Source organism: Paenibacillus elgii NBRC 100335, from assembly GCF_004000865.1.
Taxonomy (GTDB): domain Bacteria; phylum Bacillota; class Bacilli; order Paenibacillales; family NBRC-103111; genus Paenibacillus_G; species Paenibacillus_G elgii.
The window spans coordinates 1-57,671 of record NZ_BIMB01000012.1; the positions used below are offsets into that span (position 1 = coordinate 1).

Consider the following 57,671-nt stretch of genomic DNA (forward strand, 5'->3'; position numbering starts at 1 on the left):
GTCTCGACCGACGTGCTGACCGAAGAGTTCGGCCGCATGTACAACGGGGAAAGCTTGGCGCCGCTGCGCATCCAGTACAAGGACTATGCGGCATGGCAGCAGTCCGAAGCGCAGCAGGAGCAGATGAAACGGCAGGAGGCCTACTGGCTGGACGTATTCCGTGGCGAGCTGCCTGTACTTGAACTGCCGACAGATTATCCACGCCCGGCGGTGCGGAAGTTCGAAGGAAGCCTGCTACAGCGCCAGTTGGAGCCGAAGCTCGGCGATGGCCTGCAGCGGATCGCGGCGGAAAGCGGCGCAACGCTGTATATGGTGCTCCTGGCCGCCTACAAGGTGCTGCTGCAAAAATATACGGGTCAGGAAGACATCGTCGTCGGCACGCCGATCGCGGGAAGAACGCATGGCGATTTGCAGCCGATCATCGGGATGTTTGTTAACACGCTGGCGATCCGCAGCTACCCGGACGATAAGAAGACGTTCCGTTCGTTCCTGGACGAAGTGAAGGAAACGATGCTGGGAGCCTACGAGCATCAGAGCTATCCGTTCGAAGAGCTGGTGGAGAAAGCGCAGCCTGCCCGCGACTTAAGCCGCAACCCGCTGTTTGATACGCTGTTTGCGCTGCAAAACAAAGAAACCGGAGAGCTTCAGCTCGATGGACTGCGGTTAACTCCGTATCCGGCCGAGCATACCGTAGCGAAATTCGACCTGAGCGTGGATGTCACGGAAGGCAGCGAAGGCTTGGAGCTGAGCATGGAATATTCGACGGCCTTGTACACAAGGGAAACGATCGAACGGATGGCGAAGCATTTCGAGCAATTGCTTGCCGCCATTGTGCAGGCTCCAGAAGCGCCGCTTGCCTTGCTGGAGATGATCACGGCGGAGGAGAAGGAGCACATTCAACGCGTGTTCAATGCTACGGCGGCCGAGTATCCTTCGGACAAAACGATTCATCAATTGTTCGAGGAACAGGCGGAGCGAATCCCGAATCACCTTGCTATTACATTCGAGGGCAAGCAATTGACGTACGGCGAACTGAACGAGCGGGCGAACCGGTTGGCAAGAACGCTGCGGAATGCAGGTGTGCAGCCGGATCAATTGGTAGGCTTGATGGTGGAGCGTTCGCTGGAAATGGTTGTCGGGATGATTGCGATCCTGAAAGCGGGAGGCGCATATGTGCCGATCGATCCGGATTATCCGGAGGACCGCATCCGGTATATGCTGGAGGACTCGGGTGCGAAGCTGCTGCTCGTTCAGGGACATCTACTGGACCGCGCGTCGTTTGCGGACAAGCTCGTGAATTTGAACGACGATGGGGCTTATCACGAGGACGGCTCCAATCTGGAGCTTGTGAACGGTCCGGAACATTTGACCTACGTGATCTACACGTCGGGAACGACGGGCAGGCCGAAAGGCGTTATGGTCGAGCACCGGAACGTCGTGCGGCTGGTGAAAAATACCAATTATGTCGAGCTGAATGAACAGACGCATATTTTGCAAACGGGCGCGGTTGTGTTCGACGCTTCGACCTTCGAAATCTGGGGCGCGCTGCTGAACGGCGGAAGACTGTATGTGGTGCGCAACGAAACGATTCTGGATGCTGTGAGCTTGAAAAACGCGATTCAGCAGTACGGCATCAACACGATGTGGCTGACGGCGCCGCTGTATAACCAGCTTTCGCAGCAGGACAGCGGAATGTTCGCGGGACTGAAAACCTTGATCGTCGGTGGCGACGTGCTCTCCGTACCGCATATCAACCGGGTGCTGCGCGAGCATGCGGGACTAAGCATCGTCAACGGATACGGCCCGACGGAAAATACGACGTTCTCCACGACGCATACGATTGTCGGCGAGCAGAAGGAAGCAGTGCCGATCGGCAAGCCGATCAACAACTCTACGGCGTACATCGTCGACAGCAAGCTGAGCCTGCTGCCTGTTGGAGTATGGGGCGAGCTGATCGTCGGTGGCGACGGCGTCGCGCGCGGCTATTTGAACCGGCCGGAGCTGACGGTGGAAAAATTTGTGGAAAGCTCCTTCCTCCCAGGCGAGCGGTGCTACCGGACGGGAGACCTGGCAAGATGGCTGCCGGACGGAACGCTGGAATACAAAGGCCGGATCGACGAGCAGGTGAAAATCCGGGGCTACCGGATCGAACTTGGCGAGATCGAAGAGCAGCTGTTGAAAGTCGCGAGCGTGAAAGAAGCGACGGTCATCGCGCGCGAAGACGAAAGCGGACAAAAGCAGCTGTGCGCCTACTTCGTAGCGGAGCGGGAGTTGACGGTCGGCGAGCTGAGAGCGGCGTTATCGCAGGAGCTGCCGAACTATATGATCCCGTCGCACTTCGTGCCGCTGGAGCGGATGCCGCTGACGCCGAACGGGAAGATCGACCGCAGAGCGCTGCCTGCCCCACAAGGAAACGCGCCAGTGGGAGCGGAGTATGTCGCGCCGCGGACTGAGCAAGAGAAGGCTCTGGCTGCCGTATGGCAGGCGGTGCTGGGGGCCGAGCGCGTCGGGGTGACGGATCACTTCTTCGAGCTGGGCGGAGACTCGATCAAATCGATTCAGGTATCGTCCCGTCTGCACCAAGCCGGGTACAAGCTGGAAATCCGCGACTTGTTCAAATATCCGACTCTGGCGCAGCTCAGTCAGCATATTCAGCCGGTGGCCCGAATGATCGATCAGGGTGAAGTGACCGGTGAGATCGGGCTGACGCCGATACAACGCTGGTTCTTCGAGCAGTCGTTGGCGGATTTGCATCACTTCAACCAAGCCTTCATGCTGCATCGGAAGGATCGCTTCGATGAGGCGGCGCTTCGCCAAGTGCTGCAGAAGCTTGCAGAGCATCACGATGCGCTGCGTACCGTATTCCGTAAGTCGGAGAGCGGCTATGCCGCATGGAACCGGGCCATCGGGGAAGGCGAACTGTACAGCCTGGAAGTGGCCGATTTCAGAGACGTCAAGTCTGTCGAGCAAGCGGTCGAAGCCAAAGCAAACGAGATCCAGAGCAGCATCAATCTCGAAGCGGGACCGCTGTTTAAAGCGGGGCTGTTCCAATGCGCGGACGGCGATCATCTGCTTCTCGTCATTCACCATGGCGTCGTCGACGGCGTATCCTGGCGGATCCTGCTGGAGGATGTCGCCCTTGGCTACGAGCAGGCCGCGAAGGGAGAAGAGGTTCGTCTTCCGGCGAAAACCGATTCGTTCCGTACGTGGTCCGGGCAGCTTGCAGCGTATGCGCAAAGTCCGGCGATGGAGAACGAGCGGGCATACTGGGAGCAAATTGCCCAAACCGCCGTGGCGCCGTTGCCTAAGGATAAGCAATCCGATCGTTCCTTGCAGCAGGACAGCGAATCCATCACGATTCAATGGAGCCGCAAGGAGACGGAGCAGCTGTTGAAGAAAGTCCACCGCGCGTACAACACCGAAATGAACGACATTCTGTTGACAGCGCTGGGCATGGCGGTTCAAAAATGGAGCGGTCTCGACCGTCTGCTGGTAAACCTGGAAGGACACGGACGGGAATCCATCATGACGGACATCGATATTACGCGCACCGTGGGCTGGTTTACAAGCAAGTATCCGGTGCTGCTCCAGATGGAGCCGGGCAGGAGCTTGTCCACCCGAATCAAAAAAGTGAAAGAGGATCTGCGCCGAATTCCAAACAAGGGAATCGGGTACGGCCTCTGCCGCTACTTGTTCGCACAGCCGGACGGTACCGTATGGGGAGCGGAGCCGGAGATCAGCTTTAACTATCTGGGACAATTCGATCAGGATCTGTCCAATAACGATATCGGATTATCGCCGTACTCCAGCGGTTCGGAAATGAGCGATCGGCAAGCCCGCAGCTTCATACTGGACATCAACGGCATGATCACGGACGGTTCGCTGGCGCTTGAGCTGAGCTACAGCCGGAAGGAATACCATCGCGAGACGGTGGAGGAACTGGCCGGTATGCTGCAGGAAAGCCTCCAGGAAATCATCGCGCATTGCGCGGCGAAAGAATGGACGGAGCTGACGCCGAGCGATGTCCAGCTCAAAGGACTCACCGTCGAGGAACTGGAGCAGATTTCCGCACAAACGCGCAATGTCGGGGAAATCGAGAACATCTATACCCTTACGCCGATGCAAAAGGGTATGTGGTTCCACACGACCTTGGACAAGGAAGCGGGAGCGTATTTCGAGCAAATGCGGTTTACCGTGCAAGGAAGCCTGGATGCGGAGCAGTTCGCCAGAAGCTGGAACGATCTGGTCGCCCGTCACGCGATCCTGCGCACGAACTTCTTCAGCGGGCCGCGAGGAGAGCCTCTGCAAATCGTCTACCGCGACAAACGGATCGGATTCGTCTATGAAGATCTGAGCCATTTGCCGGCGGACGAGCGGCAGGCATCCGTCGAAAGGCTGGAGCAAGAAGACATCGCCCGCGGGTTTGATCTGGAGCAGGATGCGCTGGTGCGCGTTGTGGTCATCCGTACGCAGGAAACAAGCTACCGGGTACTTTGGAGCTTCCACCACATCCTGATGGACGGCTGGTGCTTGCCTCTGGTCGTCAAGGAACTGTTTGAAACGTACGAGGCTTACGTTCAAGGCGATCGTCCTGAGCAAAAGGCTGCACCGGCGTACAGCCAGTATATCGAATGGCTGGAAAATCAGGACAGCGCAGCGGCATCCGCCTACTGGTCGAACTACTTGGCGGGCTACGAAGGTCAAACGGCGCTGCCTCAGGAGAAGGCGCAAAAACGAAGCGAAGGCTATGCGGCCGAGCATGTCCTTTGCGAGCTGAACAAAGAGTTAAGCGACCGGATGAACCGGGCCGCGAAGCAGTGCGGAGTGACGGTGAATACGCTGATGCAAGCGGCGTGGGGCGTCATTCTGCAGAAGTATAACGCAACCGACGATGTGGTGTACGGCAGCGTCGTTTCGGGCCGACCGGCGGAAATTCCGGGCATCGAAGAAATGATCGGACTCTTTATCAACACGATCCCGGTTCGCGTTGCCTGCCAGCCGCAGGAAAGCTTTGCCGACGTCATGGGAAGGATGCAGGAAGCGGCGCTGGAATCCGGACGTTACGACTTCTATCCGCTGTACGAAATTCAGGCTCAGAGCGCTCAAAAGCAAGAACTGATCAACCATCTGCTGGTATTCGAAAACTACCCGATGGATGAACAGGTGGAGCAGGCCGGCGGCGATGATAGCGGTACGCTCTCGATTACGGACGTTGATGTAGCGGAGCATACGAACTATAACTTCACCGTGACGGTCTTCCCGGGAGACGAAATTATCGTCCGCTTCGATTACAACGGTATTGTCTTCGAACGGGCCGATATGGAGCGCTTGAAAGGGCACCTGCTGCATGTGCTTGAGCAAATCGTGGCCGACCCGCACGCTTCCGTAGGCGACTTGGAGCTGGCTACCGCAGCGGAGAAGGCGGAAATTATCCGCGTGTTCAACAACACCGCGGCAGAGTATGCGCGCGAGCAGACGATTCACGGGCTGTTCGAGGAGCAGGCGGTACGGGTGCCGGATAAAGCGGCGGTCGTCTTTGAAAATACGCAGCTGACCTACCGGGAGCTGAACGAGCGGGCCAACCGGCTGGCGCGGACGCTGAGAGCGGAGGGTGTGCAGGCGGACCAGCCGGTCGGATTGATGATCGAGCGGTCGCTGGAGATGATCGTTGGCGCGTTTGCGATCATGAAAGCCGGAGGCGCCTACGTGCCGATTGATCCGGAATATCCGGAGGACCGTATCCGGTACATGCTGGAGGACTCGGGAGCGCAAGTGCTGTTGACGCAGCGTCATTTGCGGGAGCGCGTATCGTTTGACGGGAAAGCGATCGCAGCGGATGACGAGCAGGCCTACGGCGAAGACGGCTCGAACCTGGGGCCGGTCGTCGGGCCGAATCATCTGGCGTACGTGATCTATACGTCGGGTACGACGGGCAAGCCGAAAGGGGTCATGGTCGAGCATCACGGGCTGTGCAGCTTGAAGCTGATGTTTGCGGAAACGCTGCGGATCACAGAGGAGGACCGGGTCGTCCAATTTGCAAGCTTGTCGTTCGATGCTTCGTGCTGGGAAATTTTCAAAGCGTTGTTCTTTGGCGCAACCTTGTATATCCCGGCCAAGGATACAATTCTGGACTATCCGCTATTCGAAAGCTACATGAACGAGAACGGCATTACGGCAGCGATCCTGCCGCCGACCTATGCGATCTACTTGAGCCCGGACCGCTTGCCGAGCTTGAAAAAGCTCATTACGGGAGGCTCCGCCGCTTCGGTCGAATTCGTTCAGCAGTGGAAAGACAAGGTCCGCTATTTCAACGCCTATGGGCCGACGGAAGCTTCGATTGTGACGTCTGTATGGGCGGCTTCCCCGGACGGTTTCGATCTGAGATCGGTTCCGATCGGCCGTCCGATTGCGAATCATCAAATCTTTATTGTGGATTCGCAAAATCACATGCTGCCGGTCGGTGTGGCCGGAGAGCTGTGCATCTCGGGCGCAGGACTGGCGCGGGGGTATTTGAACCGTCCTGAGCTGACGGCGGAGAAATTTGTGGACAACCCGTTCCTGGCGGGCGAGCGGATGTACCGGACGGGCGATTTGGCCCGCTGGCTGCCGGACGGCAACATCGAGTATTTGGGCCGGATCGACCATCAGGTGAAGATCCGCGGCTACCGGATCGAATTAGGCGAGATCGAGGAGCAGCTTTTGAAAATCGCTTCCGTCCAAGAAACGATTGTCATTGCCCGCGGCGACGCAAATGGGCAGCAGCAGCTTTGCGCCTACTTCGTGGCTGACCGGGAGCTGACAGTGAGCGAGCTGAGAGGCGCGTTATCACAAGAGCTGCCAGGCTATATGATTCCGTCGTTCTTCGTGCAGCTGGAGCAAATGCCACTGACGCCGAACGGGAAGATCGACCGCAACGCGCTGCCTGCCCCGGAAGGAAGCATGCAGACGGGCGCCGACTTCGTCGAGCCGCGTACTCCGGTGGAAGCCGAGCTGGCGCGCATCTGGCAGGAAGTGCTCGGAATCGGGCCGATTAGCGTGAAGGACAACTTCTTCGAGCTTGGAGGCCACTCCTTGCGGGCGACGGTGCTGTCAAGCAAGGTGAACAAGGAGCTGAATGTCAATCTGCCGCTGCGAGATATTTTCCGGTTCCCGACGGTTGAAGCGCTGGCCCAGGTTATCGACGGGCTGGAGCAGCAGGAGCACAGCGCCATTCCGGTGATCGGAGAGCGGGAGTACTACCCGGTTTCCTCCGCACAGAAGCGGCTCTTCATTCTGCATCAGCTGGAAGGAGCGCAGCAAAGCTACAACATTCCGGGCTTTGCTACGATCGAAGGGCCGCTGGACCGCGACCGCTTCGAAGCGGTCTTCCGCCAACTGATCGAGCGTCATGAGACGCTGCGTACAGGTTTTGAGATGGCGAACGGCGAACCTGTTCAACGCGTATACAGCGAGGTCGAGTTTACCGTGGAATACAGCAAAGCTGACCGGGAAGAAGCGGTGGAAATTGCACAGCGTTTTGTCCGCCCGTTTGATTTGAGAAAGCCGCCTTTGCTTCGCGTAGGGTTGATCGAAGTGGAACCGGAACGCCATATTTTGATGCTCGATATGCATCACATCGTTTCGGACGGCGCTTCTGTGGGAATTTTGCAGGAAGAATTCTCCAGGCTGTATGCGGGCGAGGAACTGCCGCCTCTGCGGATTCAATACAAGGATTACGCGGCATGGCAGCGGTCCGAAACCTATGCCAAGCGGGTGAAGCAGCAGGAAGGCTACTGGCTGCAAACGCTGGCGGGCGAACTGCCGGTCATCGAGCTGCCGACCGACTATGAAAGAACTTCCACCCGAAGCTTCGAAGGGGCGGAGCTTGAGTTTGAAGCGGACGAAGCTCTTACGCAGCGGCTGAACGAACTGGCGGGCCGACACGAAAGCACGCTGTATATGGTTCTGCTGTCCGCATACACGGTACTGCTGTCCAAGTACAGCGGGCAGGAAGACATTATCGTCGGAACGCCGGTTGCCGGAAGAACGCACGCGGATGTCGAGCCGGTCATCGGGATGTTTGTCAACACGCTGGCAATCCGCAATTATCCGGCGGGCGACAAAACGTTCCTCTCCTATCTGGAAGAGGTCAAAGAGACGACGCTGGGAGCCTTCGAGCATCAGGATTATCCATTCGAAGAGCTTGTCGAACGATTGAATGTGAAGCGGGATGCGAGCCGCAATCCGGTGTTCGATACGATGTTCGTCTTGCAAAATACCGAGGATCGCGGAATTGAAGCGGATGCGTTCAGCCTGACTCCGTTTGTCTTCGATCAGACGGTTGCCGTGCAGTTCGACCTGACTCTGTCGGTGGCCGAAGACGACGGCGCAATCCGCGGAAGCTTCCAGTATGCCGCCAAATTGTTCAAAGCAACCATGATTCGCAAAATGTCGAAGGATTTGCTGGCTGTGCTGGAACAAATCTGCGGAAACCCTGATATCCGGTTAAGCCAGATCCAATTGAACGAGCCTGAAAACGACAGCAACGATTCGTTAAGCAGCATTGAGTTCGCATTCTAGCGGTTGGCCAAACCATAATTCGTTAGCACCTGACAGAGTGTGTGTCTGCGTTTTTGGACACACACTCCGGGTGTTTTGTTACATCATTTTAGGGGAGGTCTACGAATGAAATCGGTATTTGAGAAGGAAGAGGCTTATTGGACCGAGAAATTTGATGCCGAAGACAGCCTATGCTGCCTGCCCTTTAGCATTTCCGCCAATAAAGTTGTTCGATCGGATCTTGCAGCCAAGCTGAGTGTCATCGAACGGCCGCTGCCGCCGGAGCTTTCGGCAAGAATTCTGGCCCTTGGCAACGGGTCGGACATGGCTGTGTATATGATTTTGCTGGCCGTGGTCAAAGGCATTCTGCAACTTTACGTGAACCGGGAAAATATTTTGGTCGGCATGCCCGCCATTGCATCGCTTGATAAGGACAATCCGCCTGTCCATGAAGTGCTGATTCTTAAAAATAGCGTGAGCGCCGGCAGTACATTGAAATCGCTGCTGGGCCAGATCAAAACGTCGATCAGCGAAGCCGTCGCGCACCAGAATCTTCCGTTTAGAAAAATGGTCGGCCAATTGAATCTGCAATATACTGCTCATGGCGTTCCCGTGATCAATACGGTCGTTTCGTTGAGTAACATTCATACCGCGGCTTACGAGCAAAGCGTATCGGCTGATACCGTGTTCCGGTTTCATGTCGAAAACGGCGTGATCACGTTAAGCCTAGGCTACGACTCACACCGCTACGATCCAGCCTTGATGGACCGAATGATCGGCCATCTCTTTCGTTTGTCTTCGGTTATTTTGTTTCAACCGGAGCTTGAGCTTGGCAAGGTGGAGCTTTTGTCCGACTCCGAGAAACAGCAGCTTCTCCATGAATTCAACGATACGGCGGCGGATTATCCCCGGGAGAAGACGCTTTACGGACTGCTCGAGGAGCAGGTGGAGCGGGACCCGGAAGCCGTGGCGGTTCTTTTTGAAAATGAGCGGCTGACGTACGGGGAATTAAACGAACGGGCGAACCGCTTGGCGCGAACGCTGCGGGCGAAAGGGGTTCAAGCGGATCGGCTGGTGGGGATTATGGCCGAGCGTTCGCTTGAAATGGTCGTCGGCATTATGGCGATTTTGAAGGCTGGAGGAGCCTATGTGCCGATTGACCCGGAATACCCCGAGGAGCGGATTCGTTACATGCTGGAGGATTCGGGAGCGCAGGTCCTGCTGCTTCAGCGTCATTTGCGGGAAAAAGCGGCCTTTGACGGAGACATTTTGGAGCTGGAGGACGCTGCGGCTTACCACCCGGACGGCTCGAATCCGGAGCCGGTTTCCGGCCCGCGCCATATGGCGTATGTGATCTACACGTCGGGTTCGACGGGCAAGCCGAAAGGGGTTATGGTCGAGCATCATTCCGTCGTTAACCGGATTCTGTGGATGCATAAGCGATATCCGATCGGTCCGGCGGATACGATCCTGCAAAAAACCGCCTTCACCTTTGACGTCTCGGTGTGGGAGCTGTTCTGGTGGTCCATGGTCGGCTCGAAGGTGTGCATGCTGTCGGTAGGCGGAGAAAAAAATCCAGAGCGCATCGTAGAGACGATCGCGCGCTATGGCATCACCACCATGCATTTCGTGCCGGCGATGCTTCACGTTTTCCTGGAATACGTCGAGTCGCTGCCGGCCGCAGCGGTCCTGGACAAGCTGAGGTCGCTGCGCCAGGTGTTTGCGAGCGGCGAAGCGCTGCCTCCGCAGCATGTCGCCCGGTTCCAGAAGGCGATTTCGGCCGTAAACGGGGCGAAGCTGATCAACCTATACGGGCCGACGGAGGCGACGGTAGACGTGTCGTATTTCGATTGCGAGCCGGACGGGGAATATCCGATCATTCCAATCGGCAAACCGATTGACAATACACAGCTGTACATCATTAAGGAAGGAACGGGTCAATTGCAGCCGATCGGCGTGGCCGGAGAGCTGTGCATCGCGGGCGTTGGCGTCGCCCGAGGCTACTTGAACCGTCCGGAACTGACGGCGGAGAAGTTTGTAAAGAATCCGTTCGGGGCATCGGCAGAGGAGCGGATGTACCGTACGGGCGACTTGGCCCGCTGGCTGCCGGACGGCAATATCGAATACCTGGGCCGCATGGATCACCAGGTGAAAATCCGCGGCTACCGTATTGAGCTTGGCGAAGTGGAAGCACGGCTGCTGAAAGTAGAGGGGATCCAGGAGGCTATCGTCATCGCGCGGGACAGCGAAAGCGGCGGCAAGCAATTGTATGCCTACTTCGTGGCGAACCGGCCGTTAACGGTCAGCGAGCTGCGGGGAACGCTGGCGCAAGGCATGCCGGCCTATATGATTCCGTCGTACTTTGCGCAGGTTGAGCGGATGCCGCTAACCCCCAACGGCAAGATCGACCGCAAGGCGCTGATTGCCATGGAAGGAAAGCTGCAGACCGGATTGGAATATGTGGCGCCGCGGACGGAGCAGGAGGCGCAGCTCGCTCAAATTTGGCAAGAGGTGCTCGGGCTGGAGAAGGTTGGCGTGAAGGATAATTTCTTTGCCCTCGGCGGACATTCCTTGAACCTGATGCAGCTCGTTCAGCGCGTATATGCCGAAACGGGGACCGAGCTTCCCATTCACAAAGTGTTTCAAAACCCTTCCGTGGAATCGATGGCGTACGAGATCTGGGAATCCGGGTCCGACGGAGACAGCTGCCATTTCGTGAAGCTAAATAGCGACGGACCGGTGAACGTATTCTGCTTCCCGCCGGGAAGCGGCTACGGCTTCAGCTATCTGGAATTGGCGAAGGCGCTGGAAGGCTACTGCGCATTGTACGCCATAGACTTCATCGACGAAATTGAAGATTACGGCGATATGGTGGAGCGGTATGCTGACGAGGCGATTCGCGTTCAGGGTCAGTCGCCTTACGTATTGCTCGGCTATTCCGTAGGCGGCAACCTGATGTTTGAAGTAGCCAAAGCTCTGGAAAAAAGAGGCTGCCGTGTCTCGGATATGATCATGGTCGATTCCTTGATCAGACAGCTCGTCACCGACGCCATGCCGGACGAAGAATTGGAAGACGATATTGTTGAAATTCTCGATCTGGTCGAAGGCATGAAAGAAGGGGCGACGAGAAACCCGCTTATCCGCGACCGGGTTCAACAAAAAGTGAGAGCCTATTTGACTTATGGCGATCAGTTGGTTAATACGGGCATGGTGGAAGCGAACATTCACGGGCTGTATACGGAAGAAACCGAAGCCCTTATCCGGGACCACCATGTGCCGACATGGAACACCGCTACCCGCCAAAGCTATTCAGAGTACCGGCTTGCCGGGGTTCATGCCAAAGTGCTTCATCCCGAGTCCATTGCCGTGAACGCACAAACAATTCAACAGATCGTCCGCCAAATTGCCGGACCGACGGGCGAAGTCCAAAAGGTGTTGCTCTAAAACGGAGCAGCCTTTTGGCCAGCCTTGAAAGGGGACAAGTGGGTGGCACAAGAACGTAAATCCAGGTTGACCTTATGGAAGGCCGTCTCCTGGATGTGGAAATTCACGAAGCCTTACAGAGGATGGGTGCTCGTCGGCATCATCGCGGCCATGGCGGCGGCCATCATCGAGGTGTGGACGGGCAGTTTGACCCAGCAGCTGACGACCAGTGCGGAGAAAGGGGCGGCGCAATCGGTAATCCAAATCGTTTATGCGGTGTTTACGATTATCCTGATCGGTGTCCCTGCTAAATATTTTATGGTCTACGGCGTGGAAAAAAGCAGCGCCCTGATCGTGAGAGATATCCGCAACCATCTGATGAACCATATAGGAAAATTACCTGTTCACTATCTGGAAAAACTGCACTCCGGCGATGTTCTTTCGAGGCTTAGCAGCGATTTGCGGCTAATCCAGCAATTTTTGACCCGGGACTTGGCCCAATGGTTTTATCACCCGCTGCTGTTCATCGGCTGCTTTGTCTGCCTGATCTGGATTCAATGGCAGCTCGTGGTGTTCAGCTTGCTGCTGCTTCCCTTTTCCTTGCTGGCTTCCCAGTGGATAGGAAACCAATTGCGCCAGCTCACGGAAGAAGCCCAGGAAAATATGGGGCGGATGAACTCCAATCTGCAGGATACGCTGGGCGGCATGCCGATCGTTAAAAGCTATTTGCTATCCGGAATTATGTTCCGTTCATATCAATCTCTGCTTCAGCTGACGCTGCAAAAAAAATTAGCCCTGAAAAAAAGGGAGGCTTGGATTACCCCCGTTCTGTTTACGCTGATGATCAGTCCGATCGTCTTCTCGGTGGTCTACGGAAGCTATTTAATTTCCAAAGGCTTGTTCAGCACGGGAGAGCTGGTTGCTTTTCTATACCTGCTGAATTTGTGTCTGGACCCGCTTGACCACATCCCGGCGCTCATTACGAATACATTTGAAATGAGCGGAGCGTTAAAAAGAGTGGTGGACATCGGGAATCAGCCCGTCGAAAACCAGGAGGGGCATGCCATTGAAAGAACGGAACTTCCGCCGATCGAGTTCGATAACGTCAGCTTCGCTTACGAGCCGGCTTCCCCAATCCTTCAGAAGCTGAGCTTCACGGTGCCGAAAGGGAAGACGATCGCTTTGGTGGGGGCGAGCGGCGGGGGGAAAAGCACCGTATTTAAGCTCTTGTGCGGCTTTTACGCCTTGCAGGAGGGCCAAGGGACGATTAAAGTATTCGGTCAGCCGATCATGAACAGCAATTTAAACGATCTGCGCTCCCATTTTTCGGTGATGACGCAGGATTCGTATTTGTTCGGCGGCACCGTCGCCGAGAATATCGCCTACGGCCGGGCGAACGCTTCGATGGATGAGGTGATCGAAGCGGCCAAGCTGGCGAACGCACACTCTTTTATTATGGAGCTTCCGGAAGGCTACCAAACCGAGGTGGGCGAGCGAGGCGGATTTCTGTCCGGCGGCCAGCGCCAGCGTATTGCCATTGCTCGCGCCTTTCTGAAGGATGCGCCCATCCTGCTGCTGGACGAGCCGACCTCTGCTTTGGACACGGAGTCGGAAATGTTCGTCCAGGAAGCGCTGAGCGTTTTGATGAAAGAAAGGACGACCATCGTGATTGCCCATCGGCTGACGACTATTGAGAATGCGGACGAAATCTGGGTCATGGACCGCGGGACGATTGCCGAAGCGGGGAGTCATGCTCAGCTGCTGGCCAAGAAAGGGCTGTACGCCCAATCGTACCATCAGGAGTTTACAACAGATACCGGCAAGAGCAAGGAGGTGGCTTATACGTGAATGGCGGCGTCATGCTCACTTATATGAAAGAGCTCGGCTACATGATGAGCTTTATGAATCCGCGGCGCAGGGTCCAATATTTCGTGGGGCTCACCGTCAGCACGATCGTTCACACCTTGTTCTTCGTCGCGTTCAGCCTGGTGATCCAGCGTTTGGTCAATTTTGCCCAGACCCAGGATTCCTCTCTGATGTATCAAGCCTTTTACATCTTGGGAGGCTCGCTGCTGATCGTCAACCTGATCGCTCCCGGGTTCACCTATATGTATCAGCGCAGCGTGGAGTATACGATGGTTGATATCCGGGAGCGTATATACCGCAAGCTGTGCCGGCTGCGTGTCGGATATCTGGAGCAGACCCATAACGGGGATCTGGTTTCGAGAATGACTAACGATGTGTCGACCCTGGAAATGACGTACACGAGCGTGTTTTTCGCGATTCTGCTGCAGCTCACGCTCAGTATAGGAGCCGTATTGACGATGTTCGTCATGCATTGGCAATTGGCGAGCGCTTCGTTCGTGGTGCTGCTCATTTCCTTTGCAATCAGCATCCGGTTCGTCCGGCAAATCCGAACGCTGTACGAGCAGTCGCTTACCCTGCTGGGCAAGATGACGGAGAAGTTTTCCGATTTTATCGGGGGGATTCAGCTTGTTAAATTGTTCCATATTCGTCCGATTTTTGCCCAGTACCGCGACCTGAACGAGCAGGCAACAAGGGTAGCCGAGCAAACCGCCACTAAAAACGGGATGCTGGCTGCGGTCAATCATTTTGTCAGCTACGTTACGTTCTGCGGAATGATTGTCGTAGGCGGATTGCTGTATGCCCATGGCCTTATCGCCATGGGGACAGTGGTGGCGTTGGCGGTTCTTCAGATCAGTTTGACGCACGCGATTTTGAATTTCGGCACCTTTTTGTCACAGGCGCAAAATTCGCTCGCCGGCGCTCTTCGCATTAAAGAGGTTCTGGAGGAGCAGGAAGAGCCCGAGCGAATCGGCCTCAGCGGGAAGGACGCCGTATCGCCCGCTATGGTGGAATTCTGCGACGTCGAATTTTCCTATCAAGCGGATAAAAAGGTGCTGCGCGAAATGTCCATGCAGGTGTATCCGGGCCAAGTCGCGGCAATCGTCGGGGCAAGCGGCAGCGGCAAGAGCACGCTGATCAAATTGCTGCTGGGCTTTTATCCGGTCGAACGCGGAGAAATTATGCTGCAGGGCAAGCCGTTCGGTCACTACACCTTGGAGGAGATTCGCGGGCAAATCGCCTACGTGCCACAGGACGCCTTTTTATTTAGCGGGACGATCGAGGACAATATTCGTTACGGGAATCCGCAGGCGACGGCAGAAGAGGTGATTGAAGCCGCCAAGGCCGCCTATGCCCACCATTTTATTCAGGAACTGCCCGAGCAGTACCAGACGCAAGTAGGGGAGCGGGGGGCGTCGCTATCGGGCGGGCAAAGACAGCGCATTGCGATTGCGAGAGCCATCCTGAAAAATGCGCCGATCCTGCTGCTGGATGAGGCTACCTCCGCGCTCGATACCGAATCGGAATATTGGGTGCAGGAGGCGCTGAACCGCTTGATGAAAGGGCGCACAACGATTATGATCGCCCATCGTTTAAGCACGGTGGAGAAGGCCGATTTCATTGTGGTGATGAACCAGGGCAGCGTGGTAGAGCAGGGCGCCCATCAACAATTGCTTGACCGCGGCGGCTATTACGCGAAGCTGTACGGATAGCGGTAAGGTATCCCTTCCCTTGGACGGAACTAATTCATGCAGTCGAATGCAAAACAGGCAGAGGCCGATAACGGCTCCTGCCTGTTTTTTTATACGATGCGTTCTACTTGCCCTGCTTCACTTCGTTCAAGAGCGAGAGGTCGAGGAATTTGCTCAGGTCCAGCTCCTCTTTCTTCACGTCCTTGATGTAGCCGGCCTCGATGGAGACGCGGGCCATTTCTTCGATCGCTTCCTTGCTGACGTCCGTCGTCAGATTCAAGTGGGAGATCGCCGCTTTAATCAAAGCGACATCCATTCCTTTTCCGCTGAGCGCCTTTAATTGGTTGTTGATCAGTTCATACGCTTTGTCCGGATTTTTCTTGATAAAATCAATCGCGTCCGCATTGGCTTGAATGGCTCCCTTCGCCAGCTCGCGGTTATCTTTCAGGAACTTGTCGCTGGCAACGAGAATCGTGAGAGGATAGTTCCCGTTGTTCGGCGGAATTTGATCCCATGGCACGATCACTTTGCCGATGCCTTCCTGTTCCATCTGCGTGGCCCACGGCTCGGGAATGAGCGTCGCGTCGATTTCTTTCTGGCGCATCGCCACGAGCGTATCCGCCGGAGCCCGAGCAATCAGCTGTACACCGCTCTTGTCGGTCGTCACGTTCAGATTGTTCTGCTTCAGCAGCAGGCGGAGCGAAATTTCGTTCGTGCTGCCTTTCGTCGGGATGGCGACGGTTTTGCCGACCAAATCCTTGACGCTGTTGATGCCGGAATCTTTGCCGGCTACAAGTACTGCGCCTCCATTATTCGAACCGGAAATGACACGGAAGTTTTTGCTTTTCAGGAACTGGTTCGTCGAAGGTCCGGGACCGACGAAGCCGAGGTCGATCTGATCCGTAGCCAGCGCGGTGGAGAAGTCGGACCCGTTGTCGAACGGCGTCACCTCGATCTTGACGTTCTCGCCCCAATATTTCTTGAACAAGCCCTGCTCCAGGGCGACATAGCCTGGCGCATGGGTAACGTTCTTGAAGATGCCGAGCCGTACCGTTTTCGCCGCGGCCGGTTTGTTCGCTCCGGCGGCTCCGTCTTTCGGTGCTTCCGATTTGCTTCCGCAGGCGGAAAGTGCAAGCGATGCGGTCAGAACGACCGCCAATAGTGCAGACCACTTTTTCATAGTTCCGTTTCTCTCCTTTGTTTAGCACAAGCCTTTCGACCGTGCTGCCCCCGATTGGTTATTTTTTGCCGCTGATTAGACCGTAGCGAAGTAACAGTTTATCCTCAAGCCGCTTGAAGCAAAAATGGTCGGACACCGTGCCGAGCACGGCGATGATGATCACGATGCAGAGCATGAGCGCCGTATCCGCCAGATTGCGGCCGTCCTGCAGCAGCTGTCCGAGGCCGACGCCTTTGGCGATCAGCTCGCCCGCGACAAGCGCCCGCCAGGCAAAAGCCCAGGCGACGCGAACGCCGGTAATCATGTGAGGGAACGCGGCGGGGACCATGATTTGGTAAAACATGCGCATGCCGTCGCCGGTTCCCATCGTTTGCGCCGCTTTGATATAAATGGAAGGGATGTTTTTGATCCCCGTCCGGCTGGCCATCGCCATCGTCCATGTGGCGCCCAGCGTGGTGATGAAGATGACCGAGAAATCGTTCATACCGAACCAGATGATGGCAAAAGGCAGCCAAGCGATACTCGGAATCGTCTGCAGCGCGACAACCAGAAAGCCGATCGTGTCGTCGATTAAGCGGTACCGGGCGAACAGGAAGCCGAGCACCGTGCCGACCAGGATCGAGATGGCAAAAGCGAGCAGAAGCCGCGTCAGGCTTTGAAACGTCGCTTCAAGCAGCTGTCCGTGGACGAATCCGTCGTAGAACGCTTGAAACGTCTGGGTGACGGAAGGGAACTTCCAGCCCCAGTCGAATATTCTAAATCCCGCTTCCCACGCTATCAAGAGCAGAACCAGGAAGAGGCCCCTTCTTAATGCTGTACTCATCGCCCATCTCCTCCTTTACCACTTTTTCCAGCTCGTCGGCCAGCGCATCCATAATGCTGGCTTCCACGTGATGCAGGACGGAGTCGGCGTAATCGCGCGGACGCGCCGCCTGAACGGCGAATTCCTTCTTGATCTTCCCGGGCCGGGTCGACATGACCAGCACGCGGTCCGACAAGATGACGGCTTCACGGATGTTATGCGTAATGAACAGGATCGTTTTGCGCGTCCGCATCCAAATTTCTTCAAGCTCCTTGTGCAAAATGAGCCGGGTCTGTTCGTCCAGTGCCGCAAAAGGCTCATCCATCAGCAAAATTTCCGGGTCCATCGCCAGCGCCCGGGCAATGGCTGCACGCTGTTTCATCCCGCCCGACAGCTCGTGCGGGTAACGGTCCGCGAATTTGCTCAAATGCACCGCTTTGATCTGCTCCATCGCCATGGCTTCGCGTTCCTTCTTGCCGATGCCTTTTTGCTTCAGGCCGAACGCAACGTTATCCAGCACCGTCAGCCAAGGAAACAAGGCATGCTCCTGAAAGACGACGACGCGGTCGGGTCCGGGCGCGCTGCATGGCTTGCCGTTCACCGTAATGGTTCCTTGCTCGGCTTGCTCCAGACCGGCGACCAGATTGAGCAGCGTGGATTTGCCGCATCCCGACGGGCCGAGCAGCGAGACGAATTCGCCCTTGCGGATCGTGAGGGAAACGTTATCAATGGCGGTAAAGCTGCCGCCGGTACGCTGATGGAATGTCTTGCTGACGTCTTGGATTTCAATCAATGATTTCACTCTCCTCGAAGAGACATGAGAAAATGCATAATCAACTATACCAACTTATTTTATAGGAATTAGGTGTATTGTCAACTACAAATTTTGCAGGATTTCGCGGTCTTTTGTCGAATGGTAGAGGAAGACCACATTTTTCCTATTTAATAGAAAGGTATGGGTGTGAATGAAGCGAATGAAGCGAGTCGCGGTTCTTGCCGCGATCATTAGCGGAGCGTTCGCCGCCGGCGTTTACGCCGAGGACGTTTTGCAGCGGGTCGACGCCTACTTGCGTCCCGATTTCAACCTCGTGCTGGACGGGGAGTCCGTCAAGCTGTCGGAAGCGCCGCTGGTTTACAAGGACAAGAGCTACCTGCCGCTGGCCGATCTGACCCGGCTGCTTGGCGCCAACCTGCTCTGGAGAGAAGATACGAAGACGATCTACATCAACAGCCGGATCAATCCCGAGCAGAAGACGGAGGATTCGAACCAGGAATACGAATCGATCGAGCTGTCCGACCCGTACTCGATTACGCTCAAATACCTTGGGGCCGAGTATCCGATGCTTCTGACGTACAACAAGAAGAACATGTCCGCCTACGTCCCGTATTACCGGGAAACCGACGTCAAACGGATGGGCATCGATACGAGCGGCTTGAAGAAAGCACGAGAGCGCCTGACCGGCGTGGTGTATGTCAACGAGCAGGAGCTGAAGAAGCGCTGGCGGCAGAACCCGGAGCAGGTGTATTCCACCAATGGCGACAATTACATCATCAACGGGGAAGTCAGCCCGAAAAAGATCGATGCGCTGCGGACGTACATCAAAAATTCGCAGATGCTCAAGTATGGGGAAATGGTGTTTTACCAAAAAGCGGTCATTATCGACAAGCGCGAGGAAGAGGATGAGTACGATTACTTGTTCCACGAAACCGTGCAACTGCCTGTTGCTCCGAACAGCCCTCCACCGCCGAACGGAGGCGTGGTCAAACGTTTTATGCTGGGGCGTGTGAAGCTGACTAAAAACAACGCTTCCTCCGAGCTCAGCTACATCGTCAACATGGTCGACCGCATAGATTTGCAGGAGGAAGCCAACAAACGGGGTACTCGTTAATCTTCGTGTTTCCAATAGAGAATGGCAATTTGCGTCCGGTCTCTCAGACCGAGCTTGCTCAAAATCTCCGATATGTAATTTTTGATCGTCCCTTCGCTCAGGAACAATTCCTGGGCGATTTCTTTATTGGACAGCCCTTGCGCGATTTTATCGACCACCTGCTTCTCCGTGGGGGTGAGGCCGTACGATTCGAATCTGGCAAAAGGGTCCTTGCGGCTCTGCGTCACTTGTTCCAAAGCCGCCTCCGGTTGTACGGAAGACTGGGGTTGTATCCAGCCGGTCAGCTTGCGGGCAATATCCGGGTGGATGAGCCAGTTGCCTTGGTGAACCGTTTTAATGCCTTGCACGATCCGGTCCGGCGGGATATTCTTGAGCAGATAGCCGCTTGCGCCGTTGCGCAGCGCCTCGACGATATACTCGTCGTCGTCGAAGGTCGTCAGAATGAGCACGCGGGTATCGGGCGACGTTCGCTTGATGTTCAGCGTGCCTTCGACCCCGGAGCAATTCGGCATGCGAATATCCATCAGCACGACATCCGCGGTTTGTCCGTCGGTAAAAAAGCGGTGGGCTTCGTTTCCGTCGCCGCATGCTCCGACTACGCGTAATTCCGGGTCCAGCTCCAAAATCATTTTCATGCTTTCGCGGATAAACGGGTCGTCGTCAACAATCAATACTCGAATCATGGCAGCATTACCCGCCTCCTCGTGGTTGGAATCTTTCGTCGGTGCCTCTTATTGCGCGCAGGGCGTCGGCACGAGGGTCGTGACGGCGAACCGGCCGTCGGTGTGGATGCGGAGCTCACCGCCTACCAGCCGCGTCCGTTCCTCCATACCGCTGAGCCCGAGTCCCCTGTCCATAGCGGCCGAATCCGGCAGCGTCCCGTTATTGGAAACGGTCATGGCTACATTGGACTCCTCGAAGCTCATCTCGATAAGCACTTCGGTAGCCTGCCCGTGACGAAGGGCGTTGGTCACGGCTTCTTGAGCATTCCGGTAAAGCACGATTTCAAGACTCGGATAGAGCGGGCGCGGCATCCCGGCGATTTCGCAGCGAATTTGAACCTGAGGATCGGCTGCGAAGTCCTCGATCAGCCGCTTGAGCGAGAAGCTCTGACCCTCCTCCGCCGGCGGCTTCATCCGCCGGACCGTCCGCCGCAGCGTCTCCATCGCTTCCGTCAGCTGATCCCGGACGATCCGGGTCATCTCCATGCCTTTCTCCGGCTGCCCGGGCGAAATCCGGATGATCGCTTCCAGCATCATTTTCAGCCGGATCAGCTTATGTCCGAGATCGTCGTGAATTTCGTGCGAGATGCGGGTCCGCTCCTCCGTCTGCGCCAGTTGCTCCACCTTGCCCGCGTATTCGACAAGCCTTCGCCGGGCGGCGTCCAGCTCGTAGGCTTTGCTTCGCAATTCGTCGTACACCTGCTCCAGCTCCCGCTTCCGGTCGCCGGTTTCCGCCCAGCCGTACAGCAGCAGCGCGCCGGTGGCAAGCAGCAGATTGGCCGTAAGCTTCAGCTCCATGTCGGGATGGGCGTTTAGCGAAACGTTCAACAGCATAGCCTGCAGCGCCAGCAAAAACCAGCGGAGTCCCGAGCGCTCCTTCAGCATATAAGCCGTCAACGTGGAGTAATGGCAGGCGAACATCATTCCTTCCGTTTGCAGGCTGAGCCAGGTGACGAACAGCATTTCGGCCGCAGCCGCCAGGTTCTGCGCCCGTCCGGGCAGCCACGTGCGGCTTATTTCCGCAACGGCAAGCAGGACCAGCGTGTAGAAAGCGAGCTGTCCGCTTTGTTCGAGCGGCAGCATATAAGCCGTGCTGACGGCGGGAAAAAGAATCAGTGCGTATCGCAGCAGTAAAAGCATCCCTTATGCGCCTCCATATGCGATTATATCATAAGGCGGGCCTTCATGACTTTCGTCATTCCCAACAAATGACGAAAGCTACCTGCTTGGCGCCTTGAAGGGCGATACAATACAATCAAAGCATATCACCTTACAAGGAGCGGGCTCACGTGTCATTTATCGAAATCAAAGATGTCGTCAAACGGTACGGCGGCAACATTTCCGTAGATCATTTGAATTTAAGCATCCGGCAGGGGGAAGTATTCGGTCTGCTCGGACCGAACGGAGCCGGGAAAAGCACCACGATCAAAATGCTCTGTGGGCTGCTCAAAATCGATCAAGGCGAAATGCGGATCGATGGGATTTCCGTTGCCGCGAATCCGCTGGAGATCAAGCGGAGGATCGGACTCGTGCCGCAGGAAATCGCGATCTACGAAAACTTGACAGCGCAGGAAAACGTCACGTTTTTCGGCAAGCTGTACGGTCTGCGGGGGGAACTGCTGCGCGAGCGGGTGCAGGAAGCGCTGGACTTCGTAGGGCTGTCGGACCGGCAGGGCGAGAAACCCGGCGCATATTCGGGAGGGATGAAGCGGCGCTTGAACATCGCGTGCGCGATCATGCACCGGCCGAAGCTGATCATCATGGACGAGCCGACGGTCGGGATCGATCCGCAATCCCGCAACCATATCCTCGATTCGGTTCGCAAGCTGAATCAGATGGGTTCGACCATCATTTACACGAGCCATTATATGGAAGAGGTTGCCGCAATCAGCACACGGGTCGGGATTATCGATCACGGTCACTTGATTGCCTGCGGCACGCAGGAGGATTTGCGGACGCTTGTCTCCTCGGACGAGAAGCTGCTCGTCAAAGTCGCGGAGGTCAAGGAAGAGGCCGTGGCCGAGCTAAAGGCCCATCCGCGCATCCAGCAAGTGGCGATAAACGACCGGACGCTCGAAATTTATTTGCCGACCTCGCCCAATTCGCTGCAGGACATTTTGTATATTTTATCGAAGCATCAGGTCGTCATTCAATCGCTGAGCCGCGTGGAACCGGACCTGGAGGCGCTGTTCCTGTCGTTGACGGGACGGACGCTTCGGGATTAGGGGGGCGGAGAGCATGCGCATTTTATGGACCGTAGCTGGTTACGAGCTTCTACGGTTAAGCCGCATCAAAGTGGTGCTGCTTGTTTTGTTTTTGCTGCCGCTGCTTCTGATCTTAATCTTAGGCGCGGCGCTCTCCAAGGAATTTAAAGCGGAGGATGTCAAGATCACGCCCGTGAAGGTCGCCGTGGTGAATCAGGATCAGAGCCGGTGGAGCGAGCCGCTTAAGGCGTATTTCGACAATCCGAGAACCAAGGAAATCCTCCAGACGCAGGAATCGCCCAGCCGCGACGAAGCGGTGCGTGCGCTTCAAGACGGAAGAGCCGATTACGGTCTGATCGTGCCTGAGGGCTTCGGGGAAGCTTTGCTGCAGGGCAAACCGGCTTCGTGGGAGCTGATTGCCGGTAAAGACCGGGGACAGAACCTGATCGCCGAGACGGCGCTGGAAAGCTATCTCGCTTACGCGAACAGCATGCAGGCTGCCGCATTGACTTTGGGGCCGCAGGCCGTATTGAATCAGCTCGCCGATGCATCCGTCTATGCCGGCGCTTCGGAATCGTTCGTTACGACGGGCAGGCTGGGAAACGAAGGCAACGAATATACCGCACTCCAATATTATGCCGTCTCGATGCTCGTCATGTTCATGCTGTACGCCGGGATGACGGCATCCATCAGTCTGGTCAACGAGCGAGAGGATCACACGCTATTCAGACTCGGCTCCATGCCGGTTACGATGAATCAGGTCATCTTCGGCAAAATGCTCGGAAACGGCCTTCTGACCTTGTTCCAGGCGTGCGTCATCATCGGTGTGACGCATTATGCGTATGGCGTCGACTGGGGGAACCGTCCGGCCATCCTGCTTGCGGTATGTCTGTCCGTTACGTTGGCTTCGATGGCGCTGGCGATGCTAAACTCGCTGTGCTGCCGCAGCATCAAGTCGGTGACGATGGCGTTCCAAATCGTCATTATGCTGATGACCTTTTTAAGCGGGGGCTTTATTCCGCAGTTAGGGGCACTTGAGCGGATCGGGGAATTTACGGTCAATCATTGGGCCATGCAAAGCATTCTGCAGTTGATGTTGGATGGAAACCCGCAGCTCGTGCTGCATCATGTTACGGTTTTGGCTGCGATTGCCGCCGCGCTGGCGGCCGTTGCTTTCGCGGCGTACCGGAAGGTGGGATACCGTGAATAGTCTGTTTATCGCCCTCAATTTAATCAAAAGGACGATCGGAAACCGGAGAGGCTTCCTGTTGTTTATCATAACCCCGGCTTTGATCATGTCGCTCATTATCGGCTTTGCCGCGAAGCAGGACGAGAAGGCATCCGTCCTTTATATCAATTCTGACGAAGGGCCGGTAGGCCGGCATATTTTACGGGAGCTTGAGTATACCGGCCGCTATCGGCTTTCCGCCGCGGCAACACCCGACGCGATGCGAACGGCGGTGATCGAGCATAAGGCGGAGGCCGCTTTCATCATTCCCGCGGGCTTCTCCGAAGGGTTGAAGGAAGGCAGGGGCATGCATGTGGAGCTGCTGGAGTTGTCCATGAGCGAGGCGTCCTTCACGCTGCGGATGAGCTTGGACCAAACGATTCGCCGGGTGAGCACGGCAATGCGCGCGCTGGACGCTTCGGGTCAGGCGGACGACCGGCTGAATCTCGTTCTGGAGCAGGTGGAGAAGCATCAGGTTCGTGCGGCACGCACCGACTATGGCTGGTACGCCAGTCCGGCGCTCGGCCTCGCAACGGGTATCCTGCTGATGTTCCTGATGGGGCTGGTCAACAGCTCCGTTTCCATCATGGTCGAAGACCGGAAGCAAAAAACGATGACCCGCATCTTTACGGCTCCCGTCCGCGCCTATGAGATCATGCTCGGCAATTTCCTCGGCAGCTTCGCGGTAGGCACGCTGCAAATCGTGCTGGTGCTGACGTTTACCCGGTATGTGATGAACTTTTCGTACGGGCTGCCTTTCATGCAGCATTTGCTTGTGATGGAGTGCTTCCTGCTGGCGGTCATCGGCATCGGCAGCGCGGTGGCCGGATTGATCCGCAACAGCGAAAATATCGGCGCCGTCAATTCGATGGTTTCCGCACCGACCTGCATGCTGGGCGGCTGCTTTTGGCCAGTATCGATCATGCCCGAGTTTATGCAAAAGCTGGCCAATTTCGTACCGCAAACCTGGGCGATCGAGGCCATCCGGAGGCTCGGCTCGGGTCAAGGGCTAGGGGATGTCGCCATGCATCTGAGCGTACTGGGACTTTTCGCCCTGGTGCTGCTCGGCATCGGCTCCGTCGTAATGAAGCCGGGTGAAACGGAGGCTGGCTAGCGGCGGGAAGCAGTAAAGTATACGTTGTAACGTCTTCGCCTTGGGGCGAAGGCGTTTTTCGTTTCGGAGGCAGCGCGGCCACAAAAAAATAGGTTAAAAAAACGTTAAAAAAATCAATAATCCAAGTTGCTAAATCATATGATTCATAATAAGATAGAACTAAGAAACAGAATAGTCAGAAAATTCTATCAAAGAGAGAGGCGTTTTCGACTAGCGTTCACGCCAATACACACGCCGGCAGCAGCACGGACCGAACCAGAAGACGTCGCTGTTCATTAAGCAAGATATCATCAAGGAGGGGATTGCCGTGAGCAAGAGTCATGAAGTGGAATATTGCAACCTTGAGTTACGGTTTGACCGTCGGCTAATCCGTAACTTCATCAAAACACTCATTCAAGAAGGCTACTCGCTCTATTGGAACGAGAGTGACCAACAGTTTATCGTCTCGATCCGGACCGGCCGCAAGCTGGTAAAGCTGCGGTTTCAGCGGATCGGCGAGCGGTATAAAATCGTAGGCAATTATTCCTTCAAAGACGAAAAGCTGGCGGAGCTGATGGAAAAGATGATCGGCGATACCCGCGGTCACGCTGTAGTAAAGCGCTTTAAAGACCGGCAGATTCTGATTGAAAACATCATGTTCGGCGAAATCATCCGTATGGTTGAAATTTCGGGGGTGGAACATAAGGTGTTATTCCAAAAGGAACCAGTGGTCACGGTGGAAGAAATGATGCAGGCGTTCCGGTCCAGACGACCGGACGAACGGATTCCGGTGCTGCGGCTGGAGCTGGATTACGAGCTGGCTACGCTGCATGATGCGATTCAGGAGGGGGACCGGGAAGCGGTCGAACGATGTAAGGAAAGGCTGATGGAATTCCGGCATGAGATGCTGCTTCTCGAAATGTAACTTCATAATACGGCTGAGGAAAGGCGTTGGCGGAACGTACCGCAGCGCAGCGAAATGCCGCTGAACGGCCTGTGCGAGGTTTAGGAGCACAGGCCTTTTTAACGTGTTATGAGATAGGCGGGGTCGCACGAATTCCTTCAAATGCGTTCATTACCAATTGCTGCACATAGGCATCGTCCAATTTTTCGCCTGTCACAAGCATGCGATAGAAAATCGGCCCGTAAAGGAGATCGATACATAATCCGATATCAAGATTTTTTTTCAATTCCCCGCGCTGAATCCCTTTTTCCAGAAGCTGACTGGCCTCACGCCGGCGGGGCTGGAAATATCGGGCCCGATAGGCTTCTGCCAATCCGGGATCAAACTGCCCTTCGCCCAATAACTCCGTAATGATGGTCCCCTCCCGACTTGTCAAAAACCGGGTTACATTCGTAGCATGAATGAGAATATCGTTTAAGGTCGAGCCCGTATCAGGCACGGGTAACCTTGCCGAGGCGGCAGAAAGAAACCCATCCATGACAACGGCAGCCTTGTTAGGCCACCATTTATAAATCGTCGCTTTGCTGACTTTCGCGCGATCTGCAATTTTGTCAACGGTGACCGCCGCAAAACCATTCTCCAACAATAGTTCGTAGGAAGCGGAAAGGATAGACTTTTGAGTTTCGACATTACGTGGCCGACCTCTTTTGCCGTGCACCGTAATCATCCCTTTCGTAATTTCACGTCTTATACGCAAATATAAACTATACGTTCAGTATAACAATCATGGACAAAAAAGAAAAATTGAAACTGCCTATTTACAAAACTAAACGTTCAGTATATTATTTCATTATCGAATTAATAAACTATACGTACAGTATTTAATAAAACGATTAGGAGGGAATAGCTGGAGATCGTTAGCCGTTTTTTTTGGCAGGGACTGTAGAGCATTTTATTTATCAAATAAGGAGTGGACTAAAATGACTGATTTAAAAAATAAACAAGCCATCGAGAAAAATATTCCGACATGGTTAACCATTCTTTTGGCGGCGGCATGCGGTATCATTGTCGCTAATCTTTACTATGCACAGCCCTTGATCGGGTTAATTAGCTCTTCCATCGGACTTTCTGAAAGCAGTGCCGGCTTTATCGTCACGCTAACGCAGATTGGTTACGTTGTCGGTTTGCTTTTCATCGTGCCTTTGGGAGATATCGTTGAAAACCGCAGGCTGATCGTTGTATCGTTACTTCTTACAGCAGTAGCCCTTGCAGCTGCCGCTATGGCGAAGCAGCCATTGCTTTTCTTGGGGGCGTCCCTTATTATCGGGCTGGGTTCGGTTGCAACCCAAGTGCTTGTACCTTTTGCTTCGTATCTGGCAACAGAAACGACACGCGGCCGCGTTGTCGGCAATATCATGAGCGGTTTGCTGCTTGGAATCATGCTATCTCGTCCTTTGTCCAGTCTGGTAGCCGATTTGTTTGGGTGGCATGCCATATTCGCTTTGTCTGCCGCAGCCGTTGTTATTTTGGCGATCGTTCTATCGAAAGTGCTGCCTGCAAGAAGGCCGGCGACAACCACACACTATGCGGTACTGCTTGGTTCGATGTGGCACTTGCTGCGAACGACCCCGATCTTACGCCGTCGCGCTGCGTATCACGCGTGTGTGTTTGCGACATTCAGCTTATTTTGGACGACCGTTCCATTGCTGTTATCCGGCCCGGTATTTCATTTTTCGCAGAAAGCCATTGCGTTGTTTGCTCTTGCCGGAGTCGCGGGTGCGGTAGCGGCCCCCATTGCCGGTCGGCTGGCTGATCGCGGCTGGACGAGGCTCGGAACATGGATAGCGCTGGCTACCGTCGTCATTTCTGTTCTGTTGCCGCTCATGATCCAAACCGGTTCGCCCATCGGAATCGCCGTTCTGGTCATTTCGGCCATATTGTTGGACGCGGGAGTATCTGCAAATCTGGTGTTCGGCCAACGCGCGATCTTTTCCTTGGGACCGGAGATTCGCAGTCGTCTGAACGGGCTTTTCATGGCTCTATTCTTTTTTGGCGGAGCTATCGGGTCTGCCATTGGGGGGTGGGCGTACGCCTCGGGGGGATGGAGTACAGTGTTATGGATCGGAATAGCTTTCCCCGTCGCTGCCATGCTTTATTTTGCCACGGAGAAGAAGTAATTTCATAAGCAGCCTCTTGAAGAGATACTTAAGCAGCGGGGAGATGTTTGCCTTGGCTGCTTATTTTGTTTATGAAGATGAGGGCTTTCTATAGATGGGGGATTCACCGCTTGACATAAACTGTACAAATGTCCGATATATGCGCAATAGTAGATGAAAACAGCATTGTTAACGTGTGCATTTCTATGTTATGATGAATGGGAGGTGGTCCCATGAGTGTTACGATCAAAGACATCGCCAAACTGGCCGGCGTGTCGCATACGACCGTTTCCCGGGCTTTGAACGACAGCCCGCTGATCAACCCGGAAACGAAAGAGCGCATCAAAGCGATCGCGGGAAGCATGAATTACACACCGAATTACAGCGCACGAAGCTTAGTGCTGGATCGATCATACAATTTAGGGCTGTTTTTCACAACCCTGCATACCGGTACATCCGCCGGATTTTTGTACGAAGCCATCAAAGGCGTGAACGACGTCATTAAAGACGAGTACAACTTGATTGTGCGGGGGATTGACGATTACAAGAGTTTTCATAAAGTGAACCGCAAAAATTTCGACGGCATCATCGTCATGAGCCAAAGCGAAAGCGACCAGTCGTTCATCGAATATGCTTCGGACAAAGAGATTCCGCTTGTGGTGCTAAACCGGCCCGTCGAAAGCGTTCAAGTGATGAACTTCGTTCCGGACGACCAGAGCGGCGCTTACACGCTAACGGAATATTTGGTGCAGCAGGGACACCGCCATATTGCGATTATTGAGGGGAAACAGGGGTTCAAATCGACGCAAGCCCGCCGCGACGGCTATCGTGAGGCGCTCCACAAGCACGGGATCACCGTGCCGGAAGCGTATTACGTAAGCGGCAATTATGATCTGGAAAGCGGCCATGCGGCCATGAGCAAGCTGCTGGAGCTGCCCGACCGTCCGACCGCCGTCTTTTGCTGCAACGACGACATGGCGCTCGGTGCGGTGAAAGCTGTGACGGAGCGGGGCTTGTCGGTGCCGGAAGACATCTCGGTAGCGGGCTTTGACGACCACCTGTTCTCGGCCTTCATGTCGCCTGCGCTGACCACGGTTCGCAGACCGATCGAAGAGCTGAGCCGGGCCGGAGCGGAGAAGCTACTAAAATTCATCGAGACGAAGCATTCGGAAAAATCGGTCGTTCTTTTCCATACGGAGCTGGTCATTCGCGACTCCGTTAAATCCATTTAATTCGTTTGGGGAGGCCAACTAACATGAGCGTACTCAGAACGCTTCTGCAAGACATCCCGATTCCGCAAATGGTCCGCATCCGTCAAAAATTCGACGGAACCCGGCTGGACCGCCCGACCGAGGACTTGGAACGCGAGCTGGCGAAGCCCGGCGCGATCGACCGGATCAAGCCGGGCCAGCAGGTGGCCGTGGCGGTAGGCAGCCGCGGTGTGGCAAACATCGCCGCCTTCACCCGGACGACGATCGATGCGATCAAACGGGCGGGCGCCCATCCGTTCATCGTCCCCTGCATGGGCAGCCACGGCGGCGCGACCGCCGAAGGGCAGAAGGAAGTGCTTCACCATCTCGGCGTTACGGAGGAGGCGATGGGGGTACCGATCCGCTCGACGATGGAGGTCGTGCAGATCGACCAGCTGCCGAACGGCCTGCCGGTTTACGTCGACAAATACGCGTACGAGGCGGACGCCATCGTCGTGATCAACCGGGTGAAGCCGCACACCGCCTTCCGCGGCAAAATCGAAAGCGGCATTATGAAAATGATTTCCATCGGGCTCGGCAAGCAAAAAGGGGCGGAAGCGTGCCACCAGCTCGGCTTCAAATATATGGCGGAAAACGTGCCGGCCATGGCGCGGATTATGATCGAAAAGCTGCCGATCCTGTTCGGCGTGGCGCTGGTGGAAAATGCATACGACGAAACGTGCATCGTCGAAGTGCTGCCCGCAGCTCAGGTGGAGGAGCGCGAGATGGTGCTGCTTGAGATCGCCAAAGCTCGGCTGCCGAAAATTTTGTTCGATCAAATCGACGTTCTGGTTATCGATTACATTGGCAAAAACATCAGCGGCGACGGCATGGACCCAAACATTACCGGCCGTTATCCGACGCCGTACGCGCACGGCGGTCCCGACGTATCCAAAATGGTCGTGCTCGACACGACGCCGGAAACGAAAGGCAACGCCAACGGCGTCGGCACGGCTGATTTCACGACGCAGCGGCTGGTCGACAAGATGGATTTGGCCGCGACGTACGCCAACGGGCTGACTTCCACCGTATGCGCACCGACCAAAATCGCAACGACGCTCGAAAACGACCTATACGCCATCAAAGCCGCGGTCAAAACCTGCAATATTTTAGATTATACCCAATGCCGGCTGGTGCGTATTCGGGATACGCTGCATTTGGGCGAAATCGAGATTTCGGTCAACTTGCTTGAGGAAGCGAAGCTTCATCCGGATATCGAGATTTTGACCGAACCGTACGATCTGTCATTCAACAGCGAAGGGAATTTGGTATAAATGAGCGGTTTGTCTGTACCCAAGCCTTACATCATCGCCGCAGATATCGGCACGACGAGCACCAAGACGCTGGTGATCGACCGGAGCGGCCGCGTGCTTGCGTCCCATGCGGTGGAGTATCCACTTTACACGCCCAAACCCGATAGGGCCGAGCAGGACCCGGAAGAAATTTATCAAGCGGTCCTTACCGCCATTCGTGAAGTCGTCCGCAAAGCAGCCGTTCTGCCAGGACAAGTGCTATGCGTCTCGTTCAGCTCGGCGATGCACAGCCTGATTGCGGTGGACCGCGATCTGCACCCGCTGACGCGGTGCATCACGTGGGCGGACAACCGCAGCGTCGGCTACGTCAAAGTGCTGAAGGAAGAGCGGAACGGCCATGACATTTACCGGAACACGGGCACTCCGATTCATCCGATGTCGCCTTTGCTGAAGCTGATGTGGCTCAGGGATAACCAGCCGGACTTGTTCGACCAGGCGTATAAATTTATCGGCATCAAAGAATACGTGTTCGGCAAGCTGTTCGGCAAGCTGGTGATCGACTACTCGCTGGCAAGCTGCACGGGGCTGTTCAACCTGCGGGAGCTGGCGTGGGATAAGCAGGCGCTCGAAGCCTGCGGCGTCCGGCCCGAGCAGTTGTCGGAGCCCGTATCGACCACGCACGTGCTGCAAGGGCTAAACGCCGGGGATGCGGCCGCGATGGGGCTCTCGGCGGATACGCCTTTTGTCGTGGGCGCGTCCGACGGCGTGCTGGCCAATCTCGGCGTCGGCGCTTTCGAGCCAGGCGTTTACGCGGTGACGATCGGGACCAGCGGCGCTGTCCGCGGCGTCGTGCGCGAGCCGATAACCGATCCGAAGGGGCGGCTGTTCTGCTATGCGCTCAAGGAAGATTTCTGGGTCGTCGGCGGGGCGATCAACAATGGCGGCATCATGTTCCGCTGGGTGCGCGATCAGCTTGCGACGGCGGAAGCGGAGGAAGGTCGCCGCCTGGGCATGGACCCGTACGACTATTTGACGTCTCTGGCCCGTGAGGTGGCTGCGGGTTCGGACGGACTTATCTTCCTACCGCTGCTTGCCGGCGAGCGAGCGCCGTACTGGAACGCGAACGCGCGCGGCGTATTTTTCGGGTTATCGCTCTATCATCAGAAGAAGCATATGATCCGGGCGGTGCTGGAGGGCGTCATGTACCGGATTCATTCGGTCGTTTCCGCGCTGGAGGAGCTCAGCGGCCCGACCCGGGAGGTGCGCGCCTCCGGCGGCTTTGCCCGCTCTTCGTTCTGGCTGCAGATGATGGCCGATGTGCTGAAGGCGAATGTCGCCGTGCCGAATACGATCGAAAGCTCCGGCCTCGGGGCGGCGCAGCTTGGCATGCTGGCGCTCGGCGAGATTAAAGATTTCTCCAGCGTTCACGATTGGATGCAGGTCGAGCAGTCGCTTCGGGCAAGCGAGCCGAACCATGAAGTATATCAACAGTTGACAAAAATTTATAATCGTGTGTACCATCAGTTGAAGGATGAGTTTGATGACATCGCCGCCTTTCAACAGATTCACACGAAATCTTAGGGGGCATCGGGCCATGAACTTATTCGATTTATCGGGAAAAACGGCAGTTATCATCGGAGGCAACAGCACCTTAGGCGGAACGATGGGGATTGCGCTTGGCGGACACGGAGCCGATGTCGCGGTGGTCGGGCGTAATATGGAGAAATCCGAGGAAGTTGCGAAGCGGATCGAAGCGGCCGGCGGACGGGCCAAGTGCTTTTCGGCGGATGCGACGAACGCCGAGGACTTGAAGCGGGTGCTGTCTGAAGTACTTGCGTGGACGGGACGCTGCGATATTTTGATGAACTGTCCGGGCAAAAACAGCGCGACGCCGTTTTTTGACATTACGATGGACGAATGGGATTCGATTATGGAAGTGAATCTCAAAAGCGTCGTGTTGGCGTGTCAAATTTTTGGGAAGCATATGGTGGACAAGGGCGAGGGAGGCAGTATCATTAACATCTCCTCGGTATCTTCGGACCCGCCGCTGTCCAAAGTGTTCACGTACTCCGCTTCCAAAGCGGCGGTGAACAACGTCACCCAATTTCTGGCGCGCGAGTTCGCTCCGGCACGCGTACGTGTCAACGCCATCATTCCGGGCTTCTTCCCGGCCGAGCAAAACCGCAAAATTTTGTCTCCCGAGCGTGTCGAATCTATCATGCGCCATACGCCGATGAACCGTTTCGGCGAAGCGGAAGAGCTTCAGGGCGCAGCCGTGTATCTGGCTTCGGAGAAAGCTTCGAGTTTCGTCACCGGCACGGTGCTGCGGGTGGACGGGGGCTTCGGAGCGATGACGATTTAAGCGGACAGGACCAGCTCCCAAACCGACTCCGGTGCAGCAATATCCATCTCCGGTCGCTCTTGAAAATGGATTCCTTGAACTTACCTTGCAGTAAGAATCCATTTTCAAAGGCGACACGCAGGCTCTTCGATGGATATTCTGACCTCCGTCTCTTGGGAGAAGTTCCAAACCCCCTAAATCGTCAAAATTAAAATAGAAAAAGGAAGGAAGAGAAACCACAATGTCCAAACAACAAGTCGGCGTTATCGGTCTTGCGGTCATGGGGAAAAACCTGGCTCTGAACATCGAAAGCAGAGGCTTTACAGTGTCCGTCTTCAACCGTTCGCGGGAGAAAACAGATGCGCTGCTCGCAGAAGCGCAAGGCAAGAACCTGGTCGGTACATATAGCATCGAGGAATTCGTAGCTTCGCTCGAAACGCCTCGTAAAATTTTAATCATGGTGCAAGCGGGCCATGCGACGGATGATACGATTAACCAACTGGTTCCTCATCTGGAAAAAGGCGATATTATCATCGACGGCGGCAACGCATTTTTCCCGGACACCCAGCGCCGCAACAAGGAACTGGAAGCGCACGGTCTCCGCTTTATCGGCACGGGCGTATCCGGCGGCGAGGAAGGCGCGCTGAAGGGCCCTGCGATCATGCCGGGCGGGCAGAAGGACGCCTACGAGCTGGTCGCTCCGATTCTGACGGCCATTTCCGCCAAAGTGAACGGTGACCCTTGCTGCACCTACATCGGACCGGACGGCGCCGGCCATTATGTGAAGATGGTACATAACGGCATCGAGTATGGCGACATGCAGCTCATCTGCGAAGCGTACCATCTACTCAAAGACGTGCTTGGTGTCAGCACGCAGGAGCTTCATGAGATTTTCGCCGATTGGAACAAGGGCGAGCTGGACAGCTACCTGATCGAAATCACAACCGACATTTTCACCAAATACGATTCGGAAACGGGCAAGCCGATGGTCGATGTCATTCTCGATTCCGCCGGCCAGAAGGGTACGGGCAAATGGACAAGCCAAAGCGCGCTTGATCTCGGCGTTCCGCTGTCCATCATTACCGAATCCGTCTTCTCCCGCTTCATCTCGGCCATGAAAGAAGAGCGCGTTGCTGCCAGCAAAGTGCTGAACGGACCGAAGCATGCGGCGTTCGACGGCGACCGTGCGGCATTTATCGAAGCGGTACGGAAGGCGCTGTATGCGAGCAAAATTTGCTCTTACGCACAGGGCTTCGCCCAAATGAGAGCGGCAAGCGAGGAATACAACTGGAGCCTGGACTATGGCAGCATTGCGATGATTTTCCGCGGCGGCTGCATTATCCGCGCCCGTTTCCTGCAGAACATCAAGGATGCGTACGACCGCAGCCCGGAGCTGAAAAACCTGCTGCTTGACGAATACTTCAAGGGCATCGTGGAGCAGTACCAAGACGCTTGGAGAAGCGTCGTCGCAACGGCAATTACCCGCGGCGTGCCGGTTCCGGCCTTCGCTTCCGCGCTGGCTTACTACGACAGCTACCGGACCGAGCGTTTGCCGGCAAACCTGCTGCAAGCGCAGCGCGATTATTTCGGCGCGCATACCTTCAAGCGGGTTGACAAAGAAGGCACCTTCCACTTCCACTGGATGGAAAACTAAACGGCTACAGGTGCCTTTTGATGCGGTCCGGCTTGACCGGATGCAGACCGAAGGATGCTTCGTACAGCCAGTTCTTGAGCCGGTCGGCCTCCATATCGTGGCCGCCCCGCCGCTGAATGAGCATCAAAGCGATTTCGGCAAAATATCTGAAGTTTTTAAGCAATCGTGGCTGGGAAAGATCCGTCAAGTTCGGGTCCTCCTCGGCCACCTTTTTTTTAATATACTCCAGCATCCAGACGATTTCTTCTCGGCATAAGGGTCGTGTGGGATCCATGATTTGTTCCAGCTTGTGCTCGGTCCAGTCGGGACCGGCTGCGCTGGTTTGCGGCAGAGCGCCTTGCGTCATATGACCGTGTTCTCCCTTCGGGAAAATATGCATTAAACATCATGACTGATCTGGCTGGAATTTATTCACAACCATCTTATGATTTTGTCAAACTTTCTATTCACGCGGTGTCGGCTATGATATGATAGGGTCAGTTGAATGATGCGAAAGTCAGAGGTGCAGGGAAGTGGAATACCGTAACATCGTGTTGGTCGGTATGATGGGAACCGGCAAATCCTCCGTCGGACAAGCGCTCGCTTTGAGGCTGAACTGGGTGTACGAGGATACGGACGCTGCTATTGAGCGGACACAGGGAATGAGCATTACCCGAATGTTTGCGGAGCTCGGAGAGCCCTTCTTCCGCAAAGTGGAAAGCGAGACGATCGAACGGACGCTGCAGGGTCGGCATCAAGTGGTAGCAACCGGAGGCGGGGCCGTTCTGGCAGAGCACAACCGGATTCTCATGAAGCGCAGCGGTCTGGTTGTCGCGCTGAAGGCATCAGCCGAAACGATCATTGAGCGGGTCCGGTCCGATCAAAGCCGTCCTTTGCTGCAAGGCGGAGTCGAAGACCGTGTACGCCACATTATGGAGAGCCGCAAGCACGCGTACGATTTTGCGGATCTCCATGTGGATACGGACGGCAAGACCGTCGGGCAGATCGTCGACGAGATCTGCAGCCGCTTGGTGCGGGAGCGGGCTTAAAGCTGCTCCCACTCCAGCATGCCGCCGGTCATATTGACAAGTCCGGTGAAGCCTTGGGCTTCCAAATATTCAAGCGCCCGTCCGCTGCGATTGCCGCTGCGGCAGACGAGAATCGTTTCGCTGTGCTGCGGGATTTCGCCAAGGCGCTGAGGGACTTCCATCAACGGAATGTGCTTGGCTCCCGGAATCATGCCGAGCGCGACTTCTTCCGGTTCGCGCACGTCGATGATGGTAAGCTTTTCGCCGTTTTCAAGCCGTTGCTTGAGTTCTTGCGGGGTAATCGTATGCATCAATACAGCCTCCTTCTCGTTCGGCTTGCGGCCGACTTGCCTTCATCATAAAAAGAAAACGGCAGCGTGTCAAACGAAGCGGAACGCCTGTCGTTGATGACGCTTATTTCGAATGGGGACGATAATGGGATGACCGTACTTTATATAGGTCTGGCGGGAATCGCCGGAGCGCTGGCTCGGTACGGATTGTCCATCGCGATGAATCCGCATCAGGTCACCTCGCTGCCGTGGGGAACGCTGCTGTGCAACCTCGCGGGCTGCTTGACGCTTGGCTTTCTGGCCTATTTGCCCGGTTTGAAGCGGTATCCGAGTCTTCGCGCCGCGCTGACGACCGGATTCGTCGGAGCGTTTACGACGTTCTCGACATTAAGCTGGGAGCTCGTATCCATGCTCCAGCAGCAGCTTTGGACGATCGCCGCGATTTATTTTATCGTCAGTCTGTGGGGCGGAATCGGCTGCATTCGTCTCGGGCGCCGGTTCGGCTTAAATTTGACGGCGGTAAAAAGGGGTTCTGAGGAATGATGTCGAATACGTTAGGAACGCTGCTGCTCGTAAGCGCAGGAGGCTTTGCCGGCGCCGTTTCAAGGTATTGGATCAGCAGCCGGATCGCGGAACGGCTTAAAACTTCTCTGCCATACGGAACGCTGACGGTCAACCTGGCCGGTTCGTTCTTGTTGGGCGTTCTGTGGGGAGGAGGGGCCGACGGCCATCTGATGGCGCTCCTTGGCACCGGGTTTATGGGTGCATTCACGACCTTTTCAACGCTAAAGCTGGAAAGCGAAGCGCTGCTTCACCGAAGCGAAAGACGGACGGCCTGGCTGTACATGGGGCTGTCGTATACACTCGGTTTGCTGCTTGCTTATGCGGGCTATACCCTTTCACTTACATATATAAAGCTCTGACGGACAAGGAGAGATACTTTACGATGAAAGCCATTGTCAAACCGACCCCGCGTCTGGGCGGGACGATTAACGCCCTGTCTTCCAAAAACTATACGACCCGTTATTTGCTCATCGCCGCGCTTGCTGACGGGACGAGCACGGTGTATTTTCCGGCCCACAGCGAGGATAGCGATGCGATGCGCCGCTGTATCCGGGATTTGGGCGCCGTCCTGGAAGAGGACAACGAGAAGATGATAATCCGCGGCTTCGGCCGTCATCCGAAGCATGTAAGCGAGCTGAACGTCGGCAATGCGGGAGCGGTGCTCCGCTTTTTGATGTCCGTCGCCGCTTTCTGCCCGGAGGTGACGTTCATTAACGCTTATCCGGATTCCCTCGGCAAACGGCCCCATGACGACCTGATCGACGCCTTGAAGCAAATGGGAGTCGAGGTCGAGCACCGCGAAGGAAAGCTGCCGATTACGATTCGGGGCGGCCATCCGCACGGCGGCAAAATTACCGTTTCCGGGAACGTCAGCTCGCAATTTTTAAGCTCCTTGCTGTTCGTTGCTCCTCTGCTGGACGAGGATAGCGAGATTACGGTGCTGCACGATCTGAAATCGAAAATTATCGTCGGCCAGACGCTGGAAGTCATTGCCCAAGCAGGCGTGAAGATCGAAGCGTCCGACGATTTGATGCATTATAAAATTCCAGGCAAGCAGCAGTACACGCCCCAAAACTATACGGTTCAGGGCGATTATCCCGGCTCTGCCGCCATCCTGGCTGCTGCGGCCGTGACGCATTCGGACGTAACGGTGCTTCATCTGGCGGAGCAGAGCAAGCAGGGCGAGCGGGCCGTTGTCGATGTGCTCCGCGCGATGGGCGTCGATCTTACCCACGAGAACGATACCGTTCGGATTCGCGGCAATCAGAAGCTGACCGCAGGCGAATTTGACGGGGATCATTTTACCGATGCCGTGCTGGCGATGGTCGCTGCGGCGGTGTTCGCAGAGGGCACGTCCCGCTTCTACAATGTAGAAAACCTGCGGTATAAGGAATGCGACCGAATTACGGATTTTGTCAACGAGCTGCGCAAAGCCGGAGCGGATGTGGAAGAAAGACAAAGCGAGATCATCGTCCACGGGCGTCCGCAGGGCGTAACGGGCGGCGTCGAGATTAACGCACACTACGACCATCGCGTCATCATGGCGCTCACCGTCGTCGGCCTCCGCTCCGAGCAAGGCTTGATTATCAACGACGCGCACCATGTGGCCAAATCTTACCCGCATTACTTCGAGCATTTGCTGTTGCTCGGGGCGCAGATCGAACTGGTTCAAGAGTAAGGCGCTGCGCGCCGGCGTTGTTCAACCCATCATCATGATCGGCATGCTGATCGTAACGAGGCGGTGAAGGACGTGACCGTATTGTGGAAAGGAATCCAGGTCACGCTTGCTTTATTTCTCATCACAGGGCTTCTCTTTGCCAGCGGCGTATTTGGCGTACTGCTTTACGCTAAACTAACGGGACAGACATGGTTCCGGGACCCGACCGTCGCCTATGCGGAGCAAGAAGCTGCCGCAGCGAAGGCTGCCGCAACCGCTGCACCGCCTGCGGCGAAGCCTGTCGAGCGGCCGAAAAGCGTATTGCTGGAAGCGCCGCATATTCGGCAACTGCCCGAGCTTCCTTCCGGATGCGAAGTGACGAGTCTTACGATGCTGTTGCAATACTACGGCGTTGACAAATCCAAGATGGATTTGGTTCCGGAGATGAAAAAAGATCCGACCCCGATCCGTTATAACAAAAACGGCTCGATCGCTTACTGGGGCAATCCGAACACCGGATTCGTCGGAGAGGTGACGGGCGCTGCCAAAGGGTTCGGGATCTACCATAGCGCATTGTTCGAGCTGCTTAAGGCTTATGTTCCTACGGCGCAAGATCTGACCAAGGAACCGTTCTCGAAGCTGGAAGACCAATTGATTCAGGGAGTGCCGTCCGTCGTTTGGACGACCATCAATTATAAGGTTCCGGACAATTGGGTCGTGTGGGATACGCCGATCGGGCCGATCGAGACGACCTTTATGGAGCATGCGGTGCTGCTGGTCGGCTTTGACGAACAATACGTATATGTCAACGACCCTCTTGCCGGCCAAAGCAATAAAAAAATCGACAAAGAAGCGTTTATCGCTACGTGGGATGCGATGGGGCGTCAAGCGTTAAGCTATACGAAGGCGAATTAAATTCATGAAGCGAGGAGCGATTTGTCATGGCTTTTGAAAATCCACCGCGTGAACGAATCAAAGAACTGTTGGCAGGAGCCGGCAACGTGGCGGTCGTCGGGCTGTCCGACAAGCCCGACCGCGTATCTTACATGGTTGCGGAGGCCATGCAGAAGAAAGGCTACCGCATCATTCCAGTCAATCCGACCGTAAGCGGATCGATTCTCGGGGAAACATGCTATGCGTCGCTCAGCGATATTCCCGAACCGGTCGATATCGTGAACGTATTCCGCCGCAGCGAACAGGTCGTTCCCGTAGCCGAGGAAGCGGTAAAGATCGGGGCCAAGGTGTTCTGGCTGCAGCAGGGGATCTTTAACGAAGAAGCGGCGGATATTGCTCGCACCGGCGGTCTTGAAGTGATCATGGACCGCTGTATCAAAGTAGAAGACTCAATCTTGCTGCCCGGAGGGAAATAATTTGTTCCGGTCAGACGTCCGTCAATATTTATCTGTTTACTTGGTAATGGATCTTTCGGGCCACGAAGAGAAGTCGGCGCTTGATATTGCCCGGGCGGCACTGGACGGTGGCGTAACGATGATCCAGCTTCGCGAGAAAAAAGCGCCCCTGTCCCGCGTTATTGCAGAAGGCAGAGCGCTGCGGGAGCTTTGCCGGGAATACGGCGTCCCGTTTCTAGTTAATGACCGGGTCGATGTGGCGCTCGCGCTGGACGCTGACGGCGTGCATGTCGGGCAGGACGATCTGCCGGGATCGGAAGCCCGTAAGCTGCTCGGTGAGGATAAGATCATCGGAATCTCCGCCGGCACGATGGCTGAAGCGGAGCGGGCCATGGCTGAAGGCGCAGATTATTTAGGTGTAGGCGCCGTATATTCCACCCTTACCAAAGGGGATGCCGGGGAGCCGATCGGCACCGGGTTAATTTCGGAGATCAAGCAGCGCTGGCCGCATACTGGCATGGTCGGAATCGGAGGCATTGACGCTTCCAATGCGGCGCCTGTCGTTCAGGCCGGCGCAGACGGTGTAGCCGTCGTATCGGCCATCGTCCGGCAAAGCGATCCTTGCTCGGCCACCTGGCAGTTAAAGCAGGTCATTTGTCCCGGGCAGTCCTAAAAAAAATAATCGGCAAGTAATAAAATAAATCCTCCTTGAAGACAATAAGAAAGGCTTCTGGAATGGAACGGAACAACGACCAGCACCGGAAGACTTCCTAAAATAATAAAACTTCGAGGAGGATTTTGTCGCATGTACCAACAAGGCTACCAAAGCAGCTATCAAAACCAATTGGGTACGGCCGGTCTTGCAAGCTCCCAATACACGAAATACCAACCGGTCGGTTATGTACAATCCCAATACAACCAGTCCTTGAATCCGTCCGGAATCGGCCAGCAATACGGAGCGGGGCAGCAGTACTCCCAATTCCAAAACCCGCAATCGTACCATGCGGCCCACTACCGCGGCAACCAGCAAGGACATGACGCTTATCTTCGTTCCGATTCCACACAGCCGGCACAAAGCCAATTCGGGATTGGGGCAAGCCAATTCGGCGCTTCTTACGGAGCCGGACAACAGTACTCGCAATTCCAAAACCCGCAATCGTACCACACGGCCAACTACCGTGGGAACCAGCAAGGACATGACGCTTATCTTCGTTCCGATTCTACGCAGCCGGCACAAAGCCAATTCGGCATCGGCGCAAGTCATTTCGGCGCGGCAAGCTTTGCAAGCCAAAATCAATTTGGGCAGCAATTTGGCACTTCCGGGCAATCGTATTCCCAATTCCAAAGCCCGCAATCGTACCATGCGGCCAACTACCGCGGCAACCAACAAGATCATGATGCTTATCTTCGTTCCGATTCCAATCAACCGGCGCAAAGCCAATTCGGCATCGGCGCAACGGGGATCGGCACTGCCGGTTTCGGCGCAAGCACCATCGGCTTTAACAGATTCTAATTTTAATCGGCAAGCAGCCTCGAACAGGCGGGCCCGAGCGGCCCGTCTTCTTTGCGTTTTCCCTGAACATACGGTTTGACAAAAAACGGTTCTGAGCGTACCATCGTTAGTATGAAAGGGGGAACGGACCGATTTGAATTGGATGGGAAACTTGCAGCAGCTTGGCCGGTCGCTCATGATGCCGACCATTACCCTTCCCGTTGCCGCTATCTTGCTGCGCCTCGGTACCCTGCCTTGGGATCGGATTCATATGCCCCGCGTCGGGGAAATTTTATTGCTCTGCGGCACAACGATCTTTACGTATTTGCCGCTTATTTTTGCGGTCGGCGTCGCACTGGGTTTGACGGAAAGCGCAGGAATCGCGGGCATGTCGGCGCTTATCGGCCATTATATGTTCAGCGAAGCGACGCAGCGTTACCTCGGCGATTCGTTTCAGCTCGGCGTTCCCGGCGGCATCCTGATCGGTTTGCTGGCCGCCGTCATCTATCATAGGGTTAAGCATATTCAGCTTCCCGAATCGATTCAATTTTTTGGCGGTCCCCGTATGGTTCCGCTGCTGATGGGGCTTGCCATTTTTTTATTGATCCTGCTGATGATCCAAATCGGTCCTGTGCTCGAAACCGGGATGGAGAAGCTCACGAATTTTATTCTGGGGCTCGGCGGCTTCGGCACATTTTTATACGGCATTATTCATCGTCTTCTTGTCCCGTCCGGACTGCATCACGTGTTTAATAACTTTTTCTGGTTTCAGCTCGGTGCTTACAACGATGCGGAAGGAAAGCCTGTATTCGGCGACTTGCCGCGTTACTTTGCCGGTGATCCGACGGCGGGAGTGTATATGGCCGGCCTATATCCGATCATGATGTTCGCGCTGCCCGCCATTGCTTTGGCGATTATTCAGGAAGCGCGCGAGGATTTAAAGCCGAAAATTCGCACGACTTTCCTCACGGCGGCTTTCGCCTGCTTCTTAACCGGGGTGACCGAGCCGATTGAGTTTGCGTTTTTGTTCGTGGCGCCGTATCTGTTTTTCGTGCATGCGATTCTTTCGGGATTGGCGATGTGGATCGCTTACGTGCTCGACATTCACCATGGCTTCTCCTATTCGGCGGGAGCGATCGATTACTTGATCAATCTGCATTTGTCGACCCGCGGCCTGCTGCTGATTCCGATCGGGCTTGCTTACGGCATCGTCTACTATGTGTTGTTCCGCTGGGCGATCCGTCGCTTCCGCATCCCGACGCCCGGCCGCGAAGAAGGCTCGCAGCTTGAAGAATGGGCCGGGGACATACCATACCGTTCGCCGCTCATTTTGCAGGCGCTTGGCGGCAAAGAAAACATCAAGAGCATCGAAGCGTGCATTACCCGCCTGCGGCTTACGCTAGTCAATGACCGCCAGATGGATGTGTCGGCGCTTCGGCTGCTCGGTGCAGCCGGCGTCATCCGTTTGGGCGGCGGCAACGTTCAGGTTGTGTTCGGGACGTATTCGGAATTGATCCGCGAAGAGATGATCAAGTCGATGCGCAAAGATATTCAGCAGGTGCTGTTCAGCTCGCCGATGCAAGGGCGGATGATCCCGCTGGAGGAAGTGCCGGACAAAATTTTCGCCGGGAAGCTGGTGGGTAACGGCGTCGCTTTTTTCCCTGATAAGGGAGAGCTCGTGTCGCCTGTAGCCGGTAAAATCATTCACGTTTATCCGACGCTTCACGCCCTTGGGATCGAAACGGAGCATGGACTTCAAGTGCTGCTCCATATCGGAATCGATACCGCCGGCCTGCAGGGCAAATATTTTACCGCTTATGTAAAAGAAGGAGACCTGGTGGAACCCGGCCAGCTGCTCGTCAGGTTCAATCTGCAGAAGGTGAAGAAAAACTGCAAGTCGCTCGCGACGCCTATGCTCATCACGAACGTCGATATGGTGAGATCATGGAGCTTCGCGCCTTACAAAGCCGTGAAGAAAGGACAGGCGTCGGTCATGTCCGTCATGCTGAAAAATACCGCTACAACAGGAGTTACAGGGGGAGGGAACGCTTATGGTTGAGGGGATCGGAGCTTCGTCGGGGATTGCTATGGGCAAAGCTTTCGTTATTCCAACCTGGGAATGGGACTTTCCCGAAAAGCTGATCGACGTCACGGACTTAGCGTACGAATTCGAAAGGTTATACGACGGAATCCGTCATTCCAAGGACGAGATCGAACTGATCAAACAGGAATTCGTCAGCGTGCTGGGCGAGGAGCAAACGCAAATTTTCGATGCGCATCTGGCCATCTTGGAAGACCCGATTTTCATGAACGAAGTGCAGGGGATTATGCAGCGGCAGTACAAAGCGGCCGAGGTCGCCGTCAAAGAAGCGATCGACAAGTTCGTAGGAATGTTCGATCTGCTTGACGACGGCTATATGAAGGAGCGCGCGCTCGATATTAAAGATGTCGGCAACCGGCTGCTCAAGCACTTGCTGGGAGCGCTCGAAGAGACGCTGCCGCCCAAGGATCAGCCCTATGTTCTCGTAGCCAAAGAGCTGATTCCGTCCCAAATGGTGCATCTGGATGTGAGTCTGGCGCTAGGGCTGGTCACGATGCTGGGCGGCAAAACGTCGCATGTGGCGATCATGGCCCGCGCGATGGGCGTTCCGTACGTTCTCGGGCTCGAAGGCAAGCTGCAAACGCCGATTCAAAACGGCGATTATTTGATCATCGACGGCGACGAGGGAGTCGTCTATGTGAACCCGGCCGACGATGTGATCGAGAAGTACAAGGCGCGGAAAGAAACGTGGAAAGCCGTTCAGGAGCAGCTGCAAAAGCTGGCCCATTTGCCTACCCGGACAGAGGACGGAAGGCAGATGCATTTGGCGGCCAACATCAGCTCGGTGAAGGAGCTGGAGCTGGTCATGAAGAACGGCGCTTCCGGCGTCGGCCTGTTCCGGACGGAGTTTCTGTACATGGACCGCAGCAGCTTCCCCGAAGAAGAGGAGCAGTTCGCCGTATACCGCGAGGTGGCCGAGCGGCTTGGCGGTAAGCCGGTTGTCATTCGGACGCTGGACGTCGGAGGAGATAAGCATCTCGACTACCTGGCCCTGCCGGAGGAAGAGAATCCGTCGCTTGGCTACCGCGCGATCCGGATCATGCTGGACCGGACGGATTTGTTTAAAACGCAGCTCCGGGCTATTTTGCGGGCAAGTCATTACGGTAACGTGAAGATTATGTACCCGATGATTTCCTCGCTTGACGAGCTGCGCAGAGCCAATGAAGTGCTGGAGGAAGCGAAAAAGGAGCTTGCCGACGAAGGAACCCCGTTCCGCTCGGATATCGCGGTCGGCATTATGATCGAGCTTCCGGCTGCGGTCATGATCTCCGATCTGCTGGCGCAAAAGGTCGACTTTTTCAGCATTGGAACGAACGACTTGGTGCAATACGTGCTGGCCGTCGACCGGATGAATGAGACGGTGGCGCATTTGTACGACCCGTTTCATCCGTCGGTGCTCCGCATGCTGAAGATTACGGCGGATCATGCCCACAAGAACGGGACACATATCAGCGTGTGCGGCGAGCTCGCAGGGGATGTCCGCGCTTTGCCGATTTGGATCGCGCTCGGCATTACCGACCTAAGCATGTCGGTGCAGTCGATTTTGAAGGTCAAAAACAGCCTGCTCCAAAGCAGGCACAGCGAAGGCGAGAAGATTTGGGAGGAGCTGGCCGGCTGTGCCAGCAGCGCCGAAGTGGTGACCGTCCTTACCAAATATTTGGAGACGGATATCGCCGATCAGTCGGGTCACACGAGACCCGCTTGCGGTTTCTCTTAAGCGCTGTCGACTCTTTTATGATATTAGCCATAGTTGGGGGAGAATGGGATGAATCTTACGGGATACAAAGTGCTTGCGTTTGTTGACGAAGAGTTTGAAGATTTGGAGATGTGGTACCCGGTGCTGCGGCTGCGGGAATCCGGGCTTGACGTACATCTGGCCGGCCCTAAGGCGGGAGCCGTCTATCACGGAAAATACGGCGTCCCTCTGACGACCGAATATGCTTTGGACGAAGTGAAGTCCGAAGACTATATCGGTCTTTACGTGCCGGGAGGCTGGGCGCCGGACAAACTGCGCCGCTATGCTTCAGTGCTGCGGCTGACCCGTGAATTTCATGAAGCAGAAAAACCGATTGCGCACATTTGTCATGCCGGTTGGGTGCTCGTTTCGGCGAAAATATGCCAGGGCTACACCATGACTTCCACACCTGGCATCAAGGACGATCTGGAAAATGCGGGCGCGATTTGGGTTGACCAGGAAGCGGTGGTCGACCGGCACATTGTGTCCGGGCGCAGACCTCCGGATCTTCCGGCGTTTACCAAAGCGTTCGTGGACCGTTTGGCGCAATATGCCCAGGAGCATAAGGGATGAACATGATCGTCAGGTGGCTGCCTTCCGTCCTGTGGATGGCAGTTATTTTTTATTTGTCCTCGCGAACCGGCGACGATCTTGGGGGATGGCTGGATGAAATCCGCTTAATTATTCCTTCGATGGAAGGGTTCGATTGGGGCCATTTCGTTTCTTACTTTATTTTGGCTTGGACTTATTTATGGGCACTTCGTCCCAAGCGGCTGACCTTCTTAGTGAAGTTTACGGTTGTGCTGTTGTGCGTGCTTTACGGGGTGACGGACGAATATCACCAATCGTTCGTACCTGGGCGCACGCCCGATGTGATGGACATCCGCAATGATGGGATTGGAGCCGCCCTGGCGATGCTTGCGCTGTCTTTACCTTTTGTCCGGCGCGCTTACGAGCGCCTGTGTGCTAAATATTACTAGCCTCGCGGCGGCAGGAGTTTGTTCGCGAAGGTAGAATATTTGTACATAAGCAGGATGAACGAATGCGCCGTTATAGACGACGGTGGCGCGTTTGTCGGGACCGTCGGAATCAACGGATTCCGATCGTTTGAGAAAGGTTTGGCGTTGCTGCCAAAAGGAGTGGTAGTTGTTGCATAAGCCGTGCAATTGTGGAAAGGCTATGAGCATTCGTCTTCGTACCGTCATTTACCAGAACAAAGTCGAGATCGGGAACGTTCCGATTTTCTCGTGCGACACCTGCAACCGCAGCGAGGTGTTTGCCGAAGTGAAGCCGGAATTGACCGGACTTATCGGCAAGCTCGGCAGCAAGCCGGAGAAGCAGTCGCTTCAGTTTGACGATGTATGCGAAGTCGCCCATCTGATGGTCAAAGTAACGGAGAAAAAAAGGGCAGCCGACCCCGTAGAGACAATAATTCAAGAAAGAATCAACGAACTGCTTGATTTGCTGCTGTTGGCCCAGTCGTTGGACGACGGAGGATGGATTGACGATGTCCGCAAAAGACTGTCGCAAATCGCCAAGCATTCGGTAACGGTACACGATTTTTGAAAGCCGCTGCTCCGCAGTTGGCTTTTTTTGTGTCTTTTTGATACTATATTCGTAGGACTATGACCAATTCGTTGCGAAAACAAGCATTTTGTCGTATGATAAGGCTAAATGACATGATCGCATTATACTTTTTAGAACAATGGAGAGAATGGCCGTGACTGTGACAATTTATGATGTAGCCAGAGAAGCAGGCGTTTCCATGGCAACCGTTTCCAGGGTTGTCAACAATAACCCGAACGTGAAGCCGCAGACGCGCAAGAAGGTGTTTGAGGCGATAGAGCGTTTAGGCTACCGTCCGAATGCCGTAGCAAGAGGCTTAGCCAGCAAGAAAACGACAACGGTCGGCGTGGTCATTCCCGATATTTCCAACTCGATCTTTTCCGAGGTTGCACGCGGCATCGAAGATATCGCGAATATGTATCACTACAATATTATTTTATCCAATGCGGATAAGAAGAAGGAAAAAGAAATCCGCGTGATCAACACCTTGCTGGAGAAGCAAGTGGACGGACTGCTCTTTATGGGCGGGGCGATTACCGAGGAGCACATTCAGGCGTTCAAGACGTCTTCGGTACCGGTGGTGCTGTGTGCGACGGCGGATGAACAGCGGACGATTCCTTCGGTCGATATCGACCATGAGAAGGCGGCTTTCGACGCCGTGAACGTGCTGCTGGAGAACGGACACCGCGATATCGCCATGATTTCGGGCACTTTGCAGGACCCGGCTAACGGTTACGCCCGTTACCAAGGATACAAGAAAGCGCTCGAAGCCGCGAACATTCCGCTGCGCGAAGACCTTGTCCGCATCGGGAACTACCGCTATGAATCGGGCCTTGAAGTGACGAAGTACTTCTTGGAGCTGGACAACCGTCCTACGGCGATTTTTGCCGCAACGGACGAGATGGCGATCGGTGCGATTCACACGCTGCAGGATAACGGCTTGAAGGTTCCGGAAGATATGTCCGTCATCAGCGTGGACAACATTCGGATGGCTTCGATGGTTCGTCCGCTGCTGACAACGGTTGCTCAACCGATGTACGACATCGGTGCTGTGGCGATGCGCCTGTTGACCAAGCTGATGAATAAAGAAACGAAGGATGCTTCGGAGCTGTCGCAGGTTATTTTGCCGCATGAAGTGATTTATAGAAATTCGGTGGCTCATCGCTAATATGAGCCACTTTCTTTTGTAAAAAGGGGGATTCTGGATTGACGTACGGTAAACTAGGCGTCATCGGCGCGATGAAGGAAGAAATCGAGCTGTTCCACGAGCATATGGAGCAGGTGCGGGAATCCGCGAAGGCGGGGATCACGTTCTACGAAGGCGTTTTCCACGGTAAAAGCATCGTTCTGTGCAAATCGGGCGTAGGCAAGGTAAATGCTGCCGTAACGACACAGATTTTGATCGATACCTGCGGCGTGGAAGCCGTAATCTTCACTGGAGTGGCAGGGGCGGTCGACCCGTCGCTGAACGTCGGCGATATCGTGGTGTCGACGGAGTGCCTTCAGCACGATATGGATGTAACAGCGCTTGGATTTCCGCGGGGGACGATTCCTTACGAGGCGACGTCGGTTTTTGCCGCCGATACGGGACTGCGCAGCGCCGCGGCTGGAGCAAGCCGGGAGCTATTCGGAACGGTCAAGGAAGGACGGGTGCTTTCGGGCGACCAGTTTATCGCCAGCCGGGAGACGGTCCAATTGTTGCATAAGGAGCTTCAAGGCGCATGCGTCGAGATGGAGGGTGCGGCGGTCGCACAGGCTTGCTCCATGAACGGCATCCCGTTCGTCATCATCCGTTCCATGTCCGACAAGGCAGACGGATCGGCGCACGTCAATTTTGCGGAATTCACCGTGCAGGCTTCCGAGAACTCATACCGTATTGTGGATCAGATTGTCAAGCGTCTGCCATAGGTCTGCCGGATACCGGAAACGGTCCAAACCAGAGAAGTAGAAGGAGAGAATATAACGATGTCATCCGTAACGATGGAACAATTGGTCGCGTTGGCCAAGCACAGAGGCTTTATTTTCCCGGGCTCCGAAATTTACGGCGGTCTTGCCAACACGTGGGACTACGGTCCGCTTGGCGTTGAGCTGAAAAATAACATTAAGCGCGCCTGGTGGAAAAAGTTCATTCAGGAATCCCCGTACAATGTCGGTCTCGACGCGGCTATTCTGATGAACCCTCAAGCTTGGGTCGCATCGGGCCATGTAGGCAACTTCAACGACCCGATGATCGACTGCAAGCAGTGTAAAGTGCGTCACCGCGCCGACAAATTGATTGAGAACGCCTTGGCGGAAAAAGGCATTGAAATGATCGTCGACGGCCTGTCGTTTGCCGAGATGGAGAAGCTGATCGCCGAGCATAAGATCGTTTGCCCGGACTGCGGAGCGTTGGATTACACCGAAATTCGCCAGTTTAACCTGATGTTCAAAACGTTCCAGGGCGTGACTGAATCGAGCGCGAATGTCGTTTATATGCGTCCGGAGACGGCGCAGGGCATTTTCGTCAATTTTAAGAACGTACAGCGCACCATGCGCAAAAAGCTGCCGTTCGGCATCGGCCAAATCGGCAAAAGCTTCCGGAACGAAATTACGCCGGGGAACTTCACTTTCCGTACGCGCGAGTTTGAACAAATGGAGCTTGAATTTTTCTGCAAGCCGGGTGAAGACCTGCAATGGTTCGAATACTGGCGTTCGTTCTGCCGCGACTGGCTCTTGAGCCTCGGTATCACGGAAGCGAACATGCGTTTGCGCGACCATTCGGACGACGAACTGTCCCATTATTCCAATGCGACGACGGATATCGAATACAAATTCCCGTTCGGCTGGGGCGAGCTGTGGGGCATCGCCGACCGCACGGATTACGATTTGAAGCAGCACATGACGCATTCCGGCGAAGATTTCAACTATATCGAGCCGGAAACGAACGAGCGCTATATTCCGTACTGCATCGAGCCGTCGTTGGGTGCAGACCGGGTAACACTGGCGTTTCTGATCGACGCGTTCGAGGAGCAGAAGCTGGAAGGCGACGACAGCCGGACGGTATTGCATCTGCATCCGGCGCTGGCGCCTTATAAAGCGGCGATTTTCCCGCTGTCCAAAAAGCTTTCCGACGGAGCCAACCAAGTATTTGCCGATCTGGCGAAGCACTTCCTGGTCGACTACGACGAGGCCGGTTCGATCGGCAAGCGTTACCGCCGTCATGACGAGATCGGTACGCCGTTCTGCATTACGTATGACTTCGAATCGGAGCAGGACGGTCAAGTGACCGTTCGCGACCGCGATACGATGGAGCAGACGCGGATGCCGATCAGCGAGCTCAAAGCGTTTATCGAGTCGAAAGTGCAGTTCTAATCTTCAAAATACGAAACAGCCCGCGCCAATACGGCAGCGGGCTGTTTGCATCTTCGTAGAACGAACCAGGGTACTTGTACGGCAGTTGTGCAGCAAAAACTGCGCTGTAAGTCAAAGGATTAGGCCAAATAAAGCGAGGCAATTTCTTTGGTGTGCCGGTTTTTCTCGGTAATTTCCCGCCGCCTCGGAATCGGGTCCCAAGTGTGAACCGCGTCCAGCCACGTAGTTGGAAGCGCTTCACCATAATGGGGCTGCCATTTCGCTACCCAGTCGGCCGGCAGGGCCATCTCCGGGTTCTGTTCTAGCTGCAGGAGCAGGGGATGCTCGCTCATTTCCAGCCAGAGGAGGCTCCAGGCTCTCGGGACGACGCGCCAAATATCGTAGCCTCCGCCGCCGAGCGCTACCCACCGGCCTTGGCAGTGTTCATGTGCGAGTCGGTGGATGATGCGCGGCATCGCCCGGTAAATTTCCATGCTGCAGTGAATATGAGCCAGCGGATCGTAGGCATGGGCATCGCAGCCGTGCTGGGAAACGATAAGATCCGGCTTAAACTGCGCCGCCGTCTTGATAAGCACCTCCTCAAAGCATTCCAACCACGATTCGTCCTCGGTAAAGGGCTCCATCGGCACGTTGATCGTCGTTCCGAAGCCCGTCCCGTCTCCGCGCTCGCTCACCGCTCCCGTACCGGGAAACAAATATTTGCCCGTTTCATGAATCGAGAACGTACAGGTGTCCGGGTCGGTGTAGAAGCTCCATTGAACGCCGTCGCCGTGATGCACGTCGGTATCGATGTACAGGACGCGCACGCCATACTTGCTCTTGGCATGCGCGATGGCTACGGCTGCATCGTTGTAGACACAAAAGCCGGCTCCTTTATGCGGCATGGCATGGTGCAGCCCGCCTCCCAAATGCAGCGCGTGCCCGGCTTCTCCGCCGAGCACGGCATCGACCGCCCGAATCGAGCCTCCGACCAAAATGGACGTGGCCTCGTGCATTCCCGGGAAAAAGGGCGTATCTTCCGTATCCAGCCCGTATTTTCCTGCCTGATGCATCCACTCATCCGTCGGCTGGTCGGCGCTTAATGCCTTGACGGCATTGACATATTCCTGTGAATGCACCGAGCAAAGCTGCGTTTCGTCGGCCGGCATCGGCCGGATTAAGCTGTCGCCGGATAACGCTTTCGCCTTACGCAGCAGGTCGACCGTCAGCACCAGTCTTTGCTGATTAAACGGGTGACTGTCGTTGAACTTGTAGGCGACTTCATTCTCGTCGTAAACAAACAAAGCTTTTGCACTCATGCTATTCGCGCTCCCATCAGTACATAAACCGCTGCCGGAATCGGACCCGGTCGAATTGCTCCACGGAAGACAGCGGCACGTTTTTGCCGATACGTACCATCAAGCAGTTGGCCGGATGAGAGCAGATTTCCGGATCGTCGGTAGCATACCAGACCATATCGACACTTTTCATCAGCTTCTCCATCATATCCCGGTACTGCCAAACGGTAAGTCCGCTTTTTTCCAAGTCCCAATGCCAGTAATATTCGGTCGTAAACGTGATGACATTCTCAAGCTGTCCGTCTTCAAAGGCTAGTCGGATCAGCTTCTTGCCAAGGCCAAGCCCCCGATAGTCGTCCGCCACCTCGATCGCGCCCAGCTCGACCAAGTCCTCCATATTTCCTTCCGACCAGCGTTCCATCTCATCGGGGTAATGGAATGTGACGTAGCCGACAATCTGCGTCGAAATCCTCGCCAGAACGATTCGTCCCTCCGGCAGCCCGGCAATTTCGACAAGCGCCTCGAACTGCTCTTTGGGCCTTCGGAACGCATCCAGATCCGGATGCATCGAATAGTCGCGGAGCTGTTCAGGCGGCACGGGGCCCTCCAGAATGATTTCGCCGTTCTGATACGGAATAACTTGGGAATGATACAATTTAACATGCTCCATCTGCGGCGATTCACTCCCTTCCAGAACTTCAACTTAAGAATAACAAAAAAATAGTCGGATAAAAAGTGTTGTGGTATAATATGTTTTAGTGCGTATGAAAGCGTTTCATCAAAGTGAAAAAAAGAGAGCTTTGGGGAGGAAATGGTCATGGATCATACGAATGTCGAAATCATTGCACCCGTAGCAACATCGCCCAACATGAAAAACTACGAGGAAGAACGCGCCCAATTTCAATGGGCGGATATCGAGAAAGCATTCTCATGGTCCCAAACCGGTAAGGTGAACATCGCTTATGAAGCGATTGACCGCCACGCCGATTCGCAGCGCGGAGACAAGATCGCTCTGTACTACAGCGATGACCGCCGAGATGAAAAGTATACGTTCAAGGAAATGAAAGCCCAGTCCAACCGGTTCGGCAATATTCTGCGCAAGCTTGGCGTGGCGAAAGGCGACCGGGTCTTCATCTTCATGCCGCGTTCGCCAGAGCTTTACTTTGCCTTGTTCGGCACGATCAAAGTCGGAGCCGTGGTCGGTCCGTTGTTCGAAGCGTTTATGGAGACGGCCGTCAAGGATCGTCTGGAGGACAGTGAGGCGGTGGCGATCATTACGACACCTTCGCAGCTTTCGCGTGTGCCCGTTGAAGACCTCCCGCATTTGAAGCATGTGATCTTGGTCGGAGAAGATCTGTCATTATCCGAAGGCCAAGTCGATTATTATAAAGAAATGGCCACCGCTTCCGAAGAGCTCGAGATCGAGTGGGTGGACCGCGAAGACGGATTGATCATTCACTATACATCCGGTTCAACGGGCAGGCCGAAAGGCGTGTTCCACGTCCATAACGCCATGCTGCAGCATTATTATACCGGGCGTGTCGTACTGGATCTTCAGGAGCAGGACATTTATTGGTGTACGGCGGACCCGGGCTGGGTCACCGGAACGTCTTACGGTATTTTTGCGCCGTGGCTCAACGGTGCAACCAATGTCATCCGCGGGGGCCGCTTCTCTCCGCAGAACTGGTACGGTACGATCGAGAAATACAAGGTCACGGTGTGGTACAGCGCACCGACGGCGTTCCGCATGCTGATGGGCGCTGGCGACGATACGGTGAACCAGTTTGATCTGAGCTCCCTCCGTCACGTGCTCAGCGTAGGCGAACCGCTGAACCCGGAAGTCGTCCGCTGGGGACTGAAGGTGTACAATCAACGCATTCACGATACGTGGTGGATGACGGAGACAGGCGGACATCTCATCTGTAACTATCCGAGCATGGCGATTCGTCCGGGCTCGATGGGCAAGCCGATTCCAGGCGTCGAAGCGGCGATCATCGACGATGCAGGGAATGTGCTGCCGCCGTTCCGCATGGGCAATCTGGCGATCAAGACGCCATGGCCGTCGATGATGCGCAAAATTTGGAACAATCCGGCGAAATATGAAGAGTATTTCCGGATTGCGGGCTGGTACATTTCCGGCGACTCCGCTTATATGGACGAGGACGGCTACTTCTGGTTCCAGGGCCGCGTCGACGACGTCATCAATACGGCCGGGGAACGGGTAGGTCCGTTCGAGGTAGAGAGCAAGCTGGTAGAGCATCCGGCGGTTGCGGAAGCGGGGGTTATCGGCAAGCCGGACCCGATGCGCGGCGAGATCATCAAAGCGTTCATTGCCCTGCGTGAAGGCTATACGCCGTCCGAAGAGCTTAAAACGGATATTTCCAAGTTCGTCAAAGAAGGCTTGTCCGCCCACGCAGCGCCGCGTGAGATCGAATTCAAAGACAAGCTGCCAAAAACCCGCAGCGGCAAAATTATGCGCCGCGTGCTGAAAGCATGGGAGCTTAATTTGCCGACAGGCGACTTGTCGACCATCGAGGACTAAGATGCTCGTCCGACATTATTTATATTAGTTCAACAGGGAAGAGGGAGGATTTCTGCTGCTTCAAGTGGCGGAGGTCCTCCTTTTTTATTATTAAAAAAAAGGGATACGAACCGAGCAATCGGTCGTATCCCTCATAGTGTTGAGAAATCCTTGATGTAGAAAATCTCAGACCAATAGAGGTGGGGTATGTCCCGTAAGAGTTTACGTCCGCCTTTGAAACCCGTGAAAATACCGCTAATTCTAATCAATTCACGGGTTTCAAGAGCGGCTGGAGGGACATACCCTACCGGCATATGCAGAGATTTTTCTACGCGAAGCGTGTCCCTCAACAAACCAAGGGATACGAGCCGCACAAGCGGTCCGTATCCCTTTTTTCACTGCTGCTATTTCTTGAACTTCACCGCCGCCGAAAGCTTGGATTCGCCGAATTCATTTGTGGCGGAAACTTTGTAATAGCCGTCATAGGAGACGGCATAGTATTTGAATTGCGTTGCATTCGCTACCGTACCGATTTTCTCAAACTTGCCGCTTTCTTTTTCGCTATAGTATACCGTGTATTCCTTAACCTTTTCTTTGCCAGCATTGTCCTTCCAATTTAGCTCAACGCCTCCGCCGGTGGACTTGGCCGATAAGCCGGTAGGCGCAACCGGAGGCGTCTTGACGGGTGTCTGATCTTCCTTGCCGGTGGATCCGCTGCCGGCGTTATGCTCCTTATTCGGTTCAGAGCCGGTGCCCGTTTCCGAACCGCCTGTACCCTCGTTATTTTTTCCATCGCTCGGTTTGTTCTCCGGAACGGTCTTCTGGCCTCCATCTGGAGGAAGCGACGATAGATCGACGGACGTTCCGTCCGTGTAAGCCGCTTTGCTTGGTGCGGATTCGTTACCGGCTACATCGACAGCGGTCACGTAATAACCGTACAGGTTTCCTCCGTTTACGGAATCCGTAAACTTCGACTCGTCGCCGGCTATCACGACTTTGCTTACCCGTTGGTACGGTCCGTGATTGACGGAACGGTACAAACGGTAGCCGACGGTATCGGCGCTTGAGCTCGCTTGGAACGTGATGATGCTGGTGTCGCCCGCATGGGTCGCGACGACCGTTGTCGGCGCGGCCGGCGGATTTCCATCGTCCGCCCGTGGATCGGTCTCGGAAGGCGCGTCGTCCTGGTAATCTTTCGGACGATAAAAATCGAGGCTGCGGCGGCGGTCCGCTTTGACTCTTTCCATGGCGTTCGCCAGCTCTTTAAACAAAGGTCCGAGCGGCTTTTCCCGCTTGATCACGCTCTTCTGTTGAACAAATTCGCTTGGCGTTCCGTCTTGTGCGATATAATTGATTCCGTTATACGTAATAATCGGCAAGCTTACCATGACGTTGTCTTCTTCGGTCGGGACGAATTTTTTATTGAATACGTCCGTGACGAGCTTGCCCGCCTTCGAAGTCGCTTCGCTCGGCAGTTTCCCGGAAAGGCTGGACACGGTCACCTCGACGATATTGTCCGGCCGCTTGAACTCTTTTGTCGGGAACAGATCAGGTTTTTTGTTAATCGCGTCATCCATCACGAGCGCGAAAATATTTTTCGCCCGGTTCGTTCCGCCCGTTTTCTTGCTCAGCTTATGAATCGGCTGATCATATCCGGCCCAGACGCCCAGCGTAATGTCCGGCGTGTAGCCCATAAACCAAGCGTCGGCGTCGTCCTGGGTCGAGCCGGTTTTGCCGACGATCGGCATTTTGCCGTAGTGCTTGAAATTTTTCATCAGATCGGTTGCCGTCCCGGACGTAATGACGGTGCGCATCATATCGGTCATCAGGTAAGCCGTCTGTTCGGAAAAAGCGTTTGTCGGGTTAAGCTGATGCTCGTAGATGACTTTTCCGTTGGAATCGGTAATTTTTCGGATCATGAACGCTTCATTGAACTCGCCCTTGTTGCCGATCGTCGCATAGGCATTGGTCAACTCCTTGACCGTAACCCCATACTTCAAACCGCCTATAACGCCCGTCTGGGCTTGATAGTCGTCCTTGGTAATAGAGACGATCCCCATCTTTTTGGCAAATTCCCAGGCTTCCTTAATGCCGACGACATCGACGAACAATTTGATCGCCGGAATGTTGTACGACTGGTTTAACGCCCGTCTGGCCGTGATGAGTCCATGATAACCGTCGTCCCAGTTTTCCGGGATGTGAAATCCTCTGCTGCCGTCCTTGAGAATAATCGGGACATCGTCGATGACGGAGGCCGGCTGTATAGCGCCCTTCTCCATGGCCGGCAAATAAGCGGCAATCGGCTTCATGGTCGATCCCGGCTGGCGGAGCGCTTGCGTTGCGTGATTCAGCTGCTCCTTGAAAAAGTCGCGGCCTTCCATCATGCCGAGAATCGCCCCGGTCTTGCTGTCCATCATGACGGCGCCGATTTGCTCGGTTCCTTTGACTTTATCGTCAGGGGTAAAGTTATTCCCATCCTTCGCGATGTCGCGCATCGACTCATAGATGTCCTTGTCGATCGTCGTATACACATGATAGCCACCCCGGGACAGCTGGGCTTGTACGCTTTTCAGCGCCTCGCTGTACGTCTCCGGATTGGCCTGCGGGTCCAGCTTCGGCTGTTGAACCGACAGCAGCGCCTTGGCCGCTTCCTTCTCCACCTCGATCATCAGGAAAGGGTAGGTCGAGTAGGCTTTTTTGACACGCTCGGCAAGCGAGCCCTTCAAATCAAACTGCAGCGCCTCCTGGTACTGCTGCTCGTTGATTTTTCCTTCCTCCAGCATTCGCTTCAGCACGAGCTGCTGGCGCTGAACCGCACGTTTGAATGCGGCGCCGTCGACCTCGCCCTTACTGGTGAAGGCCGAGAAGTTGCTCGGCTGCTGGGGTACGCCGGCCAGATAAGCGGCTTGCGCGATATTTAGCTTGCTCAGATCGTCAATGTTGAAGATCCCTTTTGCGGCTGCTTTAATGCCGTACACATTATAGCCGGACGAGCCGTTGCCATAAGGAATTTTGTTTAAATAGGCGAGCAGAATTTCATCCTTCGACATCAGGCGCTCCATGCGCATGGCGAGCAAAATTTCTTTGGCTTTGCGGCTGTCGGCTTTATCCAGCGTCAGGAAGACGCGTCTGGCGACCTGCTGCGTAATCGTACTGCCGCCGGTCTGAATGTCTTCGTTCAGCAGCTTTTGGACCACCGCGCGGAGCGTTCCTTTAAGGTCCACGCCGTGATGCTGATAAAAGTCGTTGTCCTCGATTGCCAATACGGCGTCCAACACCGGCTTGGGAATATCCTTCAAGCCCGCCATCCTCCGGTCTTCCTCGGTACGAAGCTGGCCGACTACCGTATCGTCGCGAAAATACACGAATCCGGTCAAGGCATCGTCCTGCATTTGCGCCATCATCGTTTCCTTGCTCCGAATCGGATCATCTTTAATCAGTGCGCTGACATAACCGAAAGCGGCGCCGGCCCCCAGCAACCCCGCGAACAAACCGGCGATAAAAAGCCACTTGATCGTATGTAGAGTATATTTGCCAGTTCTAAGCAAGATGACTTGGTATCTTGGCCTTTTTTGTTTTGTCTCCTTCTCCATGAAAGCGAGTTCCTCCTGATTGGAAAACATTCCTTAACATTATAGCATAAAAGCGCTCCGCTACACACCGCCGCAAAATTGTTTCTCGATGACGATTTGCTGACTTTGGCCTGAATTGCGCTTCGAAGCGAGGGGTTTGACAATCGTTTTGGCCTTGTGATATAACTAGGGATAATTGTATACCGCTGAAATGCAACGATGGACTTAGTAGGATAAGGAACTAAGCTTGCAGAGAGCCGGTGGATGGTGTGAACCGGCAGCCGACCTTAGACCGAATTACCGTCCGGAGCAGCGGAAGGGAACCGCGGAACGGCATGTCACAGCCGCCCGTCAGTAGCTTCCGATCGGGCAGCAGCCCGTTATCCGATGAAGTGAAAGCTTGGCAACGGTCTTGGGTGAAGGACTCGCAGTTTCTTCCTACGATACCGTTTCGTTTGCCGGGCTTTAATTAGGGTGGTACCGCGAGCTAAGCCTTCTCGTCCCTTGGGATGAGAGGCTTTTTTTTATTTTATTGCAAATTTAGAGACCAAGCAGGAGGAACAAGCAATGGCAAAATGGGAGCAACTGACACCGCAGCAGCAGCAGGAGGTGAACCGGCAGCTGGAGACGATTCGCCGCGGAGTCGTCGAGATCGTACCTGAAGATGAGTTGAAGCAGAAGGTTATCGATTCCGTTGCAACGGGAACTCCGTTGAAAGTAAAACTGGGACTCGATCCTTCGGCTCCGGATATTCATGTCGGCCATACGGTCGTGCTGCACAAGCTGCGCCAGTTTCAGGAATTTGGCCACCAGGTGCAGCTGATCATCGGCGATTTCACCGGACGGATCGGGGACCCGACAGGCAAATCCGAAACGCGCAAGCAGTTGACGGAAGAAGACGTCAAACGCAATGCGGAGACGTATCAGAAGCAAATTTATAAAATATTGGACCCGCAAAAAACGCAGCTGTTCTACAACTCCGAATGGCTCGGACC

Annotated in this window: 44 protein-coding genes and 1 other annotated feature (1 of these 45 running past the window's edge); of the genes, 33 read left to right on the forward strand and 11 right to left on the reverse strand. The window is 55.1% G+C overall.

The window, feature by feature from the left end; genetic code table 11:
• The 4 genes from PEL01S_RS11340 to PEL01S_RS11355 form a co-directional block, all read left to right on the forward strand.
• On the forward strand, positions 1 to 8,559 hold an 8,559-nt coding region (locus PEL01S_RS11340), incomplete at its 5' end, for a non-ribosomal peptide synthetase (protein WP_371860695.1).
• A gap of 105 nt (positions 8,560 to 8,664) precedes the next feature.
• Positions 8,665 to 11,982, forward strand: coding sequence for a non-ribosomal peptide synthetase (locus PEL01S_RS11345; RefSeq protein WP_127460384.1), 3,318 nt, complete (start codon positions 8,665 to 8,667; stop codon positions 11,980 to 11,982).
• A 93-nt stretch (positions 11,983 to 12,075) separates the two neighbouring features.
• Positions 12,076 to 13,809: an ABC transporter ATP-binding protein gene (locus PEL01S_RS11350; protein WP_204343716.1), complete on the forward strand. Its 1,734-nt coding sequence runs from the start codon at positions 12,076 to 12,078 to the stop codon at positions 13,807 to 13,809.
• Positions 13,810 to 13,820: 11 nt separating this feature from the next.
• Complete coding sequence (locus PEL01S_RS11355; RefSeq protein WP_127460468.1) at positions 13,821 to 15,539, forward strand: ABC transporter ATP-binding protein; 1,719 nt, start codon at positions 13,821 to 13,823, stop codon at positions 15,537 to 15,539.
• A gap of 103 nt (positions 15,540 to 15,642) precedes the next feature.
• On the opposite strand, the gene PEL01S_RS11360 is transcribed toward PEL01S_RS11355, so the two are convergent.
• Genes PEL01S_RS11360 through PEL01S_RS11370 form a run of 3 tightly spaced genes read right to left on the reverse strand, consistent with a single transcriptional unit; the run spans position 15,643 to position 18,293 of the window.
• Complete coding sequence (locus PEL01S_RS11360; protein ID WP_127460386.1) at positions 15,643 to 16,698, reverse strand: ABC transporter substrate-binding protein; 1,056 nt, start codon at positions 16,696 to 16,698, stop codon at positions 15,643 to 15,645.
• 58 nt (positions 16,699 to 16,756) lie between these two features.
• Positions 16,757 to 17,521 (reverse strand): ABC transporter permease, encoded by a 765-nt coding sequence (locus tag PEL01S_RS11365; protein WP_029191723.1) that lies wholly within the window; start codon positions 17,519 to 17,521, stop codon positions 16,757 to 16,759.
• Entirely contained in the window at positions 17,454 to 18,293 is an 840-nt protein-coding gene (locus PEL01S_RS11370) for an ABC transporter ATP-binding protein (RefSeq protein ID WP_036677598.1), read from the reverse strand. The genes PEL01S_RS11365 and PEL01S_RS11370 overlap by 68 nt, the downstream gene beginning before the upstream one ends.
• 181 nt (positions 18,294 to 18,474) lie before the next feature.
• Here PEL01S_RS11370 and PEL01S_RS11375 point away from each other — a divergent pair, with 181 nt between their 5' ends.
• Positions 18,475 to 19,389, forward strand: a complete 915-nt coding sequence (locus tag PEL01S_RS11375; protein WP_231884568.1) for a stalk domain-containing protein — start codon at positions 18,475 to 18,477, stop codon at positions 19,387 to 19,389.
• On the opposite strand, the gene PEL01S_RS11380 is transcribed toward PEL01S_RS11375, so the two are convergent.
• Both PEL01S_RS11380 and PEL01S_RS11385 read right to left on the reverse strand, forming a co-directional pair.
• The gene (locus PEL01S_RS11380) at positions 19,386 to 20,072 is read right to left on the reverse strand and encodes a response regulator transcription factor (protein WP_127460387.1); all 687 of its coding nucleotides are present in this window, start codon (positions 20,070 to 20,072) and stop codon (positions 19,386 to 19,388) included. The genes PEL01S_RS11375 and PEL01S_RS11380 overlap by 4 nt on opposite strands.
• Positions 20,073 to 20,120: 48 nt before the next feature.
• Entirely contained in the window at positions 20,121 to 21,251 is a 1,131-nt protein-coding gene (locus PEL01S_RS11385) for a sensor histidine kinase (RefSeq protein WP_127460388.1), read from the reverse strand.
• A gap of 149 nt (positions 21,252 to 21,400) precedes the next feature.
• On the opposite strand from PEL01S_RS11385, the gene PEL01S_RS11390 reads away from it, so the two are divergent.
• From PEL01S_RS11390 to PEL01S_RS11405, 4 genes are all read left to right on the forward strand, one after another.
• A complete protein-coding gene (locus PEL01S_RS11390) occupies positions 21,401 to 22,336 on the forward strand; it encodes an ABC transporter ATP-binding protein (protein ID WP_127460389.1) in 936 nt (311 codons plus the stop codon).
• A 13-nt stretch (positions 22,337 to 22,349) separates the two neighbouring features.
• Complete coding sequence (locus PEL01S_RS11395; RefSeq protein WP_127460390.1) at positions 22,350 to 23,525, forward strand: ABC transporter permease; 1,176 nt, start codon at positions 22,350 to 22,352, stop codon at positions 23,523 to 23,525.
• Positions 23,518 to 24,657: an ABC transporter permease gene (locus PEL01S_RS11400; RefSeq protein WP_127460391.1), complete on the forward strand. Its 1,140-nt coding sequence runs from the start codon at positions 23,518 to 23,520 to the stop codon at positions 24,655 to 24,657. Before PEL01S_RS11395 ends, PEL01S_RS11400 begins: the two co-directional genes overlap by 8 nt.
• Positions 24,658 to 24,964: 307 nt before the next feature.
• On the forward strand, positions 24,965 to 25,561 hold the full coding sequence (locus tag PEL01S_RS11405) for a YkzI domain-containing protein (RefSeq protein WP_010498137.1): 597 nt from the start codon (positions 24,965 to 24,967) through the stop codon (positions 25,559 to 25,561).
• A gap of 106 nt (positions 25,562 to 25,667) precedes the next feature.
• Here the strand turns inward: PEL01S_RS11405 and PEL01S_RS11410 are convergent, their stop codons facing one another.
• Positions 25,668 to 26,267, reverse strand: coding sequence for a TetR/AcrR family transcriptional regulator (locus tag PEL01S_RS11410; RefSeq protein ID WP_127460392.1), 600 nt, complete (start codon positions 26,265 to 26,267; stop codon positions 25,668 to 25,670).
• Positions 26,268 to 26,520: 253 nt separating this feature from the next.
• On the opposite strand from PEL01S_RS11410, the gene PEL01S_RS11415 reads away from it, so the two are divergent.
• The 6 genes from PEL01S_RS11415 (at position 26,521) to gnd (ending at position 34,194) form a co-directional block, all read left to right on the forward strand.
• Positions 26,521 to 27,717: an MFS transporter gene (locus tag PEL01S_RS11415; protein ID WP_127460393.1), complete on the forward strand. Its 1,197-nt coding sequence runs from the start codon at positions 26,521 to 26,523 to the stop codon at positions 27,715 to 27,717.
• 212 nt (positions 27,718 to 27,929) lie between these two features.
• Positions 27,930 to 28,928 (forward strand): LacI family DNA-binding transcriptional regulator, encoded by a 999-nt coding sequence (locus PEL01S_RS11420; protein ID WP_127460394.1) that lies wholly within the window; start codon positions 27,930 to 27,932, stop codon positions 28,926 to 28,928.
• Between the two features lie 23 nt (positions 28,929 to 28,951).
• Entirely contained in the window at positions 28,952 to 30,220 is a 1,269-nt protein-coding gene (locus tag PEL01S_RS11425) for a nickel pincer cofactor-dependent isomerase, group 22 (protein WP_127460395.1), read from the forward strand.
• On the forward strand, positions 30,221 to 31,780 hold the full coding sequence (gntK, locus tag PEL01S_RS11430; protein WP_127460396.1) for a gluconokinase: 1,560 nt from the start codon (positions 30,221 to 30,223) through the stop codon (positions 31,778 to 31,780).
• Positions 31,781 to 31,793: 13 nt separating this feature from the next.
• A complete protein-coding gene (locus tag PEL01S_RS11435; RefSeq protein WP_063177679.1) occupies positions 31,794 to 32,561 on the forward strand; it encodes an SDR family oxidoreductase in 768 nt (255 codons plus the stop codon).
• A 220-nt stretch (positions 32,562 to 32,781) separates the two neighbouring features.
• Positions 32,782 to 34,194 (forward strand): NADP-dependent phosphogluconate dehydrogenase, encoded by a 1,413-nt coding sequence (gene gnd / locus PEL01S_RS11440; protein ID WP_063177681.1) that lies wholly within the window; start codon positions 32,782 to 32,784, stop codon positions 34,192 to 34,194.
• A 4-nt stretch (positions 34,195 to 34,198) separates the two neighbouring features.
• Here gnd and PEL01S_RS11445 read toward each other — a convergent pair whose 3' ends face one another.
• Entirely contained in the window at positions 34,199 to 34,540 is a 342-nt protein-coding gene (locus PEL01S_RS11445; RefSeq protein WP_127460397.1) for a hypothetical protein, read from the reverse strand.
• Positions 34,541 to 34,706: 166 nt separating this feature from the next.
• On the opposite strand from PEL01S_RS11445, the gene PEL01S_RS11450 reads away from it, so the two are divergent.
• Positions 34,707 to 35,222 carry a shikimate kinase gene (locus PEL01S_RS11450; RefSeq protein ID WP_063177683.1) on the forward strand — a complete coding sequence of 172 codons (516 nt, stop codon included), beginning with the start codon at positions 34,707 to 34,709 and terminating at the stop codon, positions 35,220 to 35,222.
• On the opposite strand, the gene PEL01S_RS11455 is transcribed toward PEL01S_RS11450, so the two are convergent.
• A complete protein-coding gene (locus tag PEL01S_RS11455) occupies positions 35,219 to 35,512 on the reverse strand; it encodes a rhodanese-like domain-containing protein (protein ID WP_063177684.1) in 294 nt (97 codons plus the stop codon). The two genes, PEL01S_RS11450 and PEL01S_RS11455, sit on opposite strands and share 4 nt — an antisense overlap.
• Before the next feature lie 129 nt (positions 35,513 to 35,641).
• Between PEL01S_RS11455 and crcB the strand changes: the two genes are divergently transcribed.
• From crcB to PEL01S_RS11530, 15 genes are all read left to right on the forward strand, one after another.
• Positions 35,642 to 36,034, forward strand: coding sequence for a fluoride efflux transporter CrcB (gene crcB / locus PEL01S_RS11460; protein WP_063177816.1), 393 nt, complete (start codon positions 35,642 to 35,644; stop codon positions 36,032 to 36,034).
• On the forward strand, positions 36,031 to 36,414 hold the full coding sequence (locus PEL01S_RS11465; protein WP_063177685.1) for a fluoride efflux transporter FluC: 384 nt from the start codon (positions 36,031 to 36,033) through the stop codon (positions 36,412 to 36,414). Before crcB ends, PEL01S_RS11465 begins: the two co-directional genes overlap by 4 nt.
• A gap of 23 nt (positions 36,415 to 36,437) precedes the next feature.
• Positions 36,438 to 37,733 carry a 3-phosphoshikimate 1-carboxyvinyltransferase gene (gene aroA / locus PEL01S_RS11470; RefSeq protein ID WP_127460398.1) on the forward strand — a complete coding sequence of 432 codons (1,296 nt, stop codon included), beginning with the start codon at positions 36,438 to 36,440 and terminating at the stop codon, positions 37,731 to 37,733.
• Positions 37,734 to 37,805: 72 nt separating this feature from the next.
• A complete protein-coding gene (locus PEL01S_RS11475) occupies positions 37,806 to 38,627 on the forward strand; it encodes a C39 family peptidase (RefSeq protein ID WP_174806933.1) in 822 nt (273 codons plus the stop codon).
• Positions 38,628 to 38,653: 26 nt separating this feature from the next.
• A complete protein-coding gene (locus PEL01S_RS11480; RefSeq protein ID WP_063177688.1) occupies positions 38,654 to 39,082 on the forward strand; it encodes a CoA-binding protein in 429 nt (142 codons plus the stop codon).
• A 1-nt stretch (position 39,083) separates the two neighbouring features.
• Positions 39,084 to 39,734, forward strand: coding sequence for a thiamine phosphate synthase (gene thiE / locus PEL01S_RS11485; RefSeq protein ID WP_127460399.1), 651 nt, complete (start codon positions 39,084 to 39,086; stop codon positions 39,732 to 39,734).
• Positions 39,735 to 39,866: 132 nt separating this feature from the next.
• A complete protein-coding gene (locus PEL01S_RS11490; protein WP_063177692.1) occupies positions 39,867 to 40,574 on the forward strand; it encodes a hypothetical protein in 708 nt (235 codons plus the stop codon).
• A gap of 133 nt (positions 40,575 to 40,707) precedes the next feature.
• The gene (locus PEL01S_RS11495) at positions 40,708 to 42,612 is read left to right on the forward strand and encodes a glucose PTS transporter subunit IIA (RefSeq protein WP_063177694.1); all 1,905 of its coding nucleotides are present in this window, start codon (positions 40,708 to 40,710) and stop codon (positions 42,610 to 42,612) included.
• Positions 42,605 to 44,371: a phosphoenolpyruvate--protein phosphotransferase gene (ptsP, locus tag PEL01S_RS11500; protein ID WP_063177696.1), complete on the forward strand. Its 1,767-nt coding sequence runs from the start codon at positions 42,605 to 42,607 to the stop codon at positions 44,369 to 44,371. Before PEL01S_RS11495 ends, ptsP begins: the two co-directional genes overlap by 8 nt.
• A 48-nt stretch (positions 44,372 to 44,419) precedes the next feature.
• Entirely contained in the window at positions 44,420 to 44,962 is a 543-nt protein-coding gene (locus PEL01S_RS11505) for a type 1 glutamine amidotransferase domain-containing protein (RefSeq protein WP_063177698.1), read from the forward strand.
• Positions 44,959 to 45,369 carry a VanZ family protein gene (locus PEL01S_RS11510; RefSeq protein ID WP_063177700.1) on the forward strand — a complete coding sequence of 137 codons (411 nt, stop codon included), beginning with the start codon at positions 44,959 to 44,961 and terminating at the stop codon, positions 45,367 to 45,369. Before PEL01S_RS11505 ends, PEL01S_RS11510 begins: the two co-directional genes overlap by 4 nt.
• A gap of 169 nt (positions 45,370 to 45,538) precedes the next feature.
• On the forward strand, positions 45,539 to 45,955 hold the full coding sequence (locus tag PEL01S_RS11515; protein WP_010498170.1) for a hypothetical protein: 417 nt from the start codon (positions 45,539 to 45,541) through the stop codon (positions 45,953 to 45,955).
• Positions 45,956 to 46,109: 154 nt separating this feature from the next.
• Complete coding sequence (gene ccpA / locus PEL01S_RS11520; RefSeq protein ID WP_010498173.1) at positions 46,110 to 47,123, forward strand: catabolite control protein A; 1,014 nt, start codon at positions 46,110 to 46,112, stop codon at positions 47,121 to 47,123.
• 38 nt (positions 47,124 to 47,161) lie between these two features.
• Complete coding sequence (locus PEL01S_RS11525) at positions 47,162 to 47,863, forward strand: 5'-methylthioadenosine/adenosylhomocysteine nucleosidase (protein WP_127460400.1); 702 nt, start codon at positions 47,162 to 47,164, stop codon at positions 47,861 to 47,863.
• 57 nt (positions 47,864 to 47,920) lie between these two features.
• On the forward strand, positions 47,921 to 49,306 hold the full coding sequence (locus tag PEL01S_RS11530; RefSeq protein ID WP_063177704.1) for a glycine--tRNA ligase: 1,386 nt from the start codon (positions 47,921 to 47,923) through the stop codon (positions 49,304 to 49,306).
• A gap of 119 nt (positions 49,307 to 49,425) precedes the next feature.
• Here the strand turns inward: PEL01S_RS11530 and PEL01S_RS11535 are convergent, their stop codons facing one another.
• Positions 49,426 to 50,604: an acetoin utilization protein AcuC gene (locus PEL01S_RS11535; RefSeq protein ID WP_127460401.1), complete on the reverse strand. Its 1,179-nt coding sequence runs from the start codon at positions 50,602 to 50,604 to the stop codon at positions 49,426 to 49,428.
• A gap of 16 nt (positions 50,605 to 50,620) precedes the next feature.
• Positions 50,621 to 51,253, reverse strand: coding sequence for a GNAT family N-acetyltransferase (locus PEL01S_RS11540; protein WP_063177708.1), 633 nt, complete (start codon positions 51,251 to 51,253; stop codon positions 50,621 to 50,623).
• Positions 51,254 to 51,400: 147 nt separating this feature from the next.
• Between PEL01S_RS11540 and acsA the strand changes: the two genes are divergently transcribed.
• Complete coding sequence (acsA, locus tag PEL01S_RS11545; RefSeq protein WP_127460402.1) at positions 51,401 to 53,125, forward strand: acetate--CoA ligase; 1,725 nt, start codon at positions 51,401 to 51,403, stop codon at positions 53,123 to 53,125.
• Positions 53,126 to 53,508: 383 nt separating this feature from the next.
• Here the strand turns inward: acsA and PEL01S_RS11550 are convergent, their stop codons facing one another.
• The gene (locus tag PEL01S_RS11550) at positions 53,509 to 56,697 is read right to left on the reverse strand and encodes a penicillin-binding protein 1A (RefSeq protein WP_174806935.1); all 3,189 of its coding nucleotides are present in this window, start codon (positions 56,695 to 56,697) and stop codon (positions 53,509 to 53,511) included.
• 186 nt (positions 56,698 to 56,883) lie between these two features.
• Positions 56,884 to 57,184, forward strand: a binding site (T-box leader).
• Between the two features lie 59 nt (positions 57,185 to 57,243).
• Here PEL01S_RS11550 and tyrS point away from each other — a divergent pair.
• A protein-coding gene (gene tyrS / locus PEL01S_RS11555) for a tyrosine--tRNA ligase (RefSeq protein WP_127460404.1) crosses the window boundary here: on the forward strand, positions 57,244 to 57,671 show its beginning. The gene runs 829 nt beyond the window's last position; only the first 428 of its 1,257 coding nucleotides appear in the window; the start codon lies at positions 57,244 to 57,246; the stop codon falls past the right edge of the window.

Bases quoted from the DNA above. Each gene is read 5' to 3' on its own strand.
- PEL01S_RS11535 (WP_127460401.1), bottom strand. From the start codon at position 50,604: ATGAGTGCAAAAGCTTTGTTTGTTTACGACGAGAATGAAGTCGCCTAC.
- PEL01S_RS11425 (WP_127460395.1), top strand. From the start codon at position 28,952: ATGAGCGTACTCAGAACGCTTCTGCAAGACATCCCGATTCCGCAAATG.
- PEL01S_RS11435 (WP_063177679.1), top strand. From the start codon at position 31,794: ATGAACTTATTCGATTTATCGGGAAAAACGGCAGTTATCATCGGAGGC.
- PEL01S_RS11345 (WP_127460384.1), top strand. From the start codon at position 8,665: ATGAAATCGGTATTTGAGAAGGAAGAGGCTTATTGGACCGAGAAATTT.
- PEL01S_RS11530 (WP_063177704.1), top strand. From the start codon at position 47,921: ATGTCATCCGTAACGATGGAACAATTGGTCGCGTTGGCCAAGCACAGA.
- ptsP (WP_063177696.1), top strand. From the start codon at position 42,605: ATGGTTGAGGGGATCGGAGCTTCGTCGGGGATTGCTATGGGCAAAGCT.
- acsA (WP_127460402.1), top strand. From the start codon at position 51,401: ATGGATCATACGAATGTCGAAATCATTGCACCCGTAGCAACATCGCCC.
- PEL01S_RS11350 (WP_204343716.1), top strand. From the start codon at position 12,076: ATGTGGAAATTCACGAAGCCTTACAGAGGATGGGTGCTCGTCGGCATC.
- aroA (WP_127460398.1), top strand. From the start codon at position 36,438: ATGAAAGCCATTGTCAAACCGACCCCGCGTCTGGGCGGGACGATTAAC.
- PEL01S_RS11455 (WP_063177684.1), bottom strand. From the start codon at position 35,512: ATGCATACGATTACCCCGCAAGAACTCAAGCAACGGCTTGAAAACGGC.
- PEL01S_RS11410 (WP_127460392.1), bottom strand. From the start codon at position 26,267: ATGATTACGGTGCACGGCAAAAGAGGTCGGCCACGTAATGTCGAAACT.
- PEL01S_RS11380 (WP_127460387.1), bottom strand. From the start codon at position 20,072: ATGATTCGAGTATTGATTGTTGACGACGACCCGTTTATCCGCGAAAGC.
- PEL01S_RS11375 (WP_231884568.1), top strand. From the start codon at position 18,475: ATGAAGCGAGTCGCGGTTCTTGCCGCGATCATTAGCGGAGCGTTCGCC.
- PEL01S_RS11385 (WP_127460388.1), bottom strand. From the start codon at position 21,251: ATGCTTTTACTGCTGCGATACGCACTGATTCTTTTTCCCGCCGTCAGC.
- crcB (WP_063177816.1), top strand. From the start codon at position 35,642: ATGACCGTACTTTATATAGGTCTGGCGGGAATCGCCGGAGCGCTGGCT.
- PEL01S_RS11395 (WP_127460390.1), top strand. From the start codon at position 22,350: ATGCGCATTTTATGGACCGTAGCTGGTTACGAGCTTCTACGGTTAAGC.
- PEL01S_RS11445 (WP_127460397.1), bottom strand. From the start codon at position 34,540: ATGACGCAAGGCGCTCTGCCGCAAACCAGCGCAGCCGGTCCCGACTGG.
- PEL01S_RS11505 (WP_063177698.1), top strand. From the start codon at position 44,420: ATGAATCTTACGGGATACAAAGTGCTTGCGTTTGTTGACGAAGAGTTT.
- gntK (WP_127460396.1), top strand. From the start codon at position 30,221: ATGAGCGGTTTGTCTGTACCCAAGCCTTACATCATCGCCGCAGATATC.
- PEL01S_RS11550 (WP_174806935.1), bottom strand. From the start codon at position 56,697: ATGGAGAAGGAGACAAAACAAAAAAGGCCAAGATACCAAGTCATCTTG.
- PEL01S_RS11415 (WP_127460393.1), top strand. From the start codon at position 26,521: ATGACTGATTTAAAAAATAAACAAGCCATCGAGAAAAATATTCCGACA.
- PEL01S_RS11540 (WP_063177708.1), bottom strand. From the start codon at position 51,253: ATGGAGCATGTTAAATTGTATCATTCCCAAGTTATTCCGTATCAGAAC.
- PEL01S_RS11365 (WP_029191723.1), bottom strand. From the start codon at position 17,521: ATGAGTACAGCATTAAGAAGGGGCCTCTTCCTGGTTCTGCTCTTGATA.
- PEL01S_RS11360 (WP_127460386.1), bottom strand. From the start codon at position 16,698: ATGAAAAAGTGGTCTGCACTATTGGCGGTCGTTCTGACCGCATCGCTT.
- PEL01S_RS11465 (WP_063177685.1), top strand. From the start codon at position 36,031: ATGATGTCGAATACGTTAGGAACGCTGCTGCTCGTAAGCGCAGGAGGC.
- PEL01S_RS11355 (WP_127460468.1), top strand. From the start codon at position 13,821: ATGCTCACTTATATGAAAGAGCTCGGCTACATGATGAGCTTTATGAAT.
- PEL01S_RS11480 (WP_063177688.1), top strand. From the start codon at position 38,654: ATGGCTTTTGAAAATCCACCGCGTGAACGAATCAAAGAACTGTTGGCA.
- PEL01S_RS11420 (WP_127460394.1), top strand. From the start codon at position 27,930: ATGAGTGTTACGATCAAAGACATCGCCAAACTGGCCGGCGTGTCGCAT.
- gnd (WP_063177681.1), top strand. From the start codon at position 32,782: ATGTCCAAACAACAAGTCGGCGTTATCGGTCTTGCGGTCATGGGGAAA.
- PEL01S_RS11490 (WP_063177692.1), top strand. From the start codon at position 39,867: ATGTACCAACAAGGCTACCAAAGCAGCTATCAAAACCAATTGGGTACG.
- PEL01S_RS11510 (WP_063177700.1), top strand. From the start codon at position 44,959: ATGAACATGATCGTCAGGTGGCTGCCTTCCGTCCTGTGGATGGCAGTT.